Here is a 47,277-nt window from a genome sequence, read left to right as displayed (position 1 = left end):
GAGTACGCTTAAAAACAGTTTTTTAGATGCTTGGTAGCTTAAGAATTTCCAATTCCGATGTTTTTTATGGTTGACATATCACCACTGGGCTTTTTGAAAACAGCACTAGTCTCATTTGCATCATATGCATTAAATGTAAAAAAGGAGACTGAAAAGGAATAGTGTCTGTAGAAAAATTAAGTCGCATCTAACCAGATGGGGCTTTTTACTATGCATGATTGAACGGAGCATTTTGGTTATTGACAAATTAATTAATCAATAATATCGTTTATTTATTAATTGATTAATTAATTAATAAACGAAATGTTTGGAGGTCTAACATGTTAAGAGTAGAAAATTTGGTTAAAAGTTATCAAAATGGTCGTGAATTGCTTTATGCATTAAATTCAGTTTCATTGTCAATTGGTGATGGGGAATTCGTTGTCATTCTTGGCCCTTCTGGATCGGGTAAATCTACGCTCCTTAATGTAATTTCTGGTTTAGAGCAACCAGATTCAGGAAGCGTTACTTGCGATGACTACGAGATTTGTGGATTAAATCAGAAAGATCTTACGTTGTTTAGACGTGATAAAACAGCTTTTATTTTTCAAGCATATTATTTACTGCCATTTTTAAATGTAGAATCTAACATTAAAATGGGTGCTGACTTAAAAGGGAACAAAAATATTACTGAAATAATGGATGGTGTAGGACTTCATGGATTAGAAAAACGCCTTCCTTATGAACTTTCAGGGGGGCAACAACAACGAGTGTCTATTGCACGTGCTTTAGCGAAAAAACCGGATTTTTTGTTTTGTGATGAACCAACTGGAGCATTAGACGAAGAAACGAGCAAACAAATCTTAACTTATTTGAAGCAGCTTCAAAAACAATTGAAATTTACAATTATTATGGTAACGCACAATGTTAGTATTGCTCAAATTGCAACAAAGGTTATTAAAATGACTAGCGGGAAAATAGTAGAAGTAACTAGCAATACTAACCCACTAGATGTTGAAGAAATTACATGGTGAGAAGGGGAGTACATTTGATGACATTTAAAAAACAGTATCCGCTTGTACTAGTTGTTGCCTGTGCAGTGTTTATTTGTACATTACTTGTTTTCTATCTTCAAGGTACAAACTCCATCAAGAGGGCACTAGAACATCAAAATCAGCAGGACTTTACACTTATTCTACAGGGAGAGGAAATTACGGACCTTTCAAATAAGTATTCTTTTACGTATGATCCTGTAACATATAAAGTCATTTATGATGAAAAAAATGTATATCGTATTATGCAAAATACTCGAAACATTGATATTCCAATATACTTGAAAGGCTTGGCGCCAAAAAAGTAACTGAAATTGCAATAGATAAAAATTTTTCACAGGAGAATAAATTAGCATTAGGAGATACAGTTACTATTGGCAATATAACTTATTCAATTAGTGGGATTTTTACTTTACCGGACGCAATTTCACCATTGGTAGCTGATAATGGTGTTAGCTACAAACCTGCTACTCAAGCATTAATACTATGTAGTGAGGAAGCTTACACAAGTTGGGGTGAACAGGAGAAAACAAGTTATTCGGGCCGATTTTTGGAAAGTGAGTCTGAGGAACAGAAACAAATCTTTCTAGAAAAAATGCTATTGGATTCACATGTAAAGTCCGTGGTGAGTAAAGAAGATAATCCGCAAGTACTTTCTACATTAATCGCAAAAGAAAAAATGTTTAAAATCTGTCTAATTAGCGCCTTAAGTTTCTTCGGTTTAACTGTAATGGTTTTGCTTATTACTACTGTTCTTCAAAATATAACTGAGACAAAACCAACTATGGGTGTTTTAAAAGCACTTGGCTACTCTAGAATACAAATTGCTAAAAGATATTTCCTAATAGGACCTTTCGTGTTTATAGGCACCGTTGTAGGATATTTAGTTTCCTATGTAGTTAGTCCTTTGTTTATTAATCGGATTAATGCTACATTTCTCGTGCCGAATGTTACACAAAATTTTGATCCTGTACAATTCATAATGTTTACAGCAATCCCCGCTCTGATCTTTTCTGTAATGGCTTTTGGGGTTGCCGTATTTACCTTACGTAAACCGCCATTGGAAATGATTCATAAGGCAGAGTCAGCAAAATTGAATTTTCTTGTTAAGCGAATAGGGCTAACTGGTCCTTTTAAAAAAGTGGCCTTTAAAGCAATCGTATTAAATAATATTCTATTAGTCTTTTTAGCCTTGCTCACAGGTTTCATGGCTAGCGCTAATTTGCAGATTGCTTTTTCTTTGCAAACAATGTCTGATAAGGTATCCTCATTAACATTTAAAGGTTCCGAATATAAAAGTAACGTTCGATTTATTGACGCGAGGGACATGAATTTTTCAGACTCGGAAACACCTTATTTTTCAGAAGATTGTAAAATAGAATTTCCGAATGGTGGGGTATTAAATAATGGCCAGTTTATGGCATTATCTAGTAGTCTTTCTCTTTATAAACTCTATAGTATACAGAACCAGGAAACTATAGATATTTCTAAACAGGAAGGCATTGTTGTGAATGATTGGATGCGCAAAAAATATGATTTGACTATTGGTGACACGGTGAAAATTTATATAAATAATGTTGCTTATCAGCTACCTATAACAGCTATTGAGCAATCAGTGTATGGGGAAGTAGTTTATAGTAATATCAATGTTGCAATCACGGCGGGCCTTTTAAAAAAAGAAGAATATAATGGTGTATTTACTGAAGACAATGTAGAGTTTGACAGGAAGCAGCATATGTTTGTTTCAAAACTTGAAGACGTATTATACGCAAGTTCTCAGCAAAAAGGTACGTATTTCGCGCTATCCTTTCTATTTATCTCAATTGGCTTAGCTTTAAGTATTTTAACGATTAGTATTGTAATGAAAATCATTATTTCCTCTAATCGTAAATACTTGGCGATGATGAAAGCATTTGGATATACAAATGCAGAATGCAATCGTATCGTATTATCGGGCTTTAGATTAATTGCCTACATCGGATTTATAATTGGCACACTCTATGCTATTGTTTTAACTAAATTTTTATTTGATTTATTGGCTAAATCATCAACAGTAGCAATACCAATGACACCAGATAGCAAGGTAATAACAATTTCTCTCGTGATCTTTGCTGTTTCATACGAGGTCATTATGTTACTCTATAAAAAAAGCATGAATGCAGTAACATTGCAGGAGGTTATGATGAAATGAATAAACGCCGCGAACAGAAGGAAGTTAGACGAGAGCAAATTCTAAACGCGGGCTTGGATTTGTTTATTAGAAACGGTTATCAAGGAACTACAACAAAAGAGATTGGTGATTCAGTTGGAATTAGCCAAGGATTACTGTTCCATTATTTCGGCTCTAAAGAAGAGGTATACCTTGAACTTTTAAATCGAGCTAAAACTAGTATGGCTGTTATTGGTATTTCAGAAGAGGAATTTGCACAACCGTTCGAGTATTTAAATGTGATAGTTACGTCGATCATTGATTCCTTTAAAACTCATCCATTATCGGCAAAATTACTAATGTTAGTTGCACAAACGCAAATAGCAAGTAATCTACCAGATACTATTCAACAAGTTGCTAAGGACCTTGCCGCATCTGAGGGATTCGAAAGTTTAGTAAAAGAGGGTCAAGCTAAGGGAGTAATACGAGATGGTGATCCTAAAGCACTCGCGGGTTGTTTTTATTCAGCCATTCAAGGTGTTGCTCAAACGCACGTATGCTTCCCGGATATCCCGTTACCCCAAAGTAGTTGGTTAGTAGATATCTTGAAGAAGTAATAGTGAATAAAAACTATTTTAAGGCCTGACATTTCTTATGGGAATGTCAGGTTTTTCTATAAATTTCTTAAAAAATCAAATCTCTGAAAAATAGCTTTGCGAAAATTGTCAAAAAAATTTTTGTTATGTTAGAAAAAGAAATCAATTTGTAAAAATAGCGTAGTTTAGCGGTTTAAAGCGACGAATTGAGTGAAAAAATAAAATATTTTGTTAAATTTAAAAGTCAGAACATTCATAATGTTGTTGACGAAGCGATATAATAAAGATAATATAGCGATACGTTCACACTTTGTTTGGATAAAGTGTGATAAATATCAAAGATAATATAATATCGGGGGGATTATTTGTGAGAAGCAATTTAAAAAAGCTTTCGTTCCTGTTATTTGGATTAGTTTTAATGCTTGCTGCTTGTGGTAGCGGTGGTTCTAGTTCATCAGATTCGAAAGAGAAAGAAAAGAATAATGCAAGTGAGAGCAATGCAGATGACAAAACATATAAGATTGGGATTACTCAAATTGTTGAGCATCCATCTTTAAATGCTGCAACTGAAGGTTTCAAAAAAGCAATTGAAGAATCGGGCTTAAAAGTTGAATTCGAGTCACAAATAGCGCAAGGGGATAACAGTCTTAACACGACGATTGCAAACAATCTAGTAAGTGCCAACGTAGATTTAATTTTTGCTAACTCTACGCCATCTGCACAAGCAGCGGCGACAGCTACTAGTGATATTCCGATCGTCTTCACTTCTGTAACGGATGCTGTTGGCGCACAGCTTATTGAATCGATGGAGAAGCCAGGGAAAAATGTAACAGGAACGATCGATTTACATCCTGATACTATTTCGAAAACAGTAGCATTCTTAAAGGAATTAGGTGCGAAAAAAGTAGGTATGGTTTACAACGCTGGTGAGCAAAACTCAGTAGCACAAGTAAAAGAAGTGAAAAAAGTTATGGCTGAGCAAGGCCTAACAGTAGCTGAGGCATCTGCGGCAACTTCTGCAGAAGTAAAACAAGCTGCTGAATCATTAATTGGTAAAGCAGATGCATTCTATATTATTACTGATAATACAGTAGTTTCGGCTCTTGAGTCTGTAATTGATGTAGCAAACTCTAATAAATTACCACTAGTTGTAGGAGAGCTTGACTCTGTTGCACGTGGTGGCTTAGCGGCATATGGTTTTGAATATTATGACATCGGTTATGAAGCGGGGCAAATGGCTGTGAAGATTCTAAAAGGTGAAGCAAAACCTGCTGATATACCAGCGCAATACCCACAAAAACTAAAACTATTAATCAATAAAAAAGTAGCGGATGATTTAGGAATCGAAATTAAAGATTCTTGGGGTGCAGAGCTGTTAGAAAAGTAATGACCTGACATGATCGTCTTATGTAGCGAAGCGGGGGAGAACTAAAACTACCCCCGCTTTATCTACTTTTTAGAATAAAAAATGAAGTCATTTATGAATTATGTATTGATCCACAATTATGTGGGCAGTCCTTTCTAGTTTCATCTTATTAGAATACTAATTTATGAGAAGGTTATGGTTCATCATCGATAAGTTTTGTTAAAAAGTATGTCATGTGGACAAGTTGATTGGAGTGGAGGCTGGGCGACTCCTTGGGGATTAGCGTCACAGATGAGACCCTGGAGCGAGCACACAGGGGAACGAAGGCTAAAAGCATCACGTCCTGTGATAACGCCTTCGGGACCAACATCGTGTTGGCCCAAGCGGCTCATCGAACGCCCCCAGGAAGCTTTGCTCTGTGCGAAAGCGAAGCGACAGCAACAAAGCGCCCAGCCGGAACGGAAATCAACTCCAAAATTATGTGATGAGCCAATTTATATTTATTAAGAAATTATGAGGAGATGATGCAACTATGCCTTTAGCAATATTTGGCGCGATGGAGCAAGGGATCATCTATGCAATTATGGCACTTGGTGTGTATTTAACATTCCGTGTGTTAGATTTTCCGGACTTAACGGTTGACGGGAGCTTTGTAACAGGGGCAGCTACAGCGGCGACGATGATTATGCTTGGCTACCATCCAATCTTAGCGACTTTAGTAGCAATTGTTGCTGGATTTATTGCTGGATGTATGACAGGAATTCTTCACACAAAAGGAAAAATTAATCCTCTATTATCGGGGATTTTAATGATGATTGCTTTGTATTCTATTAATCTACGTATTATGGGATCAACGGCAGAAAATACGATAGGTCGTCCGAATATACCACTATTAAATTCAGAGACTTTATTTTCAAAGTTTCAAGCATTTTGGAGTAATTTAGGAATCGATACGGCATTAAATAATCTATTAAAAGGCATCGGCGTTCATCAACTACCTTCAACATGGAGTACGATAATCGTAGTATTAATCATCACAATTTTAATTAAGTTCATTGCTGACTGGTTCTTGAAAACAGAGATCGGCCTGGCTATTCGAGCTACTGGTGATAATAAGCGTATGATTCGTAGCTTCTCGGCAAATACAGATACACTTATTATTCTAGGGCTAGGAATTTCTAATGCACTTGTTGCATTTTCGGGAGCTTTAATCGCACAATATTCGAAGTTCTCAGATGTAAGTATGGGGATTGGGATGATTGTAATCGGCCTTGCATCTGTTATTATCGGTGAAGCAATCTTTGGTACAAAAACGATTATGCGCACAACTTTCGCTGTCATTGCTGGAGCCATCATTTATCGCATTATTTTAGCATTAGCATTACGAGTAGATTTCCTTGATTCAGGGGATATGAAGTTAATAACAGCTATCATTGTTATCATAGCGCTAATTTTACCTCAATTTATTAATAAGAGTAAGGAGCGCAAACGCAAGGTGAAGCGCGCAGCAGAGAAGACAAGCGTAAAGACAGTTGAGCAGGGAGGAAAGCGCCTTGCTTAAATTAAAAGATATTAATAAGATTTTCAATGAAGGTACGCCTGATGAAAAAATTGCACTTGCAGAAATTAATTTGCACTTAAAGCCAGGGGATTTCGTCACAATTATCGGCAGTAATGGTGCTGGTAAATCGACTATGATGAATATGATCTCTGGCGCACTAACACCAGACTTCGGCTCGGTTTCGATTGATGGGAATGAGGTTACTACTTTACCAGAATATAAGCGTTCTCACTATATTGGTCGCGTATTCCAGGATCCAATGGCTGGCACAGCACCAACAATGACGATTGAGGAAAATTTAGCATTAGCTTACTCACGGAATAAGAGTAGAGGCATACGCTTCGGTGTTGATAAAAAGCGTCGGGAATTTTTCAAGGAATCGTTGGAGATGTTGGGTTTAAATCTTGAAAATCGATTGTCTGCAAAAGTCGGCTTACTTTCGGGAGGGGAGCGTCAAGCTTTGTCTCTTTTAATGGCAACATTTACGAAGCCTTCGATTTTATTACTAGACGAGCATACGGCGGCGCTTGACCCATCTCGTGCAGAGTTAATCACACGTATTACGAAATATTTAGTTGAGAAAGACAACTTAACGACATTGATGGTCACGCACAATATGCAACAAGCATTAGACTTAGGAAATCGACTGATTATGATGGATAAAGGTCAAATCATTTTAGAGGTTGGCGAGGATCGTAAGCATGAATTAACCATCCCGGATTTGATGGCAGAGTTCGAACGTATTCGCGGAGAGAAAATGAACTCAGACCGTGCGCTACTAGGATAATAAATGATAAAACGCTCATACAAAATGTGTGGGCGTTTTTCGCTTGATGTCGATATTTTTGGGAGTTGGGTGATAAATTAAAAAAGTTGGTAGATAAATCGATAAAGTTGGTAGATAAATTAAAAAAGTTGGTAGATAAATCGATAAAGTTAGTAGATAAATTAAAAAAGTTGGTCGATAAACAATCAAAAGTTCTCGATAAATAGGCAAACTCTTTCGATAAAGTGCATTATAATCTAGCTAAAGGAGGTGAAACTATGTTACTAAAAAAGCGCGAAGTTTCATCGAAGCAGCTCGTGTTAGAAATGATCGAAAGAAGACTATCTAAATCTCACGCTAAGTATGATTATTTTAAAGAAATGCTAGGAAGAACAAAGGCAGGCATTGTTGGCGAGCAAAGAGTAGATCGAGAATGGCGGGAAATCTATTTGGAGCATGCGTATTATTTATTGCATGATGTAGAGCTTAAGGCTGAGAGTGCTGGTGGATCGATACATCAAATTGATACATTATTTATGTCGCGAAATTTTGTTTTAATAGTGGAAATCAAAAATATCGTTGGGCGTATAGAATATATGGAAGATAATCATCAATTTATTCGAATTACTTCTGATGGCAGAATAGATGGTTTTAGAAATCCCTTTGATCAAGTAAAGCGGCATGCTAGGTTTTTGCATCAGATTTTTCAAAAGGCAGGCTATCATATACCTATTGTCTATATGATTGTCTCTGCAAATCCGAACATGATTATGACGTCAAGTTTGTCTGCGCAACCGATTATTCATGTGAGTGGTTTAACAGAAAAGGTAGAACAGCTGTTTTTACGACATTCACAAGTTTGTTTAGGTGAAAAAGATTTGAAGCATATCGCTGAACTCATTTTAAACAAGCATGAACCAACACAATGGATACCAGAAATGGACTGGGGTGAACTAAGAAAAGGAGCGCTATGCTCGCAGTGTGAGTATCAGTATGCTTTACAATATTTCTTTGGGAAATGGTGTTGTAGCAATTGTCAACGAACAGATAATAAATCGATGCTAGTAGCGTTACAGGATTATCAACTAATGATGGGAAACAATATTTCTAATGCTCAATTTCGTAATTTTTTTGATATTGACTCAGAGAGAGTAGCTCATTACTTATTGAAAAAGTTAAAGTTTGAAGTGGTTGGTGAAAATAAAAATAGAAAATATATAATTCCTGCCAAATTGTTAGATTAAATGCAAGCGAAGAAACTATCAGTGCGGTCAGATAGTGTCGCCTGTAAGGTAGATGTCGATATTTTTGGAAAGTTGGGTGATAAATTAAAAAAGTTGGTAGATAAATCGATAAAGTTGGTAGATAAATAAAAAAGTTGGTAGATAAACAATCAAAAGTTCTCGATAAATCTCAAAAGTGCCCCGATAAACCTAAAAAAGCCACACTTACTTTAGCAGTAGCAAGTGTGACCCTTTATTTTAGACTAGTAAGCCAAATAGTTGAATGTCGTTGTTTACTTCTTTGTATTTGAAGCCGAATTCGTTCATGCGAGCGAGTAATCCTTCGTAGTCTTCACGATTGCCAAGCTCGATACCGACTAGGGCAGGACCACTTTCTTTGTTGTTTTTCTTTGTATATTCGAAAGTTGTAATGTCATCATTTGGTCCTAGCACGCTTGTTAGGAATTGGCGAAGCGCACCTGCACGCTGTGGGAAACTAACGATGAAGTAGTATAGTAAGCCTTCGTGAATTAAAGACTTTTCTTTAATCTCCTGCATACGACCGATGTCATTATTACCACCACTAATGATGATAACGACTGATTTCCCTTTAATTTCCTCTTTATAGGAGTCGAGTGCTGCTACTGATAATGCTCCAGCAGGCTCTGCGATAATAGCGTGTTTATTGTAAAGATCTAAAATTGTTGTACATACTTTTCCTTCAGGTACTAGTACGATGTCGTCTAAGTAGCGACGACAAACGTCATATGTGTGGTTACCGACGCACTTTACTGCAGCACCATCTACGAATTTGTCAATCCAATCAAGTGCCACTGCACCACCTTCTGCAAATGCAGCCTTCATACTGCCTGCACCAGCAGGCTCTACACCGATAATTTTACTGTTAGGAGAAAGGTTTTTCACATAGGCAGAAACACCTGACATTAAGCCACCGCCGCCAATACTACCGAACACGTAATCAATCGGTTCCTCCATGTCATTCATAATTTCAACAGCGACGGTTCCTTGTCCGGCAATGACATCAAAATCATCAAATGGGTGAATAAAGATTTTTTCGTGTTCATCACAGTAAGCAAATGCACTTTCTGCAGAATCATCAAAGGTATCGCCAGCTAAAATAATTTCTACATATTCACGACCAAACATACGCACTTGGTCAATTTTTTGCTTAGGTGTTGTTTGAGGCATAAAAATACTTGCTTGAATTTGCAATTGTGCACAGGCGTAGGCTACGCCTTGGGCATGATTACCCGCACTCGCGCAAACGACGCCAACTTTACGAGCCTCTTCTTCAATTTTTTTAATCTTATAATAGGCGCCACGAAGTTTAAATGAGCGTACATGCTGTAAATCTTCGCGTTTAAAATAAATATTAGCTCCATATTTCTCAGATAAATAGTCATTTTTTTGTAGCGGCGTGTGCACCACTACGTCTTTTAAGAAATGATGTGCAATCAAGATATTTTCTACCTGCACAGTTCTAGTGTCAGCAGCTTCCATAATATTCATCCTCCGTATACGTATAAAACATTTATCTATGATAGCACATATTATAAGCTTTTTGTTATTAATTTTTAGTAAATTCTAAATTTTCGGTGTCTATTTCGTCTAGGAAACTACAAAATGCAGAATAATTAAATTTCTACGAGAATTTTTTGTAGAAATAAAGGATGCACACATTTCCTCATAACGAAAATGGTCAAGCATATACTAGAATACCTTAGGACAAGTAGGAGGGTATGTAATTGGAAATCATTCAAGGAATTCTATCTACATACATTCAATTTTTCAATTGGGAAATGTGGAAAGAGATCTTATCTGACCCTGTATCTTGGGGGTTAATATCAACGCTAGTAATAATAGAAGGTTTACTCTCAGCAGATAACGCTCTCGTATTAGCAGTGCTAGTGAAGCATTTACCAAACAAGCAACGCAAACGAGCATTAATGTACGGTATGTTGGGGGCCTATTTTTTCAGATTTTTATTTATTGGAATAGGTGTTTATTTGGTAGAGTTTTGGTTCATTAAATTGCTAGGAGCCCTGTATTTAGGTTGGCTATGTGTCGCTCATTTCCTGCAGATTGGGGAAGCGGATAGTACCAAGGAGATGAAAAAAACAGGGTTGATCGTTCGTCTTTTTGGAACGTTTTGGGCAACGGTTATTTCTGTAGAACTGATGGATATTGCCTTTTCAATTGACGCGATTTTTGCTGCTTTTGCGATATCCAATCAAATTTGGATATTGCTAATCGGGGGAATGCTAGGTATTTTAATGATGAGAACTATTGCAGGCTTATTTTTAATCGTTATTGAAAAAATACCAGAATTAGAGGCAACAGCATTTATTATTATTGGAATTATTGCACTGAAAATGCTAGCCAGCGTCATCGGTATTCACATTCCACATTATATGTTTTTTGTTGTATTAATTATTATTTTTGCTATTACTTTCATTATTCATTTCTTAAAAAAAATGAAGGTTGCTTAATATAAAACGGTTCTGTTCTCAATGAAGAAAGAGGACAGAACCGTTTTATTGTTATTTTACATATTGATCAGGATTTACAATATAGAATTTTTCAATATTAAGCCAGCTTTCACTCATTGGCTCACCGTCATCAACACGTTTTTCTGTTTCTTGCATCATCCAAGCTGTTTGGGATGCGTGTGCTTGTAATGCTTTAATTTTATCCATCTTCATTTCACTGATATCGTTGACAACATGTGGCTCACCATTTTTTTCAATTGTATCATTTGCAAAGGCACAGCCTAACACTTGTGGGCGTGCGGCTTTTGGCATACGACGAACAGCTTCTACTACAGCACGTGCTGTTGCCTCATGGTCAGGATGAACTGCAAAACCAGGTAAGAATGTAATGATAAGAGAAGGCATTAACTCCTCTATTAAACCTTCAACAAGCTTTACCATTTTTTCATCGTCTTCAAATTCAATCGTTTTATCACGGAAACCAAGCATACGTAAATCTTGTATTCCCATAGCCTCTGCTGCTGCAACAAGCTCCTTGCGTCGAATTTCTGGCAAAGATTCACGTGTTGCAAAAGGAGGATTTCCTAAATTACGCCCCATTTCGCCTAAAGTTAAACAGGCATATGTAACAGGTGTATTCATTTTCTTTGTATAGTAGGCAATTGTTCCAGCAACTGAAAAAGCCTCATCATCTGGGTGAGGGTAAACAATTAAAATATGACGTTGTGGTTGTAAATTCAAAAAGTTGTCCCCCTTAGTAAGTAAATGGCGTTTCGCTAATTTCGAGTGCAATCGCCAATTTACCTGAGTAGTCTAGTCCAGCCATTAATAAACGGCCTAAATCATCTAATTCAAAATGTGTGATGCCTTGAGCATAAACCCAGCCATGTGCCATTTTTAATCCGACACGATGGGGTGAATCATCTACCACTTTAGCAAGTTCATAGTTGATTTTTGCATTGCGAATAAAAGCACCTGCATTGAAAAATTTCTCATCATAGTGTGCTGCATAAGAACCGTTTGTCGTCTCAAGATGAATATAAACGTCTTTGTTGGCGAAAGAATTCAATAATTCCTGCAACGTCTTTACTTGTACTTCTTGCATCTTAACACTCCTCTCGATTATTTCTCCTTTAAGTATAGTTAAAAAAGATGACAAAGGGAAATCGAAAGACTTTGTTGCCAAACTAATCATAAATGTTATTGATAAAATACTGAAATTTCTTTATTTTTAAAAAACTATTTTTCACTATTATTAGTGTTAATTCCTTGAAAAAACTATTTTGATGTATCAATATAGGACACATGAAACAGATTAATATAAATTGTGTCGTTATAATTTGTATGCGGTTTCATAAATAAAATATGGGGAGATTGATACTATGATATATGCAAATCCTAATACTCCGGGTGCAGTAGTAAATTTCAAAGAAAAATATGATAACTTTATCGGTGGCGAATGGGTTCCTCCAGTAAAAGGTCAATACTTTGAAAATAAAACACCTGTAACAGGTCAAGTTTTCACAAAAGCAGCTCGTTCAACAGTTGAAGATATTGAGCTTGCCCTTGATGCAGCACACTCAGCAAAAGATGCATGGGGTAAAACAAGTGCAACTGAGCGTGCCTCTATTTTAAATAAAATCGCAGATCGCATTGAAGAAAACTTAGAAATGATTGTTGTTGCAGAAACATGGGATAATGGTAAAGCAGTTCGCGAAACTTTAAACGCAGATATTCCTTTAGCAATTGATCACTTCCGTTATTTTGCAGGTGTTATCCGTGCACAAGAAGGACGTACAACACAATTAGATAACGACACGGTTGCATACCACTTCCAAGAGCCACTAGGTGTAGTTGGCCAAATCATTCCTTGGAACTTCCCAATCTTAATGGCTGCTTGGAAAATTGCTCCTGCACTTGCAGCGGGGAACTGTATCGTGATGAAACCAGCTGAGCAAACGCCAGTTTCATTATTAGTGTTAATTGAAACAATTCAAGATATTCTACCAAAAGGCGTACTTAACATTGTAAACGGCTTTGGTGTTGAAGTTGGTAAACCACTTGCAACGAACAAAAGAATTGCAAAAATTGCTTTTACTGGTTCAACAGCTGTTGGTCGCCAAATTATGCAATATGCAACTGAAAATATTATTCCTGTAACGTTAGAGCTAGGTGGTAAATCACCAAACGTATTCTTTGAGGACGTAATGGCTTCAGATGATGAATATTTAAATAAAGCAATTGAGGGCTTTGTGATGTTCGCATTAAACTCAGGTGAAATTTGTACTTGTCCTTCACGTGCACTTGTTCAAGAATCCATTTACGATAAATTCATTGAACTTGCATTAGAACGCGTAAAAGCTATTAAAATTGGTAATCCATTAGATACAGAAGTCATGATGGGTGCTCAAGCTTCTAACGAACAAAAACAAAAAATCCTTTCTTACTTAAAACTTGGGAAAGAAGAAGGTGCTGAGTGCTTAATAGGCGGAGAAGAAAATATTCTTGAAGGCGACCTTGCAGGAGGTAACTACATTAAACCAACAGTTTTCAAAGGTCACAATAAAATGCGAATCTTCCAAGAAGAAATCTTTGGTCCAGTGCTTGGCGTGACTACATTCAAAGATTTCGATGAAGCTATGGAAATTGCAAATGATACAGAATATGGTTTAGGTGCTGGTGTTTGGTCACGTTCTGGTGACATCGCTTACCGTGCAGGTCGAGCTATTCAAGCTGGTCGTGTGTGGACAAACACTTATCATCAATATCCAGCGGGTGCTGCATTTGGTGGATTCAAACTTTCAGGTATCGGTCGTGAAAACCACGCAATGATGTTAGATCACTACCAACAAACTAAATGTCTTTTAGTGAGCTACAAAAAAGAAGCACAAGGATTTTTCTAATACCAAAGGATGAATAACAACATGGTAGAACGAGTGATTGCAACAAAAGAGGCTTTAAATTTAATAGAGTTAATTAAGAGTCAGCATGGCGCTATCATGTTTTATCAATCTGGAGGTTGCTGTGATGGCTCTGCACCGATGTGTTATGTAGAAGGAGATTTTAAAATTGGTGAAAACGATATCTATCTTGGTACAATAGGCGACGTTCCTTTTTACATTCATAGAGCGCAATATGAATATTTTAAGCATACGCAATTGATTATTCATGCGATTGAGGGCAGAGGTGCAAGTTTTTCTTTAGATAGTGTTGAAAATATGCATTTTATTACAAACTCTAGAGTATTCACAACAGAAGAGTATGGAGAAGTAATAAAGCTCTTTTAATTGATTGCATCTTTTAATCTATGAAGATTTTCAAGCAATATCCTTGAAAAAATTATAGAAATATATCAATATAATGAGTGTGAAAGCAATTTTGTACAAAATGTGTCGTTTTGTATTGTATACGGTTTCACAAATGAAAAGATACTGACCATGATTTCTTCCTTAACTGACGGAAAGGCAGCGCTTGATGTTGAAGGGAATTTTAAACTAGGTAATAACGAATTCTATCTTGGTACAATAGATGACATTCCTTCAGCATTGATATGTATAGCTGTAAAAAAGGGAAGAAGACTGAAAGTTCATTATCATAGTATAGTAAAAAAAGCCGCGATTCTCTTTTATGACGGAGAATTGCGGCTTTTTATAATTAGCGGTTTTTGTGGGGGTATGTATTTGTTAATATCGGTTGAGTTTTCGTTCAATGGAATCTAGACGATTGTTGAGATGTGATAGATGCTTATGCATTTGTCTAAATTGTACACTTTGATTTTGCGCGTCGGATGTTCTTGCTTGTTCATTTGCCTCTTCTTCCTGCAATGCTAAAATGGTGGAGAGGGTTGCTAGTGAATACCCTATTGTCAAAACCATTGAAGATATTAATTCTACTTTGGTAGAGGTTATATCTCCACTTTGGGTACCTGTATCTTCACCTAGGAGACCTGCTTCTTGACCAGCTAGGAAATTCCCTTCTCCGTTTGGGTCTTGTTGTTGTCTACGTCTTGCCATTTTTCTCCCTCCCGTATACAGCTAATATATGGCATATGAAGTAGTAGCGTATCTTGTCCAGAGAATTAATAAAAAACGACAGCTGAAATAAAAATTCTTAATTTTCAAATAATTTATTTGATTTTTATGGAAAAATAGAGCAATATAGTAGAAATAAACAGTTGTTTTTAGGGGGAATAGATGTGAACAAAAACTTTAAATATTGTAAAGATTCTAGAGTTATGCGTACAAGTCGAGTTTTTCCGAATGATATTAACAATCATAATACACTGTTTGGCGGTCGATTAATGAGTGACATCGATCAAGTAGCTTCAATTTCTGCTGCTAAGCATAGTCGTAGAGATTGTGTGACAGCCTCAACGGATTCTGTAGACTTCCTGCATCCAATACGCCCGACCGATTCTGTCTATTTCGAATCTTATGTAACGTGGACAGGGACATCTTCAATGGAAGTTTTCGTCAAGGTCATTTCTGAGAATTTGAAAACGGGAGAACGTAAGGTAGCGGCAACAGCCTTATTAACCTTTGTTGCATTAGATGAAAATAATAAACCAGCCCCAGTTCCATCTGTTATTCCAGAAACAGTAGAGGAAACAAAACTACATGAAACGGCATCTGAACGAGCAAAGGCGCGTGCAGATCGTAAAAAGGAAAGTAAGGCATTGGCTCAATTCATTTCGATGAACGATCCATGGGATTATCGGCTCGAAATGATGGAGAACTACTATATGTAAAAGAGGCATCTGAAACTAATCAGATGCCTTTTCGTTATTTATGAGCTAATTCAACGGATAATTGGTCCGAATCATTAAGTGCGTTTTGTAAAATATCTTCTGTATTCAATAATGCTGTTCCTTGGACACGCAGGATTTTAAAATCTTCTATCCCAAGAAAATTAAACATTGATTTAAGGTACTTATAGGAATATTCCACTTCAGTATACCAATCGTCATTTGTATAGAGTGAACCACTTGCCTGTATAACGACCCGGTGAATAATGAAATATAGTGTCATGGTTGAATATGCCCTACACAGTCTTGTTTATTTAATAGATGTACCACCAAGTGAAAGCATTGGGATAAGAATTTCAAGGGTTATCAGAAACCTATCTCTCAAAAGTTTTAGGTAAGTTGTCTAAGGAAGGGATTGTAAGTTCAGTACCTGGCGTAAAAGGAGGTTATCGTCTTAATAAGAAACCAGAAGATATTTCGTTTTGGGATGTTGTACGAGCTGTTGAAGGTGAAAAGCCAATATTTCAGTGTAGGAATATTAAAGCAAACTTTGCTTATCAAGACACAGACAAAGAGTGTGAATCTTGTTCGAGTTAATCGAACTGTACTATTAATATTGTAATGCTTGAGGCTGAAGAACAAATGCGAAATTATTTACGGAATAAGACAATAGCATGGTTAGAACAAGAATTACTACGCACTTTACCAAGTAAGCAAATAGAAGAAGCAAAAGAATTCTTTAAAAGAAATAAAAGTTAACTTTTAGAAATAGTAAAAGGAGATTATTTGGTGATTTTTCATAACGAGAAATCGCTTTTTTCTTTTGGAGCAAAAATGGCAGTATTCCATTAGTTGAAAAAGTACAAGCGTATGATCAAAAAATTGAAAAACTACGTTCTGAACGAAAAGTATCGAAACAAGCGCACAAAGCGTTTATAGATTTCTCAATAAATCCAAGAAAAAAGAGAAATCGAATGACATCGATTTCTCTTTGTCTGGATATCAGCTAGTTATGTCCCAGTCTCTTTTCGCTTTTAAATTTCTGTCACTGTTACTTGTGGTGCGCCAAAACGAGATTTTGCACCATGCATAACTGGTCCTACATAGTCATTTAATGCCCAACCGTGAGCGATTGCAGCAGAAACGAATTCTTTTGCTTCAATTACAGCCTCTTGTACTGAAAGACCGTTCGCGAGGTTTGCTGTTACGGAAGCAGCAAATGTACAGCCAGCCCCGTGGTTATAAGTAGAAGCTACTTTTTCAGATTCTAATAAGTAGAATTTTTCGCCGTCGAAGAATAAGTCAGTTGCTTTTTCAGTAGCTAACGCTTTTCCACCTTTAATCACAACGGCTTTGGCACCAAGGTCGTGAATTTTACGAGCGGCTATTTTCATTTCCTCGATAGTTTTTGGTGTTCCAGTTCCAGCTAATTGGCCAGCCTCAAATAGGTTAGGTGTTGTAACTGCAGCCAATGGTAAAAGATGTTGAATCATGGCATCTGTATTGCCAGGATTCAATACTTCATCTTCTCCCTTACATACCATTACAGGGTCAATGATAACATTTTCCGTACCAGATTTTGCGATAGCATCACCTGCGATACGAATAATTTCTTCTGTTGATAGCATACCGGTCTTTACGGCATCAATGCCTGTTGAAAGAGCAGTATCGATTTGTTTTTGTAAAAGCTCTGTTGGTAATGGCGTTACGTTATGAGTCCAACCGTTTGGATCCATTGTTACGACAACTGTTAATGCCACCATGCCATATGTGCCGTGCTCCTGAAATGTTTTAAGATCAGCTTGCATACCTGCGCCACCTGATGTATCTGAACCAGCAATCGTTAAAGTTTTTTTAAGAGCCATGTGGAATATCTCCTTTATAGATGAAAGTTTTAAAATTACCATCTAGTATAGTCTTATTCTGATGTTATAAAAATAGTCAGAGTTAGATATTTTTAGAAGGTCAGTTTAACTTCTTTCAGTAGAAGTCTCCTATCTCTAAAGACGGTGAGATGGATGTGGGTTTTTCTCACTCTTCATCTGAAAGAAGTTAAAGCCTCTGGCGGATGACACAGAATCGGAAAGGAGTTCATAAGGATGTTAGCCTAAAACCATTGTATCCATGCGATAAAGGCTAACTGACCTGCATCGTTGCTGTTGCCGCTACGCTTTCGCGCAAAAAACATCTGTCGCTGCCGCTACGTTAGCACTGCGCTTCCGCACAAAAAACATCTGCAGGTCTAAGCACAAAGCCGATCTGGACGCATTGTTTATCTGTAGCGAAAGCAAAGCGTCAGCTACAATTATGCCAAGGCATAATTGAACGGGATACTTGAATTCAACATTATTTTTTTGTACCGTTGTAAGAAGAGGAAGGGGCTTATATTACAATGAAACAAGAATTCCTGAATGATTGGCAAGCAATACTTGCAGAAGAAATAGAAAAGACATATTACACAAAGCTACGTCAATTTGTAGCAGATGAATATTCAGCAGAAACAATTTATCCCCCGATAAATGACATAATGAATGCATTTAATACGACGGCTTATCAAGATGTAAAGGTCGTAATTTTAGGTCAGGATCCGTATCATGGACCAAACCAAGCACATGGATTAAGCTTTTCGGTCATGCCGGGAATTAAACATCCACCAAGCCTACGCAATATGCTACAAGAGTTACAAGATGATCTTGGCTGTCCAATCCCTCAAAATGGAACATTGACAAAATGGGCGCAGCAGGGAGTAATGTTATTGAACACAGTATTAACTGTTCGAGCAGGTCAGGCGAATTCTCATAAAGAACAAGGATGGGAGCAATTTACCGATGCTGTAATCGATAAATTAGCATCAAGAGATAAACCAATTATTTTTGTGCTGTGGGGTAAACCAGCACAACGTAAAAAACAATTAATTCGTAAACACTCAACACCACATTTAATTTTAGAAGCACCTCATCCAAGTCCACTAAGTGCTTATCGAGGTTTTTTCGGCAGTAAACCATACTCCAAGATCAATACACAGTTAGTGGAATGGGGAGAGCAACCAATTGATTGGAGTCTAGCTTAGATTGGCACAAATCGTATTTCTTCATTCAGTAAATATTTTTTAGCAAAAGCGAAGCGACAGCAACAATTACACCAAGGCGAAATTGATGCACATCACTCATCATTTCGTGTTACAGTTAATAGAAGAAAGTGAGGAACGACGATGAAGGTAAATTGTTTCAAATGTCAATATTTTAAAGTAACGTGGGACCCACAAACTCCACGGGCCTGTGTAGCATATGGCTTTAAAACGAAGCAAATACCATCTGTTGTCGTTAAACAATCCTCTGGCACAGACTGTCTAAAATTTGTGCCAAAAGCAGAAAGTGGGAGAATGCAATGATTCCTTATCAAGCCGTTATTCAACAACTTGAAAAACAATTATCTGGTGTCAAAAATGCAGGAGACGAACAACAAATTCGTGAAGCCTTAACGGCAATCCGAGCATTATGTGATGTGGTATTAGACTCATCTGATAGCATTTCTAAAGCCCAGTCAAAACATCTGCCACAAATGCTTGTGTCAGAGCCAAAGCAAACAAGCCTATATACGGCAAAAATTGAAGAAGAAGACGGAGCAAATGGTGATTCAATTTTTGACTTTTAATTATCTTTATTCAGCGAAGACTCCCACCTCTGAAGGTGGCTAAATGAATGCGGATGTGGTTCCTTTTCAGTAGGTGTCCCAACGCCTACTGAATGAAGATAAAGCCTCCGGCGGATGTCACAGATTTTGAAAGGAATAAATTGTGCAAGCACAATTCAAAATCCGGACCATTGTTTATCTGCGCGAAAGCGGCAAATGTTTTCTGTAGCAAAAGCAAAGCGTCAGCTACAATTCGCCAAGGTGAAATTGATAAAAGGTAGGGAAAATGACATGAAAAAATTTATCGTAACAGGTGCACTCCATGGCTTTTTAGCAGTGGCATTGGGTGCATTCGGTGCACATGCTTTAAAAGAGGTTCTAGACGATTATAGTCGCGGAATTTGGGAAACAGCTGTTCAGTACCAAATGTTTCATGCCACGGCTTTACTGGTGATTGGCATATTGATGAGCTCGAAACTACTAGGTGAAGTAAAGCAGTTAAATTTAGCTGGAATCTTTTTTAACCTAGGTATTGTCTTCTTTTCAGGAAGCTTATATGTACTGGCAATTAGCGGCGTTAAAGTTCTAGGTGCCATCACACCAATTGGTGGTGTTCTATTTTTAACTGGCTGGGTTCTAATTATAGTTGCTGCCCTTAAACATGCGCGATAAAAATTGAATATAAATTTTCTTTCTAAGTTACTCCTTTGCACAATGTGTGAGGGGGTTTTTGTTTTATTACAGACCTCTTTCAAGAGAATTTTCCTTCCTCATCAACAATATTATTTCAATAGAAAGGTAGTTTTAATTCCTATTGTTTTTGTAAGGATTTATAGTACACTATTATTATCAAATAAGTTCGACAAATAGGAAGTGAGGTTTTGTGATATGGAGAAGCTTTTTACTTTACTAGATAATAACTATGATGAAATGGTAGCGATTCGTCGTCATTTACATGAATACCCGGAATTATCCTTTGAGGAAGTGGAAACACCAGCCTATGTAGCTGCTTTTCATCGAGCATTAGGACATGAGGTTCGTGAGCATGTAGGTGAACGTGGTGTTGTTGCTACTTTACGCGGAGGGAAGCCAGGTAAAACAGTGGCACTGCGCGCTGATTTTGATGCATTGGCAATTCAGGAGGAAAATGACGTCCCTTATAAATCAAAAGTGGATGGTAAAATGCATGCATGTGGACATGATGGTCATACTGCAACATTATTAGGGCTTGCTAAAGCACTTAATGCTATAAAGGATGATATTGCGGGCAATGTGGTATTTATTCATCAGCATGCAGAAGAAATGGCACCAGGTGGAGCAAAGCCTATGATTGAAGATGGCTGTTTAGATGGAGTAGATGTTATTTTCGGTACACATTTATGGGCACCAACACCGTTAGGGGATATATTGGTGAGAGATGGAGCAATTATGGCTGCTGCGGATAAAGTGGAAATTACGATTCATGGCAAAGGTGGTCACGGTGCGGAGCCTCATCATTCTATAGATGCAGTTACACTTGCGTCACAGTTTGTAGTTAATGCACAGCAAATTATATCTCGACGTATTGATCCATTAAAATCAGCCGTCTTAACGATTGGTCATTTGGAGGCGATTAATCCTTTCAATGTTATTGCCGAACGGGTAGTATTAGCTGGAACAGTCCGTACTTTTGAAGAGCAGGTACGTAAACAAATGGAGCAAGAACTTGAGGCCATTTTAAATGCCACTTGTTTGGCATTCGGTGCAAGTTATGACTATCGTTATACAAGAGGCTATCCACCTGTGTATAATCATGTGAAAGAAACAGAATTTATTGCACAACTTGCAGCAGATATACCTGGAGTAGAAAATATAATAACGTGCCCACCATTTATGATTGGTGAGGACTTTGCGTATTATTTAGAGAATGTACCAGGAACATTTTTCTTCACAGGTGCTAAAAAGCCAGAATGGGAAGTAGCATATCCTCACCATCATGCACGCTTTGACTTTGATGAACGTGCAATGTTGATTGCTGCTAAAACATTAGGAAAAGCAACATTGCAGTTTTTACAAGAAAACCAATAGTAAATAAAAATTGGCATGCTAGGAGGTATCCTAACATGCCAATTCTTTTGATCTAATGGTAAATATCCATGCAGATTCCTCGTTACATACGAAAATATTTGCAATGCAAGCAAGAACACCAGACCCAATTGGCAGTCTAGCGGAACTTGCAATGCGACGAAGCGTGAGTAAAACGGAGCGAAGGAGCAAACCGATTCTGTACTTATTTTATTCGCATATAGAGGAGCGGGATTTTACCATATAAGAAAATATGAATTTTTGAATAGCTTATTTCTTATGGATTTTGGTTAAAATAAGCCATTTCTTCATCATACTCAGCAAAATCAAAGTAAATCATTGGGAATAGGAAACGATGATTCGATTTGAGTTCACGTAAAATAACATGATCTCGACCAGCAGCTTCTACAACGCCTCGCACAGTTTTCGTGTTTTTCCCTTGCTCTACCGCATGCTCGAAGGAAAAATGGAAAGTACCAGGTTTTCCGCGATTCAAACGGAAAATATTTTCAATATACGATTGCTCCCGTCCAGGTGGTCGTGCTCCAGTCGTCTGTGGAGGCATTACCTGTGGAGGCATTTGTTGTTGCGTTGTCGGTGTCCAATAATAAGGCATCATAAGTTATCAACCTTCTTTCTTTTAGATTTGAGGACAATCTTCTTCGGTTGGCGAGAAGAAGCAATGTGCTTTGAATCTTCCCGTGTTCCACTGACCATACCATTGCGCTGGACAATCTCCCTCAGGTCTGAAAAACCATAGCGAACGAGTCGCCGGATGGAATCTTTCGCCTTGAATAACTCTCTTCGCTAATCGAAGATCTTGATCACGTGCTCGTTGATAAAAGTAGCCTTTTTGTGTCGCTTCAAAGCCCCCAGGACGCTGAAAAACCATTTGTTCAATTGTACGAACATCCGTAAAATCTAAACAATCGGCTCGTACACGATTGACGCCAACATTGCCGACCATCAGCATACCTAAATTTCCTTCACCTTCTGCCTCAGAGCGCATAAGCTTTGCTAACATGGCTGTTTGTGCATCATTCGTCTTTATAACGGCGATTTTCACTCCTCCTCGCAGACAGTATATGCATGATGGTATTGTAGACATGTTCAATTTTAACTTTTTTCAGCAGATGTCTTTTGACCGAAAGCGAAGCGACAGGTACAAGTGTTTTGGTAGCGAAAGCGAAGCGTCAGCTACAGATGTCTTTTGACCGAAAGCGAAGCGACAGGTACAGATGTCTCCCACCACTATAGGCGGGGAGATGAATACGGGGCTAAGTTACTTTTCAGTGGATGCCAAAACACCTGCTGAAATAGAGGAACTCAGTCTAAGAACGCCACGTCCTGTGGCAATGACTGAGTGACCAACATCTTGTTGCTGCCGCTGCGTTAACACTACGCTTTCGCACAGAAAACAAAGCCTCCGAGCGCATTGTTTATCTGTGCGAAAGCGAAGCGACAGCAACAACTATGCCGAGGCATAGTTGATCGAAAGAAATTCACAATTTAAAAATGCTAAGCATATATTAGTAATAACGAGTAGTCTGTAAAAGAGGGCCAAATTTTTAAAAATTTAGATATTCAACACCAAACGTATGCCATATATAAGTTGATTGGAGTGAGGATGAGCTCCTTGGGAAACAGCGTCACAGATAAGACCCGAAGCGCAAAAGGGTAGGGAAACGAAGGCAAATAGCATCACGTCCCGTGGTAACGCCTTGTGATGAGCATTCTGTTGCTGCGCTACGCTTTCACACAGAAAACATTTTTTGCCCCAACGTCCTCAGGAAACAGCCTAGCCGGAACGGAAATCAACCCCACGTTATGGTGATGATCCTAAATTTTGCAAAAATGGGTAAATGGAGATAGAAAATATAATCGGGAATGTGAGATAGGAAATTGCATGTGTATTGAATACATGTGAGGTGATAGGGTATGGAGATTGGTGTTTGGGTAGGCATTTTGTTGAGTGCTGTGCTGGCATTTTTAGTAGGGAGTTTTTACGGACAGCCACTCCATTGGTATCTCTTTATATTAATAATTGTAGTAGGATTTTTCATCCATACAATCATACTAATTTTGAAGGTTAAGGATGAAAGGTCTTGAGGTATGAAAATAAGAAAGTGTCATCGTTGTGGTGACACTTTCTTATTTTTTGTTAATTTTTTTTGATTAAATAGATGAAATCTAATGTTTTGCAAGTATATTAAAAACAAATTGTGACATACTAAAGTGGAAAATTATTTTTTGCTTTCATGAAGGAGTGTTATAATGCATAGTTTTGGTACGTTTGTAGCAATTATCATAAGTGCATTCATGGCCGTTGGTATAGCAGAATACTATCATCAACCTTATAATTGGTATTTAGTTTTTCTTATGATTCTAACTGGCTTTTTTATTCATACAATTATTTTAATATTGGAATCAGAGAACAGCGAAGAAAATGAATATTAAAAAATGCGAGTCCGCTACTATGGACTCGCATTTTTATATTTAAAAGCATTTTAGACAGTTAAGAATTTCACAAGTTTTTCGTTATCAAGAAGGTTTCCAACGAAGAATGCACCGAACTCACCGTAGCGAGCTGAAACTTCATCAAAACGCATTTCATAAACTAATTTTTTGAATTGTAGTACGTCATCTGCGAATAGTGTTACGCCCCATTCGTGATCGTCGAAGCCAACAGAACCAGTAATGATTTGTTTAACTTTACCTGCATAGCCACGACCAATCATACCGTGAGAACGCATTAGAGATTTGCGTTCATCCATTGAAAGCATATACCAGTTGTCATTGCCTTGACGACGCTTATCCATTGGATAGAAGCATACATGTTTAGCACGTGGAAGTTCAGGATATAGACGAGCACGCACATGTGGATTTTGGTAAGGATCTTCGTCTGAATCACCGGCTAAATAGTTAGAAAGCTCTACTACAGATACATACGAATATGTAGGAATAGTAAAATCAGCGATCGCTAATTTATTGAATTCAGCTTCAAGCTCTTGTAGCTCATCCATTGTTTCACGTAATGTCATAATCATAAAGTCAGCTTTTTGACCAACGATTGCGTAAAATGCATGAGCACCTGTTTTAGCGATATCAGCCTCGTTTAATTTTTCTAAATATGCAATGAATTCTTCTACTGCTGCTTGGCGTTCCTCAGCAGAAACTAGTTTCCATGAAGCCCAGTCAATTGAGCGGAAATCATGTAAAGCGTACCAACCATCTAAAGTAATTGCTGCTTCATTCATTATTAAAAACACTCCTTTATAAGTGAATACCATTCAAATTTTAGTTTATCATAGTTTGTACAAATTCCCTAAGTTCATGATGGCATTTCACGAATTTGACACCTTCTATAGATAATGTATTCTAAAGAGAATAGATGTAGATAGAGGAGCTCCAATCATGAAAAGTATTTTACAACAGCCGATTTGGCGTTTTTACGATCAATCCATTAGCGCAAAGCAAAGATCGCCACTTGAATCCTTTGCAACAGACGATACTTTATGTCAGTTAGTTGGGCAATTAGCCTCTCCACCAACTATTCGTACATGGGTACATGATGCATCGGTTGTGCTTGGTATTCAGGATCACCGTTTACCATATGTGCAGCGGGGCATGGACTTGCTCAAAGAACGTGGCTACGATCCTATTATACGCAATTCAGGCGGATTAGCAGTGGTGCTTGATGAAGGTGTACTGAATATTTCTATTGTTTTATCTGAACAAACGGAAGCGCTAAGCATTAATGAAGGCTATGATGTCATGGTAGCTCTAGTAAAAGGCTTGTTCCCTGAAGTAGCGGATCAAATTGAAGCCTATGAAATTGTAGGCTCCTATTGTCCAGGTTCCTATGATTTAAGTATTGCAGGAAAGAAATTTGCTGGTATTTCTCAGAGACGCTTACGTCAAGGGGTAGCAGTGCAAATTTATTTATGTATTGAAGGAAGCGGTTCAGATCGAGCTGCACTCATTCGTGACTTTTATGAGGAAAGTCTAAAGGGTGAGGAAACAAAATTTACGTATCCAAACATTGTCCCTGATGTGATGGCGTCATTATCTGAACTAATTGATGCATCATTAACAGTGGAAGTCGTTGTTATTCGTTTACAGCAGCTTCTTCACAATATGGCAGAAGACATTCGAGCTGAATCTTTTCATGATGAAGAATTGACGCTATATGCGTTTTATTTACAACGTGTTTTAGATCGGAATAAGAAAATGCTTGAACCAAAGTGAAGCATAATCAGTAAGGGTGCCATGTTCAAAGAAAAAAGCGATGCTGCTAATTAAGCGCATCGCCATTTTCTTGTGTATAAGTGCTACTTACAACAAGATTTCCGTTTTTCTCCATTTTGAAAACAGGTGCAATTCGTTCTTCCTCTTCATCTAGTGTTACTAGTCGTCTAGCACGGTTCATAATTTGAACAAATTGCTCGTAATCTTTTCGAATAGCTCTATTTTCCTCTTCTAGCTGTGTAATTGTCTTCTCTAGTTTTTTATTTTTCTCAGATGTTACGTGTACTAGTTGTCTCCATTTTGAAGACTCATTACCTATTTCACCAGAGTGTTGTAAACGTAGTAAATAGGCTATAACAATATCAAGATTTAATGCAGATAGAGGAATCGATTTACCCTCTGCAGCACTACTATTAACTGTAAACATACTAGAAGCACGGCGTCTTGCTGGAGCTCCTAACACTCGCATTCTTTCTTTTCTTTCCTTTTTGGCTTCTGATAATTGTTCCTCATATTCTTTACGAACAACAGCATTCCAACGAAAACCACATGCAGCAGCAGTACGATTTAAAGCATCACCAGCTTCTTCAAAGGCATTTAATTGTGTACTACCTTCCGTCACATGGCGAATAACCGCCTCTGCTAATAATTCATCGTTTTCTTCTAACCAAGCATCTTGTCTTACTTTACTCATATTAAAATCCTCCCACCTTTATTTGGAACTTTTATTTACAACTAGCATGACCAATCTTTTAACCTTTTATTCATCTATGTGAAAGGAATTATTATGCTTGAATACAAGGGGAAAAATGCGATACAATACCCGATGTAGGTTTGTACGTATGCTACATACTTAACTATGTGAAAGTCATACGTTCAATAGAGACGAATTTTTGATTTTTTGATTAAAAAAATACTATATAGAAAGGGTTGTTGACAAAATGGCAAACGAATTTAAAGTTTGCGATGAATGTCAGGCCGTTAACTTAAAAACGTTAATTCCAAAATTAAAGGAAATCGATCCTGATGCAACCATCGAAATTGGCTGTCATTCTTATTGTGGCCCAGGACGTAAAAAAACATTTACCTTTGTAAATAGCCGTCCTGTTGCTGCATTAACGGAAGAAGAACTAATGGAAAAGGTTTTAGCAAAGTTAAAAAAATAAGTAAAACAAAAAGCTATCTTCACTAGTCTAGTTGGAGATAGTTTTTGTTTTTTCTGCATTTTTAATATAGCGACGGATAGAAGAGTTGAAGCGAAGGATAGAATCATTGAAGCAACGGAAAGATCATCGAAGTGACGGAAAGAAGAGCCAGAGCGACGGAAAGACTCATCGAAGCGACGGATAAAATCATCAGAGCGACGGAAAGACTCTGTGGTGACGGAAGGAAGAACCAGAGCGACGGAAAGACTCATCGAAACGACGGAAAGAAGAGCCAGAGCGACGGATAAAATCATCAGAGCGACGGAAGGCCATCGAGGTGACGGAAAGAAGAGCTGGAGCGACGGATAAAATCATCAGAGCGACGGAAAGTCATCGAGGTGACGGAAAGAAGAGCCAAAGCGACGGTTAGACTCCCAGGAAAGCGCCCAGTTGGAACGGAAATCAACCCCCACGTTATGGTGATGAGCATGGAAATTAGGTCAATAGAATCCTAAATTAAGACGAGAATACAGCGAGTTAGGTTGATAGTCTCTATAATTAAAAGGAAATATGTATGCTAGTCCTATATTTATCGCATATAATAGAACAAATAGGAAACGGGGGTGCTGTACAATTGACACATTATGCAAAAGCTAAATTACAAGAGGAAAAAGTATTCAAGGATCCAGTGCATCGTTATGTGCATGTACGGGATCAAGCGATTTGGGATCTAGTTGGCACGAAAGAATTTCAGCGATTACGACGAATTCGCCAGCTCGGTACAACATTTTTAGTATTCCATGGAGCGGAGCATAGCCGCTTTAGTCACTCGCTTGGCGTTTACGAAATTGTACGCCGCATAGTAGATGATATATTTGCAGGTCGTCCTGAATGGGATGAGGATGAACGACTGCTTGTGCTTTGTGCAGCCCTATTACACGATTTAGGGCATGGACCATTTTCACACGCTTTTGAAAATGTCTTTGAGCTTGATCATGAATTTTATACAAGACAAATTTTGCTCGGCGATACAGAAGTGAATGCAGTATTAAAAAAAGTATCAGCTGATTTTCCAGAGAAAGTATCACAGGTAATTGAAAAAACATATCCGAATAAGCAGGTCGTCAGTTTAATATCAAGCCAAATAGACGCTGATCGTATGGATTACTTACAGCGTGATGCTTATTTCACTGGCGTAAGCTATGGTCATTTTGATATGGAACGTATTTTAAGAGTGATGCGTCCACGAAAAAATCAGGTCGTTATTAAGGCGACGGGCATGCATGCGGTAGAGGATTATATAATGAGCCGCTATCAAATGTATTTACAGATTTATTTCCACCCAGTATCTCGCAGTGCAGAGGTTGTTTTAAATAATATTTTAAAACGAGCTAAACAACTAAGCTTGGCAGGCTACAAATTTAAGCACGAGCCTACACACTTTTTAGCGTTTTTCCGCAACTCAATTACGCTTGAGGACTATCTTGCATTAGATGAAAGTATTCTTTTTACATATTTTCAGCTTTGGATGCAAGAGGAAGATGCTATATTAAGTGACTTAAGCCGCCGTTTTGTTAATCGAAAGTTATTTCAATACATCGATTTAGACCCAGGTGTAGAGCTAGATAAATATCAAAAACTCCAAGAACTCTTCAAGCAAGCTGATTTAAATCCAGAATATTACCTTGTCCACGATACGACGGCAGATTTACCTTATGACTTTTATCGACCTGGAGAGGAAGAAGTGCGTGTTCCTATTTTCTTAGAAATGAAAAATGGAGAGCTACGAGAGCTATCGCGTGAATCTATTATTGTTGATTCTATTTCTGGCCGCATGAAGCGAGATCATAAAGTCTATTTCCCTCTAGATTACTTAGAAGACAACAGTACCCATTCCGATATTAAGAAGCAAATATTAGCCTTACTTCAAGGAAAAGGGAAAAATTAAAAAATTTTTTTATGTATAAAAATATGTATATAAAATAATTAAATTAAATAGTATTCCAACATATAAATAGTGAAAAACAGTGAAAGTACTCTAATTGAGTTATTTTCACTGTTTTTTTGTCGTGTATAAAGATGAAAAAAGTGGAAATAATATAGAATTTTTTAGAATTTTTTAAATAGAAAGTCCGTGATTGTTTAGAAATTGTTTAGTATCATCTTTTATAATGAGCCTAAAACCCTAAGGGGGGTGAGGCCTATTATTGAAGGTGTCACAAAAGTACTATGTATACATTCGAATTGTACATCGAACATACATAAGTCATCATGAATACCTACTCGTGAGTACTTAATAGAATGTATGACGACATCTGAATAGAAGGAAAGAGTGACCAACCTATTGTTTGTGGCATACCCTTACAACATGCAGAAAGGATGCAACGTCGTCAGCAAACACCAACAGGTATCCCTCTGAACTTAGAAAAGGAGAGAAACATGAAGAAATTAAAAAAACTAAACATAGCAATGATCTTAATGCTACTCGTATTCCAAACGGTATTATCACCGATTTCAGTGTTTGCAGTAGAGCAAGAACAACCTGTAGCACCTGCAGCTGAATCTGGAAAAGATGATGGTATTGGTTCCACAGGTGTAGGAGAACAACCTGAAACATCAAAAGAGTCTGGAAATGGTGAAGGGACTAGTACTGGTTCCACGGGTGAAGTCGAACAACCTGAAACACCAAAAGAACCTGGAAATGGTGAAGGGACTAGTACTGGTTCCACAGGTGTAGGAGAACAACCTGAAACACCAAAAGAGTCTGGAAATGGTGAAGGGACTAGTACTGGTTCCACGGGTGAAGTCGAACAACCTGAAACACCACAGGAACCTGGAAATGATGATATTAGTGGTGAAGGAGAAAATCCAAATGGAGATTTGGAAGAAGAAACTACACCACCGTCGTATGATCCAACTATGTCTGTTGATGTAATTAAAAATGTTGAGTTTACTGTGAATGGAACAAAGGTGAGTTCAAATGAAAGTATTAATGTTACTAATGGACAATCTGCAGAGTTTAAATTTCATTTAGAGCTAGCAGCGGGACATAAATATGGTCCAGGTACAACTTTAACGTACACTTTGCCAGATATTTTTGAAGATATCACATTCCCGAATGGAACGGCTTATGGTGAGGTAGGTACAATTTCAAAAACTGGAAATGAGATCGTCATTACATTTAACGATGAGTTAAGAGATGGTTTCGGAACGGGTGTAGCCCTTGAGCCAGGTGCGTACTTTAGCTTAGAAGCAAACTTTGCAAGCGGTAATACGGAATGGGAAGAAACAATTAATTTACCTGGCACTGAAAACATCAAGTTGAATTTCCAACCTAAAACGAGCGGTAAACCTGTGTCCAAATTAGGTGTAGCAGATAATGGTGGAAAAAATAGTAAGTTTATCGACTGGGAAGTTGAAGTTAATACAGATTTACGAGTTAATGAAGCATCAGGCACTACAAATTTTGTTGATACACTAGAAGGCGCGCATACATTTAAGCAAGATTCTGTAAAAATTACAAAGTTAAATGTATCACCTAATGGCACAACAACAGCCTCTAATGACCCTGTCACTGTGACTCCAATCTTCGATAACAACAAAATGACAATTGCATTGCCGAATGAAAAGCATACTGCTTACCGCATTACGTATCAAACAGAAGTTGGTGACCCAGGTAATGTTAAAAGTGCTACCTTTAAAAATGAGGCAACTTATAATGGGGAATCCACTACTGTACCAGTAAACGTGAGCTTTGGTGATCCATTAGCAAAAACGCATACAGGTCCCACTGCTAGTGATTTAGGAACATATTGGACAATTAAGTACAACTTCAATAACCGCAATATTTCACAGGAAAACGCAGTACTAACAGACATCTGGACTGATACTCAAGAATTAGTTGGAGAGGTACAAGTATTTGAGGCAGATGGTAATAATCCTGCCGCTATTTCTCACAAAGTGGAGAAAGATGGAAACGGCTTTAAATTAATATTTAATGCTCCTGTAACAGAACCATATGTTATCAAATATGTAACAAAGCCAAAAGATGGTGTGTATCCAACTGAGAGTTTTACGGTAAAAAATGAAGTAATACGCCCAGATATGTCAACAACGGTAGTAGATTATTCTAATTATAATAAAATAAATTTATTACTAAACAAATCTGCAAATGGTATTGACTATCAAAATAAAACAATGTCATGGAAGATTGTGGCGAACCAAGCTGGTTATAATTTAGCTGCTGGCACGGAGTTTGTTGATACTTTTACAGATAAAAATCTAAAATTAATAGAAAATACTTTAGAAGTAAAAGTAGGTAATAAATTAGTTAATAAAGAAGATTACACTTTAAGCAATAATGAGGATAATAAAACTGGATTTACAATTACTTTAAACAAAGCGATAAATGAGCCTATCGAAATTACGTATGATACAGAATACGATATTCGACATGTTGGAACAAATACAATTGAATATAATAATGAAGTAACAATGACAAATGATAATTTATCAAATTCATCTGCTTCAGATAAACAAAAGGTTCGAACTGAACAAAAAGCAAATGGTAAAAAAGAAGGTCATTATAATTACGAAACAAAAACCTTCTACTGGGATGTTGAATTTAACTTTAACTACAATTCTTTAAAAAATGCTGTATTTGAGGATAAATTACCAGATACACAAATAGTTCAAAATATTGTAGTGCAAAAAGGTGAATTAAATGCAAGTGGTGTTTTCACAGGAACAGAAACAATAAATATTCCAAACACTTCAGGTAAAGCGAACGAAATTAAGCTTGAATTAGGGGATGTTATTGATCGTCCTTATAAGGTGACGTATGAATCAGTAGATGCAGATGGTATATTCCCACATGGGAACCCAGTAAGTATTACGAATACAGCTACATTAACAAGCGCTGATGGTGATAATGCATCGTGGTCAAAAACAGTTAATGTAAATCATACAGACAAAATTTTAAACAAAAACGGTATTCAAGCAGAAAAAGGTTCGGCAGTAGCTAACTGGAATTTTAAATTTAACTACGCACAATCCAAATTAGAAAATGTAGTCATTACCGACACAGTAGGTAAAGATGCTGAAGGTAACCCGGAACAATTGATTTTAGAAGATACATTTAAAGTATATAAAGTTGCATTGTCTGGAACAACGCCAAGTAATCCAGCTGAAAAGAAGACACTTTTAGATCCAAGTGCGTATACATTAAATGTAGATATGAAAAATGGTACGTTCACTCTTAATTTAGGTAATGTAACTGAAGCATACTATGTAGAATACGACACAGTATTTACAGGTGAATCAGGCTCTAATGCTGAAAATGAAGTAGAAGTAAGCTATCAAGGTGGCAGTCAAACAAGTGGAAAAGATAGTTGGTCAATTGCTGATTTTAAGTATGGTAACCAAGCATCAACAGTTAAAGTACCATTTGTTATTGTAAAAACGAATGCTGCAACAGGCGAAGTAATGAAAGATGTTGAATTTACTTTATACAGTCAATACACAGGTGATAAACCATTAATTAGCGCTAAAACAGATGAAAACGGTGTATTAGACTTCGGATTAAAATTAGCTGAGGGTAAATATACATTAAAAGAAACAAAAGTTGATGGTTTTGAAAATCCGGATGTAATCTTTACATTAAATCGAGATAAAAAAGCAACATCAGTTCCTTTTGAAGGTAAACAAATTGTTGAAATCGCCAACATACCAGAAAGTCCATTGAAATGTTCACTGTTTGAATTAACGGTATACGATATTGACGGTAAATTAGTGGATGGAACAGTAACATTAGTAAGTAAATCGACGGGGTTATCAGAAAATCATACTGTTGAAAACGGTAAAGTTACTTTTACTCCAGACCAAGTTAAAGCAGGTCAGTACGATGTTATTTATAATGGTGAGACGTTAAAAACGATTACTGTAGAGTACAGTGAAAACTGTAACGCGAGTATTCAACCAGCACCTAAGTGTGAAAACTTCACAATCGTGGTTGAAGATACAGAAGGAAATATCCGTACAAATATTAAAGAGTTAACATTAAAATCAGATACCACAGAAGTAAAGGTATCAACTGATGCATCAGGTAAGTTTGTTTTTGAATCAAACAAAATTAATCCTGATAATGGCGTGAAGCCAGGAGAGTATACTGTATACGAAGGTAACCAATTCTTAGGAACAGTAACTTTAACGTATACAGAAGACTGTGGGCATGAATTTATTGTTAAACAGGCACCAAAATGCGAAGAGTTTGAATTAACTGTAAAAGACGTTGATGGTAATAATATTACTGATGGTACTTCAACAATCGTTGTTAAAGATGTTGACGGTATCGAAATTATTAGCACAAAAACTACGACAGGTGTTATAAAATTAACTAATTTAGAACCAGGTGTTTACACAGTTGAAGTAAATGGTGAAGAAATTGGTACTTTCGAAACAAATATCGAATGTGAAAAAACAGTTCAACCAGCACCAAAATGTGAACTATTCACATTAACGGTGAAGGATGAAAATGGCAATCCACGCCCTAATGTTAGCAATATCACAATTAAAGATGCAGAAACAGGAAAAATTATTGCTACTAACCAAACGACAAATAATTTAGGTCAAATTACAATTCAACCTAATGAAATTCCTTCTGGTGAATATAGTGTGTACCAAGGCGATCTATTCATTGGTCAAATAACAGTTAAATATTCAGTTAAGTGTGAAGCAGAAGTATCAGCAGCACCTGCATGTCCTTCATTTACATTAACAGTACAAACTATATTTGGAACGCCTAATGCGAATGCAAAGATAACAGTAAAAGATGCTAATGGTAATATCATTAAAGGTGTAGACAACAGTGAAGTTCTAATAACTAGTGTTGTTGGAATGGTTGTATTGCCAAACGAAGCTATTAAACAAGGTACGTACTATGTATATGAGGGAAGTAGTTTAATTGGCTTATTTACTGTAAAAGATACATGTTCTGCGTTAGTAAAACCAAAACCTGATCCAGGTCCCAACCCTGGCCCAGGCCCAGGTCCAAATCCAGATCCGGAAAAACCGGTTGATCCAAACAAACCAAATCCAGATCCGGAAAAACCAGTTGATCCAAACAAACCAAATCCAGATCCGGAAAAACCAGTTGATCCAAACAAACCAAATCCAGATCCAGAAAAACCAGTTGATCCAAACAAACCAAATCCAGATCCGGAAAAACCAGTTGATCCAAACAAACCAAACCCAGATCCGGAAAAACCAGTTAATCCAGAAAAACCAACACCAGAGCCAGAAAAGCCAGTTGATCCTGAAAAACCATCAACAAATCCAGGTGATTCAGGTAACCAAACAGATTCAAAAAATCCAACAAACCCTGGAAAACCATCTGTACAAGAAGTCATTGACCAAGGGAAAGACTTAAAGCCATACAATCCTTCTACAGCAAATAAAGACACTTTAGATGCATATAAGGATTTCCTCGATAAATACAACAAGTTATCTAAAGAGGAACAGGAAGAAGTAGCAAAATCTCTTGATATTGACAAAATCAAAGCAGATGCTAAAGAAATGGAAGCGCAGTTAAAGGCGCAAGGCAAACTGCCACAAACAAATGGAGCAAACCAAACAGCTCTTACACTAATTGGTGTGGCTCTCGTTCTAGGTGCATTATTCTTATTGCGCCGTCGCAATACAGAAGTGAAATAATAATTTTCAATAAGAAAGCCCCAAGATGATAAAATCTTGGGGCTTTTCTTATACTAAAAAGTTTCTGATAGTTTTGCAGGTGCTTGGTCGAATGGATATTGCTCGACAAAATCTGCTTGTACGGCAAGTCGTTTCGTACCTCTATCAGCGCATGTCACGAGGGTTAAAATAGTTTTATCAAGGATGTCATTAATAACATAAACATCCGTTGCAGCGATGATTTCCTTGATCGTTATTTTGTACTCATAAATATTCGTTAAATCCGTTAAATAAATCGTATCTCCGATGTTCGCTTTGTATAAGGGGCCAAATAAAATATCTTTTTCCTCAAAGTAATGACCTGCTAATGCGTAGTTTCCTTGCCCGAGTTTTTGATTAGGCTTCATAGTGCCTGCTCCAACGGCAAGAGAGGCATTACCAACTCCTTTGACGATAGGAAGTTTCATACCAACACTAGGAACAGCGATACTACCAATGACAGGCATTTTATTTGCGGTTGTTTGAGCTTTTAAAACTTCCGCAATGGATAGAGATTGCACTGCTTCAAATTCAAAATCGGCATCCGCATTATTGTTTTTTTCTATATCTTCTGCACTGTAATCAGTTGTATTTAGTTGTTTACTCAAATGAGCGATGATTGCATTTTGAATGGGGTTAATAAAAATAAGTAAGAGGCCAACGATGAGCATACAAATAAGTAGTGATAGTTTAAATTTATTCATTTCATAGTTCACATCCTAGTATTGAAATTACGAGTTGCCGGTACAACAGATCCTGTTCCGCCGCTAAAACCGTGAGAATCGCCGCTAAAGGGTCAAGTTCCGCCGCTAAAACGGTAAATATCGCCGCTAAAGGGTCAAGTTCCGCCGCTAAAGCAGTAAAAGTCGCCACTAAAGGGTCAAGTTCCGCCGCTAAAACAGTAAATATCGCCGCTAAAACCGAAAAACGCCGATACCCATACGTTAAAAATAGGTAGAGCTTTTATGCTCTACCCGTCCTACTCTTTATTTATCGCTGAAGCGCACGCCTGCAACACCGTAATGGTTTTTAGACATTTCTTCGATGAAGACTGTTACATTTTCTGGTGGCGCATTAACTGTACGAGAAACGGCTTCTGTTACTTCTTTTACTAGTGCGCGTTTTTGTTCCTCTGTACGACCTTCAAGCATTTTCACTGTTACGTATGGCATAATATTGCCTCCTTTATTGAATAATGTTGTATAGTTAGTTTATAAGAAAGTATAAACTTCTTACTTGTATATAGGCATATGCGCAATGTCAGTGCCGTGTTCATTACGGTGCTAATGCGCTTAACTATGCTTTACTTTTATAATAGCAGAACGGAGGTAGTTAAAGTATGGCAAATGAAGAAAAAGCAAAACAAAAAATGGGCTTTACTATTATTAAAAATGACCCAACAGACGGACATAAGGGATTTGGTATCGGTTCGCTTTCGCTTGAAAACGTATCGCCAGTCATTATCGATATAGAAGAGGGGACGGCATCAGTTGAAATTGGTGCTATGCATGCTCGCAGTGATGTGGAACGAGGTATTAAATTTACGACAGATCGTGCTGATTCAGAAGGTGGGAAACCGTATTGGTTGGTTTGGGTGACAATAGACCATAAAGCGGATGGACCTTACTATGCAGGTGTAACGGCGTGTGAAATGATAGTTAATCGTGAAAAACGTCGTGGCTATAAAATTTTAGCTGATCATGTGAATAAAATGGATAAATCGATGAAGCGTCATATTATTGTAGAACATATGGATGCACCATCTAAAAAGATGTTAGCTTCTTTCCTAGAAGAGCTTAATCCGGACTTGTGGGCACGTAGTGAGGAGCAATTGCGTCAAGATTTATTTGTTTAATATACCTGCAATGATTGAACAATCTGTGACATTTTGCAATCGCCTTCGATATAAGGTTGAAAGTGGATTTGAAACGAAGTAAACTTGATGCAGAGCTTACATTTTAGTAAGCTAGGACACTTGGTTCTGCGAATGTGATGAGCACTATGCGGCATTTGAACAACCCAAACCCAAGCCAAATGCCCCATGATGCTGATCTACTTCGCGAACCATAAATAAGAAAAGCTTTCTGTTCCCACGGACACGGCTCCGGGGAAGAGAAAGCTTTTCTTTTTCGTATATGTCTGTACTTTGTCGAGAGACTTCGTTAATTAAAACGTCTATCTCTGATAAAGGTTCCGCATGTTAATCTTTAAAAATGGAGAATGGAAGCATGTTCCAGAATTTCCCCCACGTATTTGTATCGAGAATATCGAAGTTTGAACATTTTTCAGTTGGCACATCTTTTGCATCCATATAGACGAGACGTTGTTTCGGGCAGGCATCCGTTGCTAACTTACCTGATTCAATATCGATGACCGCACCTTTAACGTTTTTAGGCTTTGCAAAATCTTCGTTCTTTGTTCCTTTATTGACAGCCTCCATAAAGTCGATCCAAATCTGCTTTGTAGATGCAGTATCTTCTCTTTCTGTTAGATTTTTCCCTTGGTCATAGCCGTTCCACACGCCAGCAGTTAAGCTAGGTGTAAATCCAATTAGCCACTGATCGCTATTTGTAGAGCCAGATTTGGCTGCATACGTATGCGTCATGCGAGAGCGAATGCCAATCCCTGTAGCAGGAGAATAATCACTAAAGACTGGATCGAAAATACCCGTCATCATTTCTGTTAAGATATACGTATTTTCTTTTGAGAGAACAGTCTCATCTTCTTTATCAACTTCTTTATTATCATAGATGATATCGCCATTAGCATTTTTAATAGAAACAATAGTAGTAGGCGTAGTTTTTTTACCTTGCGATGCTAAAATATTATAAGCATTCGTCATTTCATATAATGTTGTTTCAGTCGTTCCAAGCGCGATAGATAAATTGTCCTTAGTACCGATATTCACGTTGAAGCGATTAGCCATATTATGAAATGCTTTAAATCCAATTTCCTCTAAAGTTTTCACAGCGTATATATTATCTGAAATAGCGATAGCTTGGGCCATAGACATATCATGGTTTGCGAATTTGCCATTAACATTTTTGGGTGCATATGTGGCACGTCCATGATCATAAGTGAAAGTTGTCTCACCTACATTTAAATAGGTTAAAGGTGTATAACCATTCTCTAAAGCTGCCGCATATAAAATAGGTTTAATGGTTGAGCCTGGCTGACGTTTTGCCTGTGTAACTCGGTTAAATGAACTTGTAGCATAGTCGCGACCACCAACTAATGCTGTAACGGCGCCTGATTTTGATTTCATACTTACAAAAGCAGTTTGGAGATCATCATTAGGCATATGTTTGGCTACAGCTTCTTCCGCTGCCTTTTGGTGTTCTAGATTAAGAGTTGTTTGGATAGTCCAGCCCCCTTCACTAATGTCGAGATTTTTCGCTTTCAAAATTTCACTAGCCTCTTGCCATGCTACGTCAAGGAAAAATGGTGCTACTGATTTTGCTGCTACCCAGCTATCATTCTTTAAGACAAGCTTTTCACTTTCTGCACGTGTTTTTTCATCTTGCGTAATAGCACCTTGATCGGCCATCAGTTTTAAAATAACGTGTTGGCGATTAGTTGCTTTATCTAGATTGACAATAGGGGAGTAAATACTTGGCCCTTTTGGAATTCCTGTTAACATTGCAGCTTCTGCTAATGTTAAGTCTTTTGCTGATTTTCCGAAATAAAATCGACTAGCTGCTTCTACGCCGTACATCCCATGTCCGTAGTAAACAGTATTTAAGTAGCCTTCCAATATTTCATCCTTATTATAAAAAACTTCTAATCTATAAGCATACAGTGCTTCATTTAATTTTCGTGTCCAAGATTTTTCATGTGAAAGATATAGATTTCGAGCATATTGTTGCGTAATTGTACTTGCTCCTTGAACCTTACCCCCAGCCTTAAGGTCCACTAATAATGCACCAGCGATACGAGAAAAATCCAAACCGCCATGCTTATAAAAATCTTTATCCTCAACAGCGACTACTGCTTTTGCTAAATAGGGGGACATCTCATCACGCCCAACCCAATAACGTCGTTCATTCGTAAAGTGATCCCCAATTTGGTTCTCATTTTCATCTAAGAAAATAGAGGCTTTAGGTACGGTTAAAGGTGGGGCACCAGCCACTTGAACATAGACGCGTAAAGCTATAAATGCTACTACAATTGCAGATGTAAAGGCGATAAAAAGGGTAAGTGCTTTACGCGTACGCTTTACACGCTTTTGTTTACGTTGATAGCTTTTTCTCTGCATCCGACTTCACCTCGTTTTCTCACACTTGCGTATAGTATGTGTCTGAACATTCATATTTAATCGAAATTATTGGTAAAAACTATTGCACTTTATTCAAAAACATCTATACTTTTTTTGTACTGTTGAAATGCTAGTGTTCGACAAAAAATAACACATTGTAGAGTTTAATCGAATTTTGCTAGACATTCCAATAATGTATACGAGGATACAAGGATAGAGGTTTCATTACATTCCTGTAAGTCCTTAATAGAGTAATGATAAAAGGTTCATCATCGAAGGATTTGAATGACATTTTGTTAGAATTGTAGTGGTGAAGATGGATGCCCCAGAAAAGCGCCCAGAACGGATATCAACTCTAGTGGTGAAAATGAATTTAGTAATTTCTAATATAGTGGAGGTCGAGTAATGAGATTTGATGAAGCTTATTCAGGAAATGTTTTTATAAAAAGTCATCCTACATATGAGGATGCTCAGGCGGTCATTTATGGTATGCCAATGGACTGGACAGTTAGTTATCGTCCGGGCTCACGCTTTGGACCGCAACGTATCCGTGAAGTATCTATTGGGCTAGAAGAATATAGCCCATATTTAGACCGTGAGCTAGATGAAGTGAAATATTTTGATGCGGGTGATATACCGTTACCATTCGGCAATGCACAGCGCTCATTAGATGAAATTGAAAAGTATATCGAGAAGCTTTTAGCAGATGGCAAGATTCCAGTAGGTATGGGTGGCGAACATTTAGTATCGTGGCCTGTTATGAAAGCTGTATCTGCAAAATATGATGACCTAGCAATTATCCACTTCGATGCACATACAGACTTACGTGTAGAATATGAAGGGGAGCCACTTTCTCACTCTACGCCTATTCGTAAAATTGCTGAACATATCGGACCAAAAAATGTCTATTCATTTGGTATTCGTTCAGGTATGAAGGAAGAATTCGAATGGGCAAAGGAAAATGGCATGCACATTTCGAAATTTGAAGTGCTAGAACCATTAAAAGAAGTATTACCGTCTTTAGCGGGACGTAATGTTTACGTTACGATTGATATAGATGTACTTGACCCAGCGCATGCACCAGGTACAGGAACAGTAGATTGCGGAGGCATTACATCAAAAGAATTACTAGCGTCCATCCATGCGATTGCAGCAAGTAACGTCAATGTAGTGGGCTTTGACCTAGTTGAAGTAGCACCAATCTACGACTCATCCGAAATGACAGCAAATACAGCTTCTAAATTGCTTAGAGAAATGATTCTGGGCTGGATTAAATAAAGCAATAAAACACTAATAATGCATTCTGCGACGAAAGTGAAACGCCAGTCGCAAATACAGCTTCTAAATTGCTAAGAGAAATGATTTTACAAATAAGTAGGGTCTTCGAAATGAAGCGATTAGAATGGGGTTAGCGATAAGCTAGCCCCATTTTCCTTATCAATATAAAAAAAGACGCCATCCAAAAGATAGCGCCTTGATATTTCGAATAGTTCTATTAAGGGTTCGTAGACCAAAGTCCAGCATGTTTTAATACAACACGTGGATGAAGTTTTAGCTGTGCAACCATTAAATCTGCTAAATCTTCTGCTTGCATCACTTTTTCTGGATTGCCATCTGTTAAGTTAAGCTCAACTGCCATATCCGTAGCAACTGTACTTGGCGTTAAAGTTGTAACGCGAATGTTTTTCTTACGTACTTCAAGCATTAATGATTCACTTAGTCCGATAACCGCAGCTTTTGAAGCTGAGTATGCGCTTGTAATCGGTGCACCTTTTTGACCAGCTGTTGATGAGATATTAATGATGTCTCCTGTATTACGCTCTATCATCTCTGGTAATACAGCGCGTGTTGTGTAGTACACACCTTTTACGTTAACATCGATAATATTTGTCCATTCTTCAGGCGTTAAGTCCATGAAGTTACCGAATTTTGAAATGCCGGCATTGTTTACTAAAATATCGATGGCGCCAAGCTCGCCGCGAATAGATTCAACGGCTGCGGTAATAGAATCTAAATCCGCTACATTTGCCACAGCGATTGCAACCTTCACATCATACTGCTTAAGTTCCTCTGCTACTTGTTGTAAATTTTCAAGAGTACGTCCAACAAGACCTACGTGAATACCTTCTTGCGCAAAAGCTACTGCTGTTGCACGTCCGATTCCACGTCCTGCCCCTGTAATCAACGCCACTTTCCCTGCGATTGTTTGCATGTTTTTTTGCTCCTTCAGTTAAGATCATTTTATTTAGACGAAAAAATAGATTAAGATTTGTCTTTAAGACTATCCTCATTTTACTACGGTTTTATACATTGTGAAGAGTGCACTTTTTGGTGCGGAGGTTACTAAAAGTTACTTATATGAAAAGGGAGCTAGCTCTATGTCAGATAAATTAAGAGAAGAGATAAAAGAGAGAATATTAAATAACGATTACCATTGTGAAAAAGAACTTACCTTATCGATCATTAGCGGGAAATGGAAAGTTGTGATTTTGTGGCATTTAGGTGTAGAAGGGACGCATCGTTTCAGTGAGCTTCAAAGACTTTTTCCGAAAATATCTCATAAGATATTAACAAACCAATTACGTGAACTGATGGAAGATGGGATTGTTCATCGAGAAGTGTTTCCAGAAGTTCCTCCAAAAGTCGAATATTCCATGACAGAACTAGGGATGACGTTATTACCAATTGTTGAGATGATGTATGATTGGGGCAAAAAAAGAATTAATCAAATTAAACAAGAAAGCAATGAGAAAAATAATGAAGTCATTTCCGATGATTTAAATAGCCGATACTGCGAAAGTGAAACATCAGTCGCAAATATAACAAATTGCAAAGATAAATGATTTTAGGATAGGTAAAACAATTTATTTAACTTCTTTCAGCGGATGTCACGGAATAGAAAAGGAGTTCTTTGTGTAAGCACAAAGTCGATTCCGGACGCAATTATGCCTCGGCATAATTGATTAATGTGGGGCTAAAAGTGGGGAGGCGTAATGAGCTCGCTTTTAGCCTCACTTGCTTTTAAAGCTTGACTAACATAATCATTCCAAGGATACCGTTGTTTATCACAATAGCTATTGAGGGGAAAAAGGAGGCTCATTTCAAAGTGAGCTTTTTTTATTTCTTTGGAAAATTTTTTGAATACATTATTGACATTAATAGGAAAACACTGTTACATTATAGGTAACAAACGTTACCTATCGAAAGGAGGTAAATTTTTTTGGCACCAAAAGAGCGGTTTACAGAGGAAATTTTATTGGATTGTGCTTTTGAAATGGTTAAGAAGAGTGGCATTGATAGTGTGAATGCAAGAGATCTAGCAAAAGAGTTAGGCTGTTCGACAAAGCCTATATTTCGATTATTCTCGAGTATGGACGATTTGAAGTATGCAATATATGAAAGGGCTGAGAATCTTTACAACGAAAGAATGTTTCAGGGCTTGCAAGAAAGTTCTTTTTTAGGGATGGGATTAGCTTATATTAACTTTGCTCGCGAAGAAAAAAGGTTATTTGAGCTGTTATTCCTATCCAATAAATATAAGATCTCGAGCTTTTCGGAATTAGTAAATGATGTAGAAAACCAAGGAATTATAACTCTAATTTCTAAATTAACAGGATTAACACAAGCCTCTGCAAAATCTCTATTTATAGAGATATGGTTAACAACACATGGTATTGCGACAATGTGTGCGACGAATACTTGCGATTTAGATAGCTCGGAAATTGAGGGTATTTTAAAAGACGTTTTTGAAGGCGTTAAACTAAAATTATTGAATGGAGAAAATAAATGAGAATAAAAAATTCGCCTATTCTTTTATCGATATTATTTACTTTACTTGCACTTGTTTTTCCTTTCATAGCTGGTGCAATTATAACTGTCAAAAATATAAGTAGCTTAAGTTCTATAGATTTAATTCGATTTATTGCCTTTGCAGTTGGTGCACTAGTTACTCTTTGGATCATGAAAAAAAGTAAATTCTCTTTCCAAGATTTCGGATTTAGAAAGTTTAAAGTAGAGGCATGGATGGCTGTTATCGTTATTTCTGAGTTGATTGCATTCTTTAGTGGTATTACAGATCGAGATGGTTTTTCTGCGCAATATGTATTTATTTTGCTTCTATTTGTTATTGCCGTTGGTTTTTATGAAGAGTTTATTTTCCGGGGCCTAATTTTCAAATATTTATCAGCAAAAGGGCTTAAAACGGCTATTATAGGTTCCTCTATTTTGTTTGGGATTGGGCATCTTGAAAATTTATTTGCCGGTCAAGATTTCTTATTGACATTACTACAAGTAGCTTTTGCATTCCTCTTTGGGTTAGTTTGTGCAGAAATTGTTGCAAAGACAAAAAGTATTATTTTCCCGATTGTCTGGCACGCTTCGCATGATTTTATTGCTTTCTTGACTGATCAAAGTGAGCCTACGGTTCTTGCTACTTCTCTTTATATCTTTCATGTTCTAGTGTTAATTGGTCTCGCAATTTATTTCTGGAGAGCTTTATTTCCTAAAAAGGCTGTTATGAATTTAAAAAATCCTGAGAGTTACGTTTAAACACGACAAGCAAAAAAGCATCTACTCGTTAAATTTGAGCAGATGCTTTTTTTGTCTATTTTTCTTATGTCAAAGCTTCTAATCCAACATTTCCTCCTGAAATAAGGAAGCACACTTTTTCATTTGTACGAATAGGTAAAGCTCCTTGCAGGGCAGCGCCAATGCCGATAGAAGAGGAGGGTTCTGCAATAATTTTACCCTCTGAAAGTAAGGTTTTTATCCCGCGTTGAATTAATACTTCATCCACACTTACAACCTCATCGACAAGCTGTTGAACAATTGGGAAGTTCCGTTCCCCAGGCTGTAAAGTTAGTAGAGCATCAGCCAAAGATTTTTGTTCCGCTAACAGCAATCTTTCGCCAGCTTTTAAGCTTTTGCTATAACGCGATACGACAGCAGGCTCCACACCGATTATTTTAATATGAGGGGCCATAGATTTTACAGCAGTTGCAACGCCACTAATTAATCCACCACCACCAATAGGAACAACAATAGTATCTACATCAGGAAGCTGTGCTAATATTTCCAAACCTGCTGTTCCTTGTCCTGCCATAATATCGTAATCATTATAAGGATGTATGTTGCAAAAGCCATGATCACGACTGAGTTTTTCTGTTAGTACATGTCTTTCTGCCAGCTTACATTGTACAATCTCTGCACCTAAGGCACGTATTCCATCAATCTTAATGGTAGGAGCTGAATCTGGTAGAACAATTGTCGCCTTACTATTTAATAGCTTGGCAGCATAGGCAACACCTTTGCCATGATTACCTGAGGATGCAGCGACTACGCCTTTTTGTAATTGTTCTAACGGCATGGAAAGCATTTTATTGAGAGCCCCTCGAAGCTTAAAGGAGTTTGTTTTTTGCATATTCTCGGCTTTTATATAGACGTGACATCCTAAAAATTGATCGAGCCCATTTAATCGAATAATAGGCGTTTCATATATATAAGATGAAATTCTTCGTTTAGCAGCATGAATTTGTTCAAGTGTTAACATACAGTAACCCTCATTTCGTAAAAGTGATTGAATATTCGAATTATTTAATATAACTGTAGATTTGCAGGTGAATTGTGTCAATCATTAAATAATGAACAAATTACTGCCACATCGGATGGAATACTTACTTCTACCTTGAAAAAATATGAGGATTCATCCTATAATAAAAAGGTTATAGTAAAAACATTAAAAGGGAGCGTCCATAATGGCGAACGAAGCAAGATCGCAGGTGAACATTAAGCTCATTTCTACGATTCGCCCGATTGATGGTGATTCTGAAAGTTATGAAATGTGGCTGACAGGGCAGCTACTTGAAAAAGCAGGAAGCATGTATTTGAAATATGAAGAGGTGCAGGAGGATAAAACCATCCGCACAACTATGAAGCTAGGCAATGAACAGGCATTAATTATGCGTACTGGAGCAGTAAAAATGCGACTACCACTTAACATAATTGAACAACAGATAGGTCATTATGAAAGTGAATTCGGTTCAATGCCACTCGTCATCCACACAAAAAAAATGACGTATACAAAACAGGCAGTAAGCGGAGATTTCCATGTACAGTACGATTTACTAATGGGTGGGCAATCCGTTGGCAATTATAAATTAGATATTACATTTACGGAGGTACAATGATGAACGCAGTAGAACAAGTACAACAAGCCATTAAAGCAGCGATTGCGCAGGCTGTTGAAAAAGCTGGCTTAGTCGAGGCTGGCACAGAATTAAATATTCACCTTGAAACACCGAAGGATAAAGCAAACGGAGACTATGCAACAAATATTGCTATGCAATTAACGAAATTAGCAAAAAAACCACCTCGTGCGGTTGCAGAAGCTATTTTAGAAAATCTTGACACAGCAGGCACTGATATTGAGAAAATCGATATTGCTGGCCCTGGTTTCATGAATATTACTGTACGTAAAGATTTCTTAACAGGTGTAGTAAAAGCAGTGCTTGAGCAAGGTGCTGATTATGGTCGTTCTAATGCTGGTGCGGGTGAAAAAGTTCAAGTTGAATTCGTATCTGCAAATCCAACAGGTGATCTTCATTTAGGTCACGCACGTGGAGCTTCTGTAGGGGATTCATTATGTAACGTATTAGATATGGCAGGTTTCGATGTATCTCGTGAGTACTACATTAACGATGCGGGTAACCAAATTAATAACTTAGCTTATTCACTTGAAGCGCGTTATAAGCAAGCTTTAGGAATGGATGCTGAGATGCCAGAGGACGGCTACCACGGTCAAGATATTATTGAAATCGCTGGTAAACTGGCAGGCGAGCATGGCGATGCAATTTTAGCAAAATCTGATGAAGAACGTTTTGCATTCTTCCGTCAACATGGTTTAGCGTTAGAATTAGACAAGTTAAAAACAGACCTTGCTAACTTCCGTGTAAACTTTAATGTATGGTATTCAGAAACTTCACTATACGAAAACGGTAAAATCGAAGTAGCGTTAGATAAACTGAAAGCCAATGGTCATGTATTTGAAGAAGAGGGCGCTACTTGGTTCCGTTCAACAACATTTGGTGACGATAAAGACCGCGTGTTAATTAAAAACGATGGTTCTTTCACATATCTAACTCCAGATATCGCATACCATGAGGATAAAATTGTACGTGGCTTCGATAAATTAATTAATATTTGGGGAGCTGACCACCACGGCTATATCCCACGTATGAAGGCTGCTATTCAAGCGCTTGGCTACGACCGTGATACGCTTGAAGTGGAAATCATCCAAATGGTTCAGCTTTATAAAAACGGTGAGAAATTCAAAATGTCTAAACGTACAGGGAACGCTGTTACAATGCGTGAGCTTGTAGAAGAGGTTGGCTTAGATGCAGTACGTTACTTCTTCGTGAAAACTGCCGGCGATTCTCACATGGACTTTGACCTTGACCTTGCCGTATCTCAATCAAACGAAAACCCAGTGTATTACGCACAATATGCGCATGCACGTATTTCTTCAATTTTACGCTCAGCGAATGAGCAAGGCTTTGCTGCAACAACAGATCATTTAACTCTGTTAACTGCAGAAAAAGAAATTGATTTACTGAAAAAAGTGGGCGACTTCCCGAAAGTGGTAGCAGATGCTGCGAAGCACCGTACACCACACCGTATCGCCAACTATATTCAAGACACAGCAGCTGCATTCCACAGCTTCTATAACGCTGAAAAAGTATTAGACGCTTCAAATAAAGAGCTAACAGAAGCTCGCTTAGCCCTTATTACTGCTGTACGTACAACAATTGCCAACGCATTACGCTTAATCGGCGTATCTGCACCGGAAAAAATGTAATACTAGTCTCTCTAGCCCCCGGCACGACAATGTGCCGGGGGTTTTTTCTGTTGAAATGGATTTGATCTTGTGGTTAGCGGCGGAATTTCAGGTTTTAGCGGCGTTCCTTGCTTGGTTAGCGGCGGAATTTCGGGTTTTGGCGGCGTTCCTCCTTTGGTTAGCGGCGCAATTCACACTTTTAGCGGCGAATTCCAACATAAGCTGCACAATTTAACAAAACTAAAGTCAGGGTTGAAAAACTTTGTATAGAATTTTACATAATATTAAGGACTTGGCGGATAAACTCGCCAACCCGACGGATAGGCCCTTCGAAGCGACGGAAAGCCCCGTCAGAGCGACGGAAGCAACAGACGAATCGACGGATAGAAGCAGAAGTGACGGATAGAACAGTCAAAGTGACGGAATG

The 47,277-nt window shown here is 37.6% G+C and carries 43 protein-coding genes and 2 pseudogenes; 30 read left to right on the top strand and 15 right to left on the bottom strand.

What is annotated here, in order from left to right; translation table 11 throughout:
- Window positions 1-320: 320 nt before the first annotated feature.
- The 8 genes from ACQKOG_RS14210 (at window position 321) to ACQKOG_RS14175 (ending at window position 8,713) form a co-directional block, all read left to right on the top strand.
- On the top strand, window positions 321-1,013 hold the full coding sequence (locus ACQKOG_RS14210) for an ABC transporter ATP-binding protein (RefSeq protein ID WP_370082830.1): 693 nt from the start codon (window positions 321-323) through the stop codon (window positions 1,011-1,013).
- 17 nt (window positions 1,014-1,030) lie between these two features.
- Window positions 1,031-1,339: a hypothetical protein gene (locus tag ACQKOG_RS14205; protein ID WP_427447096.1), complete on the top strand. Its 309-nt coding sequence runs from the start codon at window positions 1,031-1,033 to the stop codon at window positions 1,337-1,339.
- A gap of 125 nt (window positions 1,340-1,464) precedes the next feature.
- The gene (locus ACQKOG_RS14200) at window positions 1,465-3,222 is read left to right on the top strand and encodes an FtsX-like permease family protein (protein ID WP_427447093.1); all 1,758 of its coding nucleotides are present in this window, start codon (window positions 1,465-1,467) and stop codon (window positions 3,220-3,222) included.
- Window positions 3,219-3,797, top strand: a complete 579-nt coding sequence (locus tag ACQKOG_RS14195) for a TetR/AcrR family transcriptional regulator (RefSeq protein ID WP_370082826.1) — start codon at window positions 3,219-3,221, stop codon at window positions 3,795-3,797. The genes ACQKOG_RS14200 and ACQKOG_RS14195 overlap by 4 nt, the downstream gene beginning before the upstream one ends.
- 346 nt (window positions 3,798-4,143) lie before the next feature.
- Window positions 4,144-5,163 (top strand): ABC transporter substrate-binding protein, encoded by a 1,020-nt coding sequence (locus tag ACQKOG_RS14190; protein WP_370082824.1) that lies wholly within the window; start codon window positions 4,144-4,146, stop codon window positions 5,161-5,163.
- A gap of 511 nt (window positions 5,164-5,674) precedes the next feature.
- Complete coding sequence (locus ACQKOG_RS14185) at window positions 5,675-6,703, top strand: ABC transporter permease (RefSeq protein WP_370082822.1); 1,029 nt, start codon at window positions 5,675-5,677, stop codon at window positions 6,701-6,703.
- A complete protein-coding gene (locus ACQKOG_RS14180) occupies window positions 6,696-7,490 on the top strand; it encodes an ABC transporter ATP-binding protein (protein WP_370082820.1) in 795 nt (264 codons plus the stop codon). Before ACQKOG_RS14185 ends, ACQKOG_RS14180 begins: the two co-directional genes overlap by 8 nt.
- 257 nt (window positions 7,491-7,747) lie before the next feature.
- Complete coding sequence (locus tag ACQKOG_RS14175; protein ID WP_370082818.1) at window positions 7,748-8,713, top strand: nuclease-related domain-containing protein; 966 nt, start codon at window positions 7,748-7,750, stop codon at window positions 8,711-8,713.
- Window positions 8,714-8,950: 237 nt separating this feature from the next.
- Here ACQKOG_RS14175 and ilvA read toward each other — a convergent pair whose 3' ends face one another.
- The gene (gene ilvA / locus ACQKOG_RS14170; protein ID WP_370082816.1) at window positions 8,951-10,213 is read right to left on the bottom strand and encodes a threonine ammonia-lyase IlvA; all 1,263 of its coding nucleotides are present in this window, start codon (window positions 10,211-10,213) and stop codon (window positions 8,951-8,953) included.
- Window positions 10,214-10,458: 245 nt separating this feature from the next.
- Between ilvA and ACQKOG_RS14165 the strand changes: the two genes are divergently transcribed.
- On the top strand, window positions 10,459-11,202 hold the full coding sequence (locus ACQKOG_RS14165; RefSeq protein WP_427447089.1) for a TerC family protein: 744 nt from the start codon (window positions 10,459-10,461) through the stop codon (window positions 11,200-11,202).
- Between the two features lie 51 nt (window positions 11,203-11,253).
- Here ACQKOG_RS14165 and bshB2 read toward each other — a convergent pair whose 3' ends face one another.
- Both bshB2 and ACQKOG_RS14155 read right to left on the bottom strand, forming a co-directional pair.
- Complete coding sequence (gene bshB2 / locus ACQKOG_RS14160) at window positions 11,254-11,943, bottom strand: bacillithiol biosynthesis deacetylase BshB2 (protein WP_370082812.1); 690 nt, start codon at window positions 11,941-11,943, stop codon at window positions 11,254-11,256.
- 13 nt (window positions 11,944-11,956) lie between these two features.
- Window positions 11,957-12,307, bottom strand: a complete 351-nt coding sequence (locus ACQKOG_RS14155; RefSeq protein WP_049667947.1) for a YojF family protein — start codon at window positions 12,305-12,307, stop codon at window positions 11,957-11,959.
- A 277-nt stretch (window positions 12,308-12,584) separates the two neighbouring features.
- Between ACQKOG_RS14155 and exaC the strand changes: the two genes are divergently transcribed.
- Together exaC and ACQKOG_RS14145 are read left to right on the top strand one after the other, a co-directional pair.
- Window positions 12,585-14,105 carry an acetaldehyde dehydrogenase ExaC gene (gene exaC / locus ACQKOG_RS14150; RefSeq protein ID WP_427447085.1) on the top strand — a complete coding sequence of 507 codons (1,521 nt, stop codon included), beginning with the start codon at window positions 12,585-12,587 and terminating at the stop codon, window positions 14,103-14,105.
- A 21-nt stretch (window positions 14,106-14,126) separates the two neighbouring features.
- The gene (locus ACQKOG_RS14145) at window positions 14,127-14,489 is read left to right on the top strand and encodes a DUF779 domain-containing protein (RefSeq protein WP_370082808.1); all 363 of its coding nucleotides are present in this window, start codon (window positions 14,127-14,129) and stop codon (window positions 14,487-14,489) included.
- A gap of 396 nt (window positions 14,490-14,885) precedes the next feature.
- Here the strand turns inward: ACQKOG_RS14145 and ACQKOG_RS14140 are convergent, their stop codons facing one another.
- Window positions 14,886-15,215 carry a hypothetical protein gene (locus ACQKOG_RS14140; RefSeq protein WP_370082806.1) on the bottom strand — a complete coding sequence of 110 codons (330 nt, stop codon included), beginning with the start codon at window positions 15,213-15,215 and terminating at the stop codon, window positions 14,886-14,888.
- 182 nt (window positions 15,216-15,397) lie between these two features.
- On the opposite strand from ACQKOG_RS14140, the gene ACQKOG_RS14135 reads away from it, so the two are divergent.
- The gene (locus tag ACQKOG_RS14135; protein ID WP_142509401.1) at window positions 15,398-15,949 is read left to right on the top strand and encodes an acyl-CoA thioesterase; all 552 of its coding nucleotides are present in this window, start codon (window positions 15,398-15,400) and stop codon (window positions 15,947-15,949) included.
- 34 nt (window positions 15,950-15,983) lie between these two features.
- Here ACQKOG_RS14135 and ACQKOG_RS14130 read toward each other — a convergent pair.
- Window positions 15,984-16,202, bottom strand: a pseudogene (locus tag ACQKOG_RS14130) (NAD(P)H-dependent oxidoreductase); the annotation flags it as partial.
- Between the two features lie 10 nt (window positions 16,203-16,212).
- Between ACQKOG_RS14130 and ACQKOG_RS14125 the strand changes: the two are divergent.
- Window positions 16,213-16,705 (top strand): annotated as a pseudogene (locus ACQKOG_RS14125) (Rrf2 family transcriptional regulator).
- Window positions 16,706-16,980: 275 nt separating this feature from the next.
- On the opposite strand, the gene thiD reads toward ACQKOG_RS14125, so the two are convergent.
- Entirely contained in the window at window positions 16,981-17,811 is an 831-nt protein-coding gene (gene thiD / locus ACQKOG_RS14120) for a bifunctional hydroxymethylpyrimidine kinase/phosphomethylpyrimidine kinase (protein WP_370082804.1), read from the bottom strand.
- A gap of 527 nt (window positions 17,812-18,338) precedes the next feature.
- On the opposite strand from thiD, the gene ACQKOG_RS14115 reads away from it, so the two are divergent.
- The 5 genes from ACQKOG_RS14115 to ACQKOG_RS14095 all read left to right on the top strand — a co-directional run bounded on the left by ACQKOG_RS14115 (window position 18,339) and on the right by ACQKOG_RS14095 (window position 21,646).
- Window positions 18,339-19,016 carry a uracil-DNA glycosylase gene (locus ACQKOG_RS14115; protein WP_370082802.1) on the top strand — a complete coding sequence of 226 codons (678 nt, stop codon included), beginning with the start codon at window positions 18,339-18,341 and terminating at the stop codon, window positions 19,014-19,016.
- A gap of 141 nt (window positions 19,017-19,157) precedes the next feature.
- Window positions 19,158-19,337, top strand: a complete 180-nt coding sequence (locus ACQKOG_RS14110; protein WP_068985233.1) for a uracil-DNA glycosylase — start codon at window positions 19,158-19,160, stop codon at window positions 19,335-19,337.
- Window positions 19,334-19,600, top strand: coding sequence for a YwdI family protein (locus tag ACQKOG_RS14105; RefSeq protein ID WP_370082800.1), 267 nt, complete (start codon window positions 19,334-19,336; stop codon window positions 19,598-19,600). The genes ACQKOG_RS14110 and ACQKOG_RS14105 overlap by 4 nt, the downstream gene beginning before the upstream one ends.
- A gap of 270 nt (window positions 19,601-19,870) precedes the next feature.
- Window positions 19,871-20,251: a DUF423 domain-containing protein gene (locus ACQKOG_RS14100; RefSeq protein ID WP_370082798.1), complete on the top strand. Its 381-nt coding sequence runs from the start codon at window positions 19,871-19,873 to the stop codon at window positions 20,249-20,251.
- A 216-nt stretch (window positions 20,252-20,467) separates the two neighbouring features.
- Window positions 20,468-21,646, top strand: coding sequence for a M20 family metallopeptidase (locus ACQKOG_RS14095; RefSeq protein ID WP_370082796.1), 1,179 nt, complete (start codon window positions 20,468-20,470; stop codon window positions 21,644-21,646).
- A gap of 274 nt (window positions 21,647-21,920) precedes the next feature.
- Here the strand turns inward: ACQKOG_RS14095 and gerQ are convergent, their stop codons facing one another.
- Both gerQ and ACQKOG_RS14085 read right to left on the bottom strand, forming a co-directional pair.
- Window positions 21,921-22,262: a spore coat protein GerQ gene (gerQ, locus tag ACQKOG_RS14090; RefSeq protein WP_142509394.1), complete on the bottom strand. Its 342-nt coding sequence runs from the start codon at window positions 22,260-22,262 to the stop codon at window positions 21,921-21,923.
- Window positions 22,263-22,283: 21 nt separating this feature from the next.
- Window positions 22,284-22,667 carry a cell wall hydrolase gene (locus ACQKOG_RS14085; RefSeq protein WP_370082859.1) on the bottom strand — a complete coding sequence of 128 codons (384 nt, stop codon included), beginning with the start codon at window positions 22,665-22,667 and terminating at the stop codon, window positions 22,284-22,286.
- 1,250 nt (window positions 22,668-23,917) lie between these two features.
- On the opposite strand from ACQKOG_RS14085, the gene ACQKOG_RS14080 reads away from it, so the two are divergent.
- On the top strand, window positions 23,918-24,100 hold the full coding sequence (locus tag ACQKOG_RS14080; protein ID WP_370082794.1) for a hypothetical protein: 183 nt from the start codon (window positions 23,918-23,920) through the stop codon (window positions 24,098-24,100).
- A 50-nt stretch (window positions 24,101-24,150) separates the two neighbouring features.
- Here ACQKOG_RS14080 and hemQ read toward each other — a convergent pair whose 3' ends face one another.
- Complete coding sequence (gene hemQ, locus ACQKOG_RS14075) at window positions 24,151-24,900, bottom strand: hydrogen peroxide-dependent heme synthase (RefSeq protein WP_370082792.1); 750 nt, start codon at window positions 24,898-24,900, stop codon at window positions 24,151-24,153.
- 157 nt (window positions 24,901-25,057) lie between these two features.
- Here hemQ and ACQKOG_RS14070 point away from each other — a divergent pair, with 157 nt between their 5' ends.
- The gene (locus ACQKOG_RS14070; RefSeq protein WP_427447078.1) at window positions 25,058-25,891 is read left to right on the top strand and encodes a lipoate--protein ligase family protein; all 834 of its coding nucleotides are present in this window, start codon (window positions 25,058-25,060) and stop codon (window positions 25,889-25,891) included.
- A 46-nt stretch (window positions 25,892-25,937) separates the two neighbouring features.
- On the opposite strand, the gene ACQKOG_RS14065 is transcribed toward ACQKOG_RS14070, so the two are convergent.
- A complete protein-coding gene (locus ACQKOG_RS14065) occupies window positions 25,938-26,585 on the bottom strand; it encodes an RsfA family transcriptional regulator (protein WP_370082788.1) in 648 nt (215 codons plus the stop codon).
- 247 nt (window positions 26,586-26,832) lie between these two features.
- Here ACQKOG_RS14065 and ACQKOG_RS14060 point away from each other — a divergent pair, with 247 nt between their 5' ends.
- The 3 genes from ACQKOG_RS14060 to ACQKOG_RS14050 all read left to right on the top strand — a co-directional run bounded on the left by ACQKOG_RS14060 (window position 26,833) and on the right by ACQKOG_RS14050 (window position 34,746).
- Window positions 26,833-27,057, top strand: coding sequence for a DUF1450 domain-containing protein (locus ACQKOG_RS14060; protein WP_049667962.1), 225 nt, complete (start codon window positions 26,833-26,835; stop codon window positions 27,055-27,057).
- A gap of 553 nt (window positions 27,058-27,610) precedes the next feature.
- Window positions 27,611-28,984, top strand: coding sequence for an HD domain-containing protein (locus tag ACQKOG_RS14055; RefSeq protein WP_427447075.1), 1,374 nt, complete (start codon window positions 27,611-27,613; stop codon window positions 28,982-28,984).
- A gap of 491 nt (window positions 28,985-29,475) precedes the next feature.
- On the top strand, window positions 29,476-34,746 hold the full coding sequence (locus ACQKOG_RS14050) for a collagen binding domain-containing protein (RefSeq protein WP_427447072.1): 5,271 nt from the start codon (window positions 29,476-29,478) through the stop codon (window positions 34,744-34,746).
- A gap of 53 nt (window positions 34,747-34,799) precedes the next feature.
- Here ACQKOG_RS14050 and ACQKOG_RS14045 read toward each other — a convergent pair whose 3' ends face one another.
- Together ACQKOG_RS14045 and ACQKOG_RS14040 are read right to left on the bottom strand one after the other, a co-directional pair.
- The gene (locus tag ACQKOG_RS14045) at window positions 34,800-35,468 is read right to left on the bottom strand and encodes a class A sortase (protein WP_370083529.1); all 669 of its coding nucleotides are present in this window, start codon (window positions 35,466-35,468) and stop codon (window positions 34,800-34,802) included.
- Between the two features lie 282 nt (window positions 35,469-35,750).
- Window positions 35,751-35,936, bottom strand: a complete 186-nt coding sequence (locus tag ACQKOG_RS14040) for a 2-hydroxymuconate tautomerase (RefSeq protein WP_053484500.1) — start codon at window positions 35,934-35,936, stop codon at window positions 35,751-35,753.
- A 167-nt stretch (window positions 35,937-36,103) separates the two neighbouring features.
- On the opposite strand from ACQKOG_RS14040, the gene ACQKOG_RS14035 reads away from it, so the two are divergent.
- Window positions 36,104-36,619: a YwhD family protein gene (locus ACQKOG_RS14035; protein ID WP_427447070.1), complete on the top strand. Its 516-nt coding sequence runs from the start codon at window positions 36,104-36,106 to the stop codon at window positions 36,617-36,619.
- 345 nt (window positions 36,620-36,964) lie between these two features.
- Here ACQKOG_RS14035 and ACQKOG_RS14030 read toward each other — a convergent pair whose 3' ends face one another.
- A complete protein-coding gene (locus tag ACQKOG_RS14030; RefSeq protein ID WP_402870714.1) occupies window positions 36,965-39,019 on the bottom strand; it encodes a transglycosylase domain-containing protein in 2,055 nt (684 codons plus the stop codon).
- Between the two features lie 405 nt (window positions 39,020-39,424).
- Here ACQKOG_RS14030 and speB point away from each other — a divergent pair, with 405 nt between their 5' ends.
- Entirely contained in the window at window positions 39,425-40,297 is an 873-nt protein-coding gene (speB, locus tag ACQKOG_RS14025; protein ID WP_142509221.1) for an agmatinase, read from the top strand.
- Window positions 40,298-40,514: 217 nt separating this feature from the next.
- Here speB and ACQKOG_RS14020 read toward each other — a convergent pair whose 3' ends face one another.
- Window positions 40,515-41,231 carry a 3-ketoacyl-ACP reductase gene (locus ACQKOG_RS14020; protein ID WP_370083522.1) on the bottom strand — a complete coding sequence of 239 codons (717 nt, stop codon included), beginning with the start codon at window positions 41,229-41,231 and terminating at the stop codon, window positions 40,515-40,517.
- A gap of 166 nt (window positions 41,232-41,397) precedes the next feature.
- Here ACQKOG_RS14020 and ACQKOG_RS14015 point away from each other — a divergent pair, with 166 nt between their 5' ends.
- The 3 genes from ACQKOG_RS14015 to ACQKOG_RS14005 all read left to right on the top strand — a co-directional run bounded on the left by ACQKOG_RS14015 (window position 41,398) and on the right by ACQKOG_RS14005 (window position 43,567).
- Window positions 41,398-41,862: a winged helix-turn-helix transcriptional regulator gene (locus ACQKOG_RS14015; RefSeq protein WP_427447065.1), complete on the top strand. Its 465-nt coding sequence runs from the start codon at window positions 41,398-41,400 to the stop codon at window positions 41,860-41,862.
- 377 nt (window positions 41,863-42,239) lie between these two features.
- Window positions 42,240-42,809 (top strand): TetR/AcrR family transcriptional regulator, encoded by a 570-nt coding sequence (locus ACQKOG_RS14010; RefSeq protein ID WP_370083520.1) that lies wholly within the window; start codon window positions 42,240-42,242, stop codon window positions 42,807-42,809.
- Window positions 42,806-43,567, top strand: a complete 762-nt coding sequence (locus tag ACQKOG_RS14005) for a CPBP family intramembrane glutamic endopeptidase (protein ID WP_370083518.1) — start codon at window positions 42,806-42,808, stop codon at window positions 43,565-43,567. Before ACQKOG_RS14010 ends, ACQKOG_RS14005 begins: the two co-directional genes overlap by 4 nt.
- A gap of 64 nt (window positions 43,568-43,631) precedes the next feature.
- Here ACQKOG_RS14005 and ACQKOG_RS14000 read toward each other — a convergent pair whose 3' ends face one another.
- Window positions 43,632-44,567 (bottom strand): threonine ammonia-lyase, encoded by a 936-nt coding sequence (locus tag ACQKOG_RS14000; protein WP_370083516.1) that lies wholly within the window; start codon window positions 44,565-44,567, stop codon window positions 43,632-43,634.
- 205 nt (window positions 44,568-44,772) lie between these two features.
- Here ACQKOG_RS14000 and ACQKOG_RS13995 point away from each other — a divergent pair, with 205 nt between their 5' ends.
- The gene (locus ACQKOG_RS13995) at window positions 44,773-45,204 is read left to right on the top strand and encodes a DUF1934 domain-containing protein (RefSeq protein ID WP_370083514.1); all 432 of its coding nucleotides are present in this window, start codon (window positions 44,773-44,775) and stop codon (window positions 45,202-45,204) included.
- Window positions 45,204-46,871 (top strand): arginine--tRNA ligase, encoded by a 1,668-nt coding sequence (gene argS / locus ACQKOG_RS13990; RefSeq protein ID WP_370083512.1) that lies wholly within the window; start codon window positions 45,204-45,206, stop codon window positions 46,869-46,871. The genes ACQKOG_RS13995 and argS overlap by 1 nt, the downstream gene beginning before the upstream one ends.
- Window positions 46,872-47,277: the final 406 nt, after the last annotated feature.

The organism is Lysinibacillus sp. NPDC093216 (assembly GCF_050280325.1).
Lineage (GTDB): Bacteria > Bacillota > Bacilli > Bacillales_A > Planococcaceae > Lysinibacillus.
The sequence above is the reverse complement of the archived record's forward strand: the minus strand, read 5'-3'. Positions and strand labels throughout refer to the sequence as shown.

Excerpts from the sequence above, each read along its gene's own strand:
- ACQKOG_RS14145 (WP_370082808.1), top strand. The coding sequence starts at position 14,127 with ATGGTAGAACGAGTGATTGCAACAAAAGAGGCTTTAAATTTAATAGAG.
- ACQKOG_RS14175 (WP_370082818.1), top strand. The coding sequence starts at position 7,748 with ATGTTACTAAAAAAGCGCGAAGTTTCATCGAAGCAGCTCGTGTTAGAA.
- gerQ (WP_142509394.1), bottom strand. The coding sequence starts at position 22,262 with ATGATGCCTTATTATTGGACACCGACAACGCAACAACAAATGCCTCCA.
- ACQKOG_RS14210 (WP_370082830.1), top strand. The coding sequence starts at position 321 with ATGTTAAGAGTAGAAAATTTGGTTAAAAGTTATCAAAATGGTCGTGAA.
- ACQKOG_RS14065 (WP_370082788.1), bottom strand. The coding sequence starts at position 26,585 with ATGAGTAAAGTAAGACAAGATGCTTGGTTAGAAGAAAACGATGAATTA.
- ACQKOG_RS13995 (WP_370083514.1), top strand. The coding sequence starts at position 44,773 with ATGGCGAACGAAGCAAGATCGCAGGTGAACATTAAGCTCATTTCTACG.
- argS (WP_370083512.1), top strand. The coding sequence starts at position 45,204 with ATGAACGCAGTAGAACAAGTACAACAAGCCATTAAAGCAGCGATTGCG.
- hemQ (WP_370082792.1), bottom strand. The coding sequence starts at position 24,900 with ATGAATGAAGCAGCAATTACTTTAGATGGTTGGTACGCTTTACATGAT.
- ACQKOG_RS14080 (WP_370082794.1), top strand. The coding sequence starts at position 23,918 with ATGCATAGTTTTGGTACGTTTGTAGCAATTATCATAAGTGCATTCATG.
- ACQKOG_RS14060 (WP_049667962.1), top strand. The coding sequence starts at position 26,833 with ATGGCAAACGAATTTAAAGTTTGCGATGAATGTCAGGCCGTTAACTTA.
- ACQKOG_RS14035 (WP_427447070.1), top strand. The coding sequence starts at position 36,104 with ATGGCAAATGAAGAAAAAGCAAAACAAAAAATGGGCTTTACTATTATT.
- exaC (WP_427447085.1), top strand. The coding sequence starts at position 12,585 with ATGATATATGCAAATCCTAATACTCCGGGTGCAGTAGTAAATTTCAAA.
- ACQKOG_RS14030 (WP_402870714.1), bottom strand. The coding sequence starts at position 39,019 with ATGCAGAGAAAAAGCTATCAACGTAAACAAAAGCGTGTAAAGCGTACG.
- ACQKOG_RS14045 (WP_370083529.1), bottom strand. The coding sequence starts at position 35,468 with ATGAATAAATTTAAACTATCACTACTTATTTGTATGCTCATCGTTGGC.
- ACQKOG_RS14085 (WP_370082859.1), bottom strand. The coding sequence starts at position 22,667 with ATGTTAGCAAAGCTTATGCGCTCTGAGGCAGAAGGTGAAGGAAATTTA.
- ACQKOG_RS14005 (WP_370083518.1), top strand. The coding sequence starts at position 42,806 with ATGAGAATAAAAAATTCGCCTATTCTTTTATCGATATTATTTACTTTA.
- ACQKOG_RS14055 (WP_427447075.1), top strand. The coding sequence starts at position 27,611 with ATGCTAGTCCTATATTTATCGCATATAATAGAACAAATAGGAAACGGG.
- ilvA (WP_370082816.1), bottom strand. The coding sequence starts at position 10,213 with ATGGAAGCTGCTGACACTAGAACTGTGCAGGTAGAAAATATCTTGATT.
- ACQKOG_RS14070 (WP_427447078.1), top strand. The coding sequence starts at position 25,058 with ATGAAAAGTATTTTACAACAGCCGATTTGGCGTTTTTACGATCAATCC.
- ACQKOG_RS14015 (WP_427447065.1), top strand. The coding sequence starts at position 41,398 with ATGTCAGATAAATTAAGAGAAGAGATAAAAGAGAGAATATTAAATAAC.
- ACQKOG_RS14195 (WP_370082826.1), top strand. The coding sequence starts at position 3,219 with ATGAATAAACGCCGCGAACAGAAGGAAGTTAGACGAGAGCAAATTCTA.
- ACQKOG_RS14040 (WP_053484500.1), bottom strand. The coding sequence starts at position 35,936 with ATGCCATACGTAACAGTGAAAATGCTTGAAGGTCGTACAGAGGAACAA.
- ACQKOG_RS14095 (WP_370082796.1), top strand. The coding sequence starts at position 20,468 with ATGGAGAAGCTTTTTACTTTACTAGATAATAACTATGATGAAATGGTA.
- ACQKOG_RS14115 (WP_370082802.1), top strand. The coding sequence starts at position 18,339 with ATGAAACAAGAATTCCTGAATGATTGGCAAGCAATACTTGCAGAAGAA.
- ACQKOG_RS14140 (WP_370082806.1), bottom strand. The coding sequence starts at position 15,215 with ATGGCAAGACGTAGACAACAACAAGACCCAAACGGAGAAGGGAATTTC.
- ACQKOG_RS14205 (WP_427447096.1), top strand. The coding sequence starts at position 1,031 with ATGACATTTAAAAAACAGTATCCGCTTGTACTAGTTGTTGCCTGTGCA.
- ACQKOG_RS14105 (WP_370082800.1), top strand. The coding sequence starts at position 19,334 with ATGATTCCTTATCAAGCCGTTATTCAACAACTTGAAAAACAATTATCT.
- ACQKOG_RS14000 (WP_370083516.1), bottom strand. The coding sequence starts at position 44,567 with ATGTTAACACTTGAACAAATTCATGCTGCTAAACGAAGAATTTCATCT.
- ACQKOG_RS14100 (WP_370082798.1), top strand. The coding sequence starts at position 19,871 with ATGAAAAAATTTATCGTAACAGGTGCACTCCATGGCTTTTTAGCAGTG.
- ACQKOG_RS14110 (WP_068985233.1), top strand. The coding sequence starts at position 19,158 with ATGAAGGTAAATTGTTTCAAATGTCAATATTTTAAAGTAACGTGGGAC.
- ACQKOG_RS14185 (WP_370082822.1), top strand. The coding sequence starts at position 5,675 with ATGCCTTTAGCAATATTTGGCGCGATGGAGCAAGGGATCATCTATGCA.
- speB (WP_142509221.1), top strand. The coding sequence starts at position 39,425 with ATGAGATTTGATGAAGCTTATTCAGGAAATGTTTTTATAAAAAGTCAT.
- thiD (WP_370082804.1), bottom strand. The coding sequence starts at position 17,811 with ATGGCTCTTAAAAAAACTTTAACGATTGCTGGTTCAGATACATCAGGT.
- ACQKOG_RS14155 (WP_049667947.1), bottom strand. The coding sequence starts at position 12,307 with ATGCAAGAAGTACAAGTAAAGACGTTGCAGGAATTATTGAATTCTTTC.
- ACQKOG_RS14050 (WP_427447072.1), top strand. The coding sequence starts at position 29,476 with ATGAAGAAATTAAAAAAACTAAACATAGCAATGATCTTAATGCTACTC.
- ACQKOG_RS14020 (WP_370083522.1), bottom strand. The coding sequence starts at position 41,231 with ATGCAAACAATCGCAGGGAAAGTGGCGTTGATTACAGGGGCAGGACGT.